A 56979-nucleotide genomic window follows, 5' to 3' on the forward strand; every position below is an offset into this window, starting at 1 on the left:
CCGGCGTTTCGTCCTCGAATGGCGGCAGCAGCAAGGGCGACCGGGTCCTGAAGACCGCCGCCGAATATTCCAGCAAGAACGTGATCGACGTGAATGTCGTCGCGCGCGTCGGCGACAAGGACCATATCCGGGTTCAGCCGCATGTCTTTGTCAGCGCCTCCCTTGCAACCCGCAAGGATCCGGAACTTGCGGACCTGATCCCGGCTTTCAATCCCCTGAACATGTTCTCCGACCGGACCGACGAACCCAGCGGAACGGAGTTTGCCGAGACAACGACGGCCCTGATCGCGGACAGCATCTACGGCGCCAAGCTGGAGAGCGAGGTCAGCATCTCCCTGGCACCGTTCCCGACCTCCAGTCCGTTGATCAAGGACGACAGGACCCCGTCGGAAACCGAGATCGAACTCGTTGTCCGGGAATCGGCACGGTCGCTATTGGCAAATTCCCCGCAGGCCGCCGCAAAGAAGCTGGTCGATCCGGGCCGCTTTGACTTCAATCTCGCTCTCCAGCCGGATCTCGAACGCTACGCCGTCCGCATCACGCCGGAGAACGTCTCCTTCGTCTCCAAGCGGGACGAAGAGATCCGCTTCGCCGGTATGGAAGAGAGCATCGTGCCGATCACCGAAGGCCAGAACCTGACCGACCTGCTTCTGGACTATGACGCGAGCACGCAGGAAGCGCGCAACATCTCTTCGTCATTCGCCAGCCTTTTCGGCATCACCGAACTTGAGGACGGCCAGCGCCTGCGCATTGCCTACGCGCCCTCACCGGACGATCTGGAAAAGATGCGGCCCGAGCGGGTGTCCCTGTACACCGCCACCGAACACCAGGCGACCGTTGCCCGGTCCGACAGCGGCAACTACATCAAGGCCGAGGAGCCGAGCACATTCCTCGCCGATGCCTTTGCCGAAGCGGACCGTGTGTCCTACGGCGGGCCGACACCCGCGATCTACGACAGTCTCTACCAGACGGCCCTTGAGCAGGACATGCCCGAAGAGATCATCGATGATCTGGTGCGCATGTTCTCGTTCGATGTCGATTTCAATTCCCGCGTCCAGCCGGGCGACGCGCTTGAGCTGTTCTTCACGCCCGGAGACGACAATTCGGCACCGAAGATCCTCTACGCGGCCCTCAATACCGGCAACACGAAACGCGAATTCTACCGCTACCGGACTCCTGACGACGGCGCTACCGACTTTTACGACGGCTCCGGCCAGAGCGCCAAGAAGTTCCTGGTCCGCAAGCCGCTCAACGGCGGCAAGTTCCGGTCCGGTTTCGGCATGCGGCGCCACCCGATCCTCAAATATACGCGCATGCACCGCGGGGTCGACTGGTCCGCTCCGCGCGGAACGCCGATCATCGCGGCGGGCAACGGCACCGTCGTCAAATCCGGATGGGCGTCGGGATACGGCCGGCGCGTCGAACTGCGCCATACCAACGGTTACGTGACGACCTACAGCCACATGACCGGCTTCGGCAAGGGCATCCGCGAGGGCGCCCGCGTGACGCAGGGCCAGGTGATCGGCTATGTCGGCTCCACCGGCCTGTCGACCGGACCGCATCTCCATTACGAGGTCCTGGTCAACGGCCGATACGTCGATCCCATGCGCATCAAGCTGCCCAAGGGGCGGACGCTGGACGGGCAAATGCGGGCAAGCTTCGAGGAAGAGCGCTACCGCGTCGACACGCTGCTGGAACGGGCCCGCAAGCCCTCGCGGGTCGCAGCCGTCAACTGAACCGGCCGGACAATCTGAGAGAACGGCAAGGCCCCGCGGAACGTCCGTTCCGCGGGGCCTTGTCTGTCGTGCATCGGATCCGGCAGATCACGCAGCCGCGCTCTCCGAACCGGCGACCTGGAACACCAGCCTGTCGCCACCGGCTGACACATCGACGGTCTGGCCGTCATGGATGTCTCCGCCAAGAAGTTTTTCAGCAAGCGGATCCTGGACATCCTTCTGGATGACCCGTTTCAGCGGGCGGGCGCCATAGGCGGGATCGTAGCCTTTCTGGGCCAGCCAGCCGAGCGCGCTGTCGTCCACGTTGAGCGTGATCTTGCGGTCCACCAGAAGCGTGCGCAGCCGCTCCAGCTGGATCTTGACAATATCGCCCATCTGCGAGCGCTGCAGGCGGTGGAACAGGACGATTTCGTCCAGCCGGTTCAGGAACTCCGGCCGGAAATGGCCGCGCACCGCCGACATGACTTCATCCCGGACCGCATCACTGTCCTGGCCTTCCGGCTGGTTGACCAGATACTCCGCACCCAGGTTCGACGTCATGATGATCAGCGTGTTGCGGAAATCGACGGTCCGTCCCTGGCCGTCGGTCAGGCGGCCATCATCGAGGACCTGAAGCAACACGTTGAACACGTCGCTGTGCGCCTTTTCGATTTCATCGAACAGCACGACCTGGTAGGGCCGCCTGCGCACCGCTTCGGTGAGCGCACCGCCTTCCTCGTAACCGACATAGCCCGGAGGCGCGCCGATCAGCCTGGCCACGGAGTGTTTCTCCATGAACTCGGACATGTCGATGCGCACCATCGCACTGTCGTCATCGAACAGGAAACTGGCAAGCGCCTTCGTCAGTTCCGTCTTGCCGACGCCCGTCGGTCCGAGGAACATGAACGAACCGATTGGACGGTGCGGATCCTGCAGCCCCGCGCGTGCACGCCGGACGGCGGTGGACACCGCGTGAATGGCCTCGGCCTGGCCGACGACCCGCTTCGCCAGCATGTCCTCCATGCGCAGCAGTTTTTCGCGTTCACCTTCCAGCATCTTGTCCACCGGAATACCGGTCCACTTCGAAACCACCTGCGCAATATGCGACGGCGTGACGGCTTCATCGACCATGGCATCCTTGTCTTCGGACGCTTCGGCCTCGGACAATTGCCGCTCCAGATCCGGAACGACGCCATAGGCAAGCTCACCGGCTTTTGCCAGGTCACCCTGCCGCTGCGCGATTTCCAGATCGGTCCGCGCCTGTTCAAGCTGCTCCTTGATCTTCTGTTCAAGGTTGAGCTTTTCCTTCTCGCCGAGCCAGCGGTTGGTCAGGGCCTGGGACTGCTCTTCCAGGTTCGTCAGCTCCTGTTCGAGCTTGCTCAGCCGGTCGCGGGAGGCCTCGTCGCTTTCCACCTTGAGGGCTTCGCGTTCGATCTTCAGCTGGATGATCCGCCGGTCGAGTTCATCGAGCTCTTCCGGTTTGGAATCGACCTGCATGCGCAGCCGGCTCGCCGCCTCATCGACCAGGTCGATCGCCTTGTCGGGCAGGAACCGGTCCGTGATGTAGCGGTTGGACAGGTTCGCCGCCGAGACGATCGCGCTGTCGGTAATGCGAACGCCATGATGGAGCTCGTATTTTTCCTTGATGCCGCGCAGGATCGAGACCGTGTCCTCCACGGTCGGTTCCGTGACGAAGACCGGCTGGAAACGCCTGGCCAGCGCCGCGTCCTTTTCCACATGCTTGCGGTACTCATCGAGCGTCGTCGCACCGACACAGTGAAGCTCACCGCGCGCAAGCGCCGGTTTCAGAAGGTTGGACGCATCCATTGCGCCATCGGCCTTGCCCGCACCGACAAGCGTGTGCATCTCGTCGATGAACAGGATGATGCCGCCAGCCGCCGCTTCGACTTCCGACAGGACCGCCTTCAGACGCTCCTCGAATTCACCGCGGTACTTCGCACCGGCGATCAGCGCGCCCATGTCCAGCGCAAGCAACTGCTTGTCCTTGAGCGACTCCGGGACATCGCCATTGACGATCCTGAGCGCAAGGCCTTCCGCGATTGCCGTTTTGCCGACACCGGGCTCACCGATCAGAACCGGGTTGTTCTTGGTCCTGCGGGACAGGACCTGGATGGTGCGCCGGATTTCCTCGTCTCGGCCGATCACCGGGTCGAGTTTGCCGTCCCGGGCGACCTCCGTCAGATCCCGGGCATATTTCTTCAGCGCTTCATACTGGTTTTCCGCGGTTGCGCTGTCGGCCGTCCGGCCCTGGCGAAGCTGGTTGATCGCGTCATTCAGACCGTTCGGCGTGACGCCATGGCGCTTCAGCAGCTTGCCGGCTTCGCTCTCGCCATCCATGGCAAGGGCAAGCAGCAACCGCTCGACGGTAACGAAGCTGTCGCCCGCTTTTTCGGCGATCTTTTCAGCCCGCTCGAAAAGGCGTGCCGTCGGCTGCGCCATGTAGAGCTGCCCGGATCCGCCGGAGACCTTCGGCATCTTGTCGAGGATCCCTTCCAGGTCCCCCTTAAGCGCCTTCGCCTGTCCGCCGGCCCTGTCGATCAGGCCGGTCGCCATACCTTCCGGATCATCCAGAAGCACTTTCAAAATGTGCTCCGGAGCGAACTGCTGATGGCCGCGCCCGAGCGCAAATGTCTGAGCGGATTGAACAAAGCCCCGTGCGCGCTCAGTGTATTTTTCAAAATTCATTCTCTACCTCCTACCCGTCCTCACCACCCGAAGCGTGGGGAACGTCGTTGGATATGGACCCCGAGGGCATCCATGCAGCCTCATCAAGCACTGCTCCCCTAATATAGTGTTGCATTTTCATCACAAAAGCCCCCACGGCCCAAAATCCGCGCAACAAAAAACGGCGCCCATGGGACGCCGTTCAGGATCATTGTGATTTGGCAGTTTGGCCTCAGTCCGACACCACCGCGGTTTCCGCCGGCGCGTCTTCACCGGTCTTGGGCCGACGGGTCCGTGTGGTCCGCCGGCGCGGCTTGGCCTGCTCGTCATCGGAAGCTTCAACCGAACCTTCGCCCTCTTCAGCCGGTGCCTCCGTCATGCCTTCCGCCTGGTCGCCGGATGCGCGCCGCGGCGCCCGCGACCTTGAGGTGCGTGCCCGGCGGCGCGGCTTGTCGTCGCCATCGCCGTCATCGGCATCCGCTTTCTGGCCTGCACCATTGACCTGACCTTCCTGGTCGATCACCGGCATGTCCTCGATAAACGGTTGCGGGCTGTTGGCGTCGACAACGTCGCCGTCCGCGGCGGCACGATCCTGCGCAGGCCGCTCCGAACCGTTGACCGGCGGCGTGGCGCCGTTTGTTCCGTTGGCGGCTTCGGCGGACGCCTCTTCGCTGTCTGCACGCGCCGCCGGCTGTGCCGACGGCTGCTGCTGCGGCTGTGCGGCGGCGACGATGCGCAGATAGTGCTCCGCGTGCTGGTTGTAGTTCTCGAACATCACGCGGTCGCCGGATGCCTGGGCATCCCTGGCCAGCTGCTGATATTTTTCCGCGATGTGCATCGCTGTGCCGCGGATTTTCACATCAGGACCGTTTGATTCGTAAGTCCGGGTTAACGGATTGGGACCTTTGCGGCCCCGACCGCGCATGCGCTTATTGCTCTGATTTCCTGGTCTCATCCTGCCGTTTTCTCTTGCGGAACGGCGGTCAGCGAAACGCTGACCCAACATCGGAATTGCATAAACCGATACGAAATACACACCGAAACCAACTATGCTGGTTCGCGGCTGCCTTTCAAAACACGCGCAACGCACTACAGGCCGAAGGCCAGCGCTCACGTCTTCCTCGTCGACAGTCCAAAACACCGGAAGGCCCGATTTGCAGCTGAATTGGTCGCGCGTCAAGCGTGTCCCGTTTTCGTGCTGCCGGATGCGTATGCCCCGCTAAACGCTGTTCACATTTCCGGTTTCGGCGAGTCGAACCTAACCGTTTCCGGTGCAATTTCCAAGTGCTTTTTCGCGTTTGGATCAAAACAGTAAAATTATATCTTGCGCGCAAGCGCAACACGGTCCTTCCCGGCGAGATCCTTAATGATTTCAATCTCTCCAAGGCCGTGTTGACGCAACTGTTTTTCAACAGTCAGTGCCTGGTCATATCCGATCTCCAGCGCGATCCGTGCGTCCGGCCGCAGGAATCGCGCCGACTGCGGAATAAGAGCCGTATAGGCATCCAGACCGTTTTCGCCACCATCAAGCGCGAGTCGGGGATCATGATCGATTACCTCCGGACTGAGGCGCTCCAGAACGCTGCTGCGGATGTAGGGCGGATTGCTGACGATCCAGTCCGGCCCGCTTCCATCGCCCGCATCCAGCGCCTCAAGATAGTCGGCGCAAAGGGGATGGAACCGGTCGGCCACGCCATGCTGGCGCGCATTTTCCATGGCGCATGCGAGCGCGGTCTCCGAAAGGTCGATCGCAATGGCGCGGCTGCGAGGCAGTTCGGCCAGGAGCGTAACCGCAATCGCCCCCGACCCTGTGCCGATGTCCCACAGCGTGATCGGCAGATCTGGTGAAGTCGCGCGAAGAACGGCGTCTATCAGCGTTTCCGTGTCAGGCCGCGGCTCCAGTGTCGCGCTGTTCAGGAGGAACCGCCGTCCGTAAAATTCACGCTCGCCGAGGATACGGCCGACCGGCATGCCGCCGATGCGCAGGCTGGCCTTTTCCTCGATTTCCCGCACGCGCGCGGCGTCGACCTCCCGGCTCGCGTCGAGAAGAAGGTCGGAGATGCCGATGCCCAGCAGGGTGCTGACGAGAAGCTTCGCATCAGGCTCGGGATCGGCAACGCCCGCGTTGCGAAACCGGTCTCTGACAAGCCTGTACAGCGCGCCCGCCTGCATTGTCAGGCGTCTTCGGAGGCAAGCAGATTGGCCTGGTGATCAACAATCAGCGCCTCGATGACCTCGGCAAGCCCTTCGCCGGCGATAATCTGGTCGAGCTTGTAGAGTGTCAGCCCTATGCGGTGATCGGTGACCCGGCCTTGGGGAAAATTATAGGTCCGGATGCGCTCCGAACGGTCGCCCGAACCAACTTGAAGACGGCGTGCCTCGGTCCGTTCGCTCGCGGCCTTTTCGCGCTCTTCGTCGTAGATGCGCGCGCGCAGCAGCTGCATCGCTCGCGCTTTGTTCTTATGCTGCGACCGCTCGTCCTGAACCGCGACGACGATCCCGGTCGGGATATGCGTGATCCTCACGGCGGAATCGGTGGTATTGACATGCTGGCCGCCGGCCCCGGACGCGCGGAACGTATCGATGCGCAAATCACTGTCCTGCACGTCGACATCGACGTCTTCGGCCTGCGGCAGAACGGCGACGGTTGCCGCCGACGTGTGGATGCGTCCGCCTGATTCCGTCGCCGGCACCCTTTGCACGCGGTGCACACCGGATTCGAACTTGAGCCGGGCGAACACGTTGTCACCCGAGACCGACGCGATGATTTCCTTGAAACCGCCGACCTCGCCTTCGCTCGCCGACAGGATTTCCACTTTCCAGCCCTGCAATTCCGCGAACCTCTGATACATGCGGAACAGATCGCCGGCAAAGAGGGCAGCTTCATCCCCGCCGGTCCCGGCGCGGACTTCGAGAATGGCATCGTTGGCGTCGGCTTCGTCCTTGGGCAGAAGGCCGATCCGGACCTCTTGCGAAAGCTGTTCCAGGCTTTCGCTCAACTCGTCGCGCTCGAGTTCGGCAAGTTCGCGCATTTCGGCGTCCGTCTCCGGATCGGCGATGAGTGCCTGGGCACCGGCAAGCTCGTCTTCCGCCTTGATGAGCGCACGGATTTTCTGAACGAGCGGCTCCAGTCCGGCATATTCCCGGGACAGCTTCACATACGCAGCCGGATCCGGTCCGCTCGACATCAGGTGTTCGATCTCGGCGAAACGGTCAAGCAGTGTATCGAGTTTCTGACGCGCCAGCATGAGCGCAGGATCTCCCAGGTCGGATTGGCGGCACACATACGCCGCACGCAATAGGTCGTCTTTGAGAAACGGGCGATGCCGGTGACGGCAGTCCGGTTCCAGGTTTGTTGTTCCGGCGCAGCGCGAGAGGACGCGAATCTGTTCGTTCCGGATGGCTTTCCGACATATCAGCGCAAGGAGCGGACAGCCAGAGGCGATCTGCGATCATCCCGCGCGGCGGATCCGGGCATTCGCAGCCGCGAAGGTCCGCACCCTAGAGCGCAACATCCGTCTCGGCCGCGAAACGCTTCAGCACATCCCGGATCTTGTTGTCGTCATGCCCGGGCTCGAGCCTCGGCAGAAGGCGCGCGGACAGACGGCTGGTATCGAGTGTGCGCAGCATGGCCTTGACCGGACCGAGCGCCGCCGGAGACATGGAAAGGTCGCGGTATCCCAGACCGATCAGAGCCATGGCCTCAAGCGGCCTGCCCGCAAGCTCTCCGCACAGTGTCACCGGCACATGATGTTTATTTGCGCTGTCCGCGATTGATTTCAAGGCACGCAGAAAAGCGACGTTCAGCGTGTCGAACCGTTCCGCAACCCGCGTGTTGCCGCGATCGACGGCGCAGAAGAACTGGAAGAGATCATTCGACCCGACCGAGACAAAGTCGACATAGGTCATCAGTTCGTCAAGCTGGAACAGGAGCGAGGGAACCTCGACCATGACACCCAGGCGAATGTTCTCCGGAACCGGGTGGTCATGACGGCGCAAGTGTTTGACCTCGCGGTCGACCAGCGCGCGCGCCTGCAGGAACTCGTCGACTTCGGCGACCATCGGAAACATGAGTTTCAGGTCGCGTCCGGCCGCGGCATGCAGCAAGGCCCTGATCTGCGTCCGCAGAAGGCCCGGGCGGTCGAGACCGAGACGCAGGGCGCGCCAGCCCATTGCCGGATTTTCTTCCTGGATGGACCGGAGATAGGGCAGCACCTTGTCACCGCCGATATCGAGCGAGCGGAACGTGACCGGCTTGCCGTCCGCCGCATCCAGGATCTGGCTGTACTGCGCCTGTTGCTCGCGCATGCGCGGAAACGCGGACGCGACCATGAACTGGAGTTCCGTTCTGAACAGGCCGACCCCGGCCGCGCCTGATTCTTCCAGATGCGGCAGGTCGATCAGGAGACCGGCATTCATCTGCAGGGAGAACTCCACCCCGTCCTTGGTGACGGAGGGCTTGCCGCGCAGCCGCCGGTACTGGGCCTGGCGCCGCGCCCGGAAGCGGACCTTCTCGGCATAGGCATTTTCCAGATCGGCCGCGGGACGCAGGTGAATTTCGCCGGTGTCGCCGTCAACGATGATCGCGTCGCCCGCATCCGCGAGACTGACGATGTCGTCGACCAGCCCGACGGTGGGAATTCCCAGCGCGCGCGCAACGATGGTCACGTGGCTCGTCGGCCCGCCTTCCTCCAGAACCAGGCCCCTGATCCGGTCGCGTCCATAGTCGAGCAGCTCGGCCGCACCCATGTTGCGGCCGACGATGATGGCGTCCTGTGGCAGTTCGCCGAGGCCCGGGCCGTGCTCGCGGCCCATGAGTTCGCGGATCAGTCTGTGCGCAAGATCATCCAGATCATGCAGTCTTTCGCGAAGATACGGATCCGTCTGGCGGAGCATGCGCGCGCGCGTGTCGCTCTGCACCTTTTCGACGGCGGCCTCGGCGGTCAGCCCGTTCTTGATCGCGTCCTCGATCTTGCGAATCCAGCCCCGGTCGTAGGCGAACATCCGGTAGGCTTCCAGCACCTCGCGGTGCTCGCCCATCGCGGCAATCTCGCCGCTCGCCAGCAGATCGTCGATGGAAAGCCTGAGCCGGTTGATGGCGCCTTCCAGGCGCGCGGTCTCCTGATCGGTGTCCTCGGCAATCAGGTTGGTGACGACGACGCGCGGTTCATGCAGCACGACGTGGCCGAGACCGACGCCTTCGGAAAGCCCGGCGCCTGTTGCCGTGATCGGTCTGGAGAGATCCAGCCCGGTCGCTTCTTGCGCGATTGCCTCAAGCTCTCCGGCCGCCACCATTTCGGCAATGACCATCGCCGTCGTCTGCAGGGCCTCCACCTCGTCCTCGAGATAGGTCCGGTGAGACTGGTTCTGGACGACCAGCACGCCGAGCGTCCGGCCGGCGCGCAGGATGGGCACCCCGAGAAAGGAATTGTAGGCCTCTTCACCCGTTTCCGGCAGATAGGTGAAACCCGGGTGGGCGCTCGCATTCGGGAGATTGAGCGGGCGGGCTTCCGCTGCAATCAAGCCGACAAGGCCCTGACCGACACGCAGCGACGCATTGTGAACCGCCTCGCGGTTCAGACCTTCGGTCGCATAGAGCTCAAGCACGCCATCCGCACGGAGGATATAAACCGAACACACCTCGGCAACGACGTTCGACGCAATCAGCACGACGATCTTGTCAAGTCGCTCTTGCGCCGTGATCGGCTCCGCCATGACTTCACGGAGTCTGCGGAGCAAAAGGCGCGGTCCGGCTAGGTTGCTGCGCATTGCGCCCCCGTCTGATTTCCGCCTCAGGCGGCCAGCGGCCCCGTTCGTCCGGTACCGCCCGCCGGTTTTACTATCCGTCTAACCCGTATAGCGAATGGAGAGTCCGGACCGCAAGTTCTGCATAGGCGGAATCGATCAGCACGGATATCTTGATTTCCGATGTCGTGATCGCCCTGATGTTGATGCCCTTCGACGCAAGGCCGCGGAAACACTGGGCCGCGACACCGGCATGAGAGCGCATGCCGATCCCGATCACGGAGACTTTGACGACGTCGGTCGCCCCTTCCAGATTCTGGAAGCCGATCTCGCTGCGGTTGTCGTCCAGCACCTTCTTGGCACGCTCGAAATCACCTTCCGGCACGGTAAAGGTGATATCCGTCGTCTTCCCGTCGGGCGAAATGTTCTGGACGATCATGTCGACATTGATGTGGGCGTCGGCGAGCGGCCCGAAAACCGATTCCGCGACGCCGGGCTTGTCGGCCACGTCACGCAGTGAGATCTGGGCTTCGTCCTTGGCATAGGCAATGCCGGTGACAACTTGCTGTTCCACGAGTTCATCCTCGTCGCAAATGAGAGTACCAATTGGGAGACCGTCCTTGCCGGCCTGCGGCGCGTCGGGATCGTCGAAGCTGGAGCGCACGAACGTCCTGACATTGTGCACCATCGCCATTTCGACGGAACGCACCTGCAGAACCTTCGCACCCAGCGACGCCATTTCGAGCATCTCTTCGAACGAGACACGCTCAAGACGCTGTGCCTTCGGCACGATCCGCGGATCGGTCGTGTAGACGCCGTCGACATCCGTATAGATGTCGCACCTGTCGGCCTTGATGGCTGCAGCGATCGCAACCGCGCTCGTGTCCGACCCGCCGCGCCCGAGCGTCGCGATCCGGTTGTCCGGCGAGATTCCCTGAAAGCCGGCCATGACGGCAACCTGTCCCTGATCCAGGCGTTCGGCCAGGAACCCGGCATCGATCTCGCGGATCCGCGCGGCGCCGTGGTTTTCGTCGGTCTTGATCGGAACCTGCCAGCCCTGCCAGGAGCGCGCATTCACACCCATGTCCTGCAGCACGATCGCAAGCAGGCCGGATGTGACCTGCTCGCCGGACGCGACGACGGCATCATATTCGCGTGCGTCGTGAAGCGGGGCGGCGTCGCGGCAATATTCCACCAGCTTGTTGGTCTGCCCAGCCATTGCTGAAACGACCACCGCAACCTGGTGTCCGGCTTCCACTTCCCTTTTCACGTGGCGGGCCACATTTCGGATGCGATCGAGATCGGCAACCGAAGTCCCCCCAAATTTTAAAACCAGTCGGGCCATACCACTCGTATTCAATCTAGTCTGTCATGAAGCGCGAGACGCTCCGGATGGATCGGCGGTCATGCATACAGTCTGTGCTGCCTTGCTGCAACTCCGTGTGACCTGCGCTCACTTGACAAATGGTCAAGGACGCTGAACGACAGCTAAACAGTGAACGGCGCCCAACACGCAGTGACGTCGCCGAGGAAAGGGATGTGTCCAATGTCAGTCAAGGCTCAAACGACCGCGAGTACCATCGACGAAGAGGAGGTTGCCCGCTTTTCCGCAATGGCTGAGCAATGGTGGGATCCGACCGGCAAGTTCAAACCGCTGCACAAGTTCAATCCCGTTCGCCTTGCCTACATAAAAGAAGAAGTGTGCCGGAAATTCGGACGCGATCCAAAGGCCTCCGACGCCTTCAAGGGTCTGAGGTTCTTGGATATCGGCTGCGGTGGAGGCCTGTTGAGCGAACCGATGGCCCGCCTCGGGGCCGATGTGGTCGGTGCGGACCCTTCGGAGACCAACATCAAGATTGCCCAGCTGCACATGGAAAGTTCCGGTCTCAAGATCGATTACCGTGCACAGACCGCTGAAGAACTCGCGGCGGCCGGAGAGACCTTCGACGTTATCCTGAACATGGAAGTGGTGGAACACGTTGCCGATGTTCCCCTGTTTCTCCAGGCGACAGGCAGCATGGTCCGGCCCAGCGGCATGATGTTCGTTGCGACCATCAACCGCACGCTGAAAGCCTATGCGCTTGCCATTGTCGGCGCCGAATACGTGCTGCGCTGGCTGCCCAAAGGCACGCATTCTTACGAGAAACTGGTCAAACCGTCCGAAATCGAGGGTCCGTTGAACGCAGAAGGGCTCACGATCACGGACAGATCGGGCGTGAGCTACAACCCGCTGACCGACGCGTGGGTCAAGTCCCGCGACATGGACGTGAACTACATGCTGCTTGCGGAAAGACCGGATGCATCATGATGATCGCTCCGCTCGTCTTCGTGCCCGGTCTGCTCTGCACGGAAAGTCTTTACGCGCCCCAGATCGCGGCATTTTCGGATCGCCCGATCATGGTGGCGGACAACCGGTTGGACGACAGCATCAGTGCGATTGCCGACCGTCTTCTGGAAGACGCACCGGACCGTTTTTCGCTCGTCGGGCTTTCCATGGGTGGCTACATCGCCTTCGAAGTCATGCGGCGCGCACCCGAACGCGTTGAAAGACTTGCGCTATTGAACACCTCGGCGCGTGCGGATTCCGAGGAAAGGGCGAAGCAACGGCAGGTCTTGACCGAACTCGCCCGGAAAGATCGTTTCGACAAGATCCCCGATCTCTTCTTTCCCGGTTTCGTTCACGAAAAGAATGAAACCAGCGAACACCTCAGGGCGATTGTTCACGAGATGGCCGCGGAGACCGGTGCCGATGCCTTCATCCGCCAGCAAGACGCCAACGCGGCGCGCGTCGACTCCCGCCCCTCCCTCGCAAGGGTCGCCTGCCCGACGCTCGTGCTTTCCGGGGATGGTGACCGCCTGATCGCGCCGGATCTCTCCGTTGAGATCCATCAACTGGTTGCCGGCAGCGAACTCGTCATTCTGGAAGACTGCGGACACCTGTCCACACTCGAGCAACCTGAGGAAGTGACGGCGAAACTGCGCGCTTTCCTTGCCTGACCCCGGGCGCCCTCCACGATACCGTCTGCGACCTGATGGCGCAGTTTTTTTTGATCCCTGTCAAAGATTCGAATTGCAGCAAAACTAGAGTTGTCTCACGCTGGTCCGGTAGATCCGGGAAAGATGGCACACGCAAACTCTCCTGCCACCCGGATGGAATGGATCTCAGGACGGTTTCGGGCCGCAGGCGCGAAAGGCAGACAAGCGGAGGATCACACATGGCAACCAAACGCAATCCGGACGTATTCGACTTCACCTCGCTCAAGTTCGAGTGGCCGATGCCGTCCTTCACGAACTGGTCCCTGGCCGAGCGGGAAGACAGGATCGAGGCCAAGACTGTCGCTGGGTTCCAGAAAATGGGAACCACCATGTGGTCCCATGCCGAAAAGGCTTTCGAGGACCATATGGAGTTCGTAAGCCACAGGCTTCACGAGGACTTTGAATGCGCGAAGTCTCTGACGAAATGTGTCGCGCCGGAGCAGACACTCGCGACGCTTCAGGAATTCTATTCGAAGATGGCGACTGAATACCAGGAGCACTTCGAGCAGCAGGCATCGTTGTTCCGGGACAGTTTTTCGCAGGGCGCAGCCGTCGTGGAGGAACTCAACGAGGCGGCAATGGAAAATGTCGGTGAGCTCGGCAAGGCGGCGGAAGAAACGCTTGCCGACATGAAACCGGCTCGGGCCAAGACGCCTTCGCGCTCTTCGGCGGCAGCCAAGAAGCAGAAGTAACCGGCGCAAGCAGGCGTCCGGCGGCACGTTGGAGATCGTCGCCGGACCCGGCGCCGGGTCAGTTCTTGTCTTCGGGAAGTTCCGGCAGCGGCATCACCGGGATGCCTTCTTCAAGGAGGTCGACGGCATCCTTGGGCGTCGTTTCGCCGTAGATGCTCCGCTCCTCGGCTTCGCCGTAGTGGATCTTTCGTGCCTCGTCGGCAAATCCTGTTCCGACATTCTCCGAGCTTTCGACGATCCGTGCGCGGGCCTGTCTGATGGCTTCGACAATTTCTTTCTGCCGAACGTCGCCGGGAAGCAGAGCGGAAGGATGCAGCGCGGTATCCACCGATTTGGATCTGGGCACGGCCGCAGGCTCTTCGCGCTCATGCGGCTGCGCCGCCGGGGCAATTCCGCGCGCCTCCTTGCTGCGCGATGTCGACACCGCGGGGGCCATGAGCCCTTTTTCAACCTTCGCCGATCCACAGGCCGGGCACGTCACCAGCTGCCGCGCAAGCTGGGAATCGAAGTCTCCGGAATTCCGGAACCAGCCCTCAAAACCGTGTTTGGCATCGCAAACAAGCGAATACTTGATCAAGCAGGCTCCTCCCTGAACGCCCGGGTCATGCGGCAGTCGAAATCACGTTCATTGGCAATTGCCGGAATGCGCGCGCGTGCCTTGGAAACCCTGGCTAGGTCAATCTCGGCGACCAGATGGCCCGGTGCGTCGGTGTCCAGTTCGGCAACGACATCCCCCCACGGGTCGACGATGAGACTGTGCCCGAATGTTTCCCGCCCGTCTTCGTGCCGGCCTCCCTGCGCAGCCGAGATGACATAGGCACCGTTTTCGATGGCGCGGGCGCGCTGTAGCACATGCCAGTGGGCCTGGCCAGTCTGCCGCGTGAACGCCGCTGGTGCCGTCAGGATGTCAGCCCCCAGGCGCGACTGAGCCCTGAAGATCCCGGGAAAGCGAATGTCGTAGCAAATGGCCATCCCGAGCTTGCCGAATGGCAGGTCAACGACTGGAACCTGTTCTCCGGCCCTGTAGGTGGACGATTCCCGCCAGCTCTCGCCGCCGGGCAGATCGACATCGAACATGTGGACCTTGTCGTAGGTCTCGACGATCGCGCCGTTCGGTGCGATCAGGACAGCCCGGTTGGCAACCTGGCCGCCCTCCGCAAGAACCGCAACCGATCCGACGTGAACAAAGACGCCCAGATCCGCGGCCACCTGGCGGGCCATGGTCACGAACACGTCCCGGTCGAGGACATCTATCCGGGCGATCAGCTCTTCACGGCTGCGCACCAGGACATTCGACATCTCCGGTGTCTGGATATATGTGGCACCGTCGCCGGCAGCCGCCCTGATCAGGTCTTCCGCACGCGCGGTGTTTTCCGAAATGTCCTTGCCACTTCGAAGCTGAATGCAGGCTGCAGCTATCACGGTCATTCGTTCGCTCTACCCGGAAGAACGCAATTCTCTACCCGGACACTTAATCAGGAAGCGAGCAGAGCGTCCAGTTTGCCCGAATGCTCCAGATCGTGCAGATCGTCGCAGCCGCCGACATGAGTCTGCCCGACAAAGATCTGCGGAAAGGTCGAGCGGCCGTTCGCCTTCTGTATCATCTGCTTCCGCAGCCCCCCGTCGAAGGTTGCATCATATTCGGTGTAGTCCACGCCCTTCTTGTCGAGCAAACGTTTGGCTGCGGTACAAAATCCGCAAAGTTGCCGCGTATAAATTTCCACCTTGGCCATATCGTAGTCCCGTCGTCTGCAGGTGCACCGCCGAGCCCGGAGGTGCCAATCAAAGTCGGGCGATATATGCGTGCAGTTTGCGGAAACACAAGACGCAAAGCGAAACGTCAGGGGTGGATTTCCTGCCCGGCGTCGCTTCGCGCAGGATCCGCAAGTGCAAATGTGAGAACGTCAACGGAAGCCGCCCCCGCCGCAAGAAGGGTTTTCGTGCATGCCGTCACGGTCGCGCCGGTGGTGATCACATCATCGATCAAAACAACGTGACGGCCTTCCAGCCGGTCAAGGCGGCTTTTGTCAACGCTGAATGCCGACCGGACATTTTTCCGTCTTTCCTTGGCCGGCAAACCAACCTGCCTTCGGGTCCGCTTCCGCCGTTTCAAAATGTCGGGCTGGTACGTCCCCCCGCACCCGGTCGCGATCACCTGCGCAAGCGTGGCCGCCTGATTGAACCGCCGGGATACCAGCCGGGCCCAGTGCAGCGGGACGGGAATGATCACGCTGTCCGGTCCCAGGAACTCGCGCCCGGCGTTACACATCCATTTGCCCATGGGCCGGGCGAGTTCCCGCCTGCCGCCGAACTTGTAGGCAAGCACGAGGCGCTGCGCGGAGCCTTCGTAGAAAGCCACCGAGCGCAGCCGGTCAAAAACGGGCGGCGCGGCAATCGCGCGCGGGCTCCAGGTCTCCTCACCGACATCATAGGCAAAAGGTGTCCCCAGCCTGTAACAGACCGGTTTCTCGATAAACGCCATGCCATGCCAGCAGACCGGACACAATCCGTCGTCCGACCCCACTCTCCGGTCGCAACACAAACACCTAAGTGGCAGCAGAGCATCCAAAGCCCCCCGGACAACGCCCGAGGAAACGCTCGACAGCTTTTCCCGCATGAAAATCAATTGATCAGTCCCCCAAGTGCAGCTCGCACGAAAGCAACTTATAATTGATAAAAACAGAATTGAACCCCTTTTTGAAAAATCGGGACTTTGACCTTGAAACCCGTATGTCCTAAGTGACGGTCACAAACGACCACCGACCGGACTTAACGTGACCGCGCAAACCGATCTGTTTGACCGTGCCTTGCTCCGAAAAAGGCGACAGCGCGCACTCAAGCGCGCGAAAACCGGGGCCGACTTTCTGCTGGCCAATGTCGCGGACGATCTGCAGGACCGCCTGCTCCTGATCAACCGGGTCTTTCGAACCGCGGTCGACCTCGGTGGCCACACTGGCCGGATATCAAAGGCGATCGGCGACAGCGGCAAGGCCGAGACCATCCTGCGTGCGGATCTGTTTTTCGCCGACCCGCATCTGCCACCGCCCGATCTCGTTGTCGACGACGCGCTTATGCCGTTGAAGGATCAGTCGGTCGATCTGGTCGTGTCGGCGCTCAACCTGCATCTCGTCAACGACCTGCCCGGAAGCCTGATACAGATCAGGCGCGCGCTCGCGCCCGACGGCCTGTTCATGGCTGTGTTGCCCGGCGCCGGCACGCTCACCGAGCTGCGGGACAGCCTGACGCGCGCGGAGCTGGAAACCAGCGGCGGCGCAGCGGCCAGGGTCCTGCCATTTGCCGACACGCGCGATCTCGGCAGTCTGCTTCAGCGCGCGGGATTTTCGTTGCCGGTCACCGACATGGACAAGATCACCGTGCGCTATGACACGATGTTTTCGCTCCTGCGCGACTTGCGGGACATGGGCGCGACATCTGTCCTGAAGCAGGGTGAAGGGCGGCCCCTGTCGCGCGCGGCACTGCTTCGTGCCGCCGAGATATACGCCGAAGACCACGCGGATACAGACGGGCGCATCAGGGCCACCTTCACGTTGATTACCTTGTCGGGATGGGCTCCGCACGAGAGCCAGCAAAAGCCCCTGCGTCCGGGTGCGGCAAAAACAAGACTGGCCGACGCGCTCGGGGTTCCTGAGAGAAAAGTCTGACCAGGATCAGATAGAAACTGCTAAATCGAAAAGCTTTCGGGAAACGGAAAACTACTTTGACGCGCTGTCCAGGGCACCTGCGATCGCACCGAAGACATCGTCGCTGATGGTGGTTCCCAGAGGCACCATGGCCAGAATGATGACCGACCCCAACAGCCCGGCAATCAACCCGTATTCGATGGCCGTCGCACCGCTTTCGTCATTCACGAAGCGGGAGGGCAGACGATTGGCCGATGCGTCCGGATTTGACTTCTTTTTCATGTTACAAACTCCCGCCCGACAGGTCTCTGCCTTGCCTGATTATACTGCGTCGATCAGGTGCGGAATGAGAGGTTCGTCAGCCGCCGGCATCGGAAAGTCTCTCAGTCTCATTGCCCGCACCCACTTCAGCGCCTGGTCTTCCCGTCCAATCGGGGTGCCAGTCCACCTGCGGCAGATGTAAAGTGGCATCAGCAAATGAAAATCTTCATAAGTGTGACTGGCAAAAGTGAGGGGTGCCAGACACGCCTCGTTAACTTCGATTCCGAGCTCTTCACCAAGTTCGCGGATCAGGGTTTCTTCCGGTCTTTCCCCTGCTTCCACTTTCCCCCCGGGAAATTCCCACAATCCTGCCATGGACTTGCCTTCGGGACGCTGCGCAAGAAGGATGCGCCCGTCCACGTCGACAAGGGCGCAGGCGGCAACTAGGACGATTTTTGTCATGAATTTCGATCCAGTTTTCAACCGGGGAACAAGGAGCCGTTAAGCATGTCAAAGATTACGTTGCGATATCTGCCAATTTTCGATCAGCTCCGGTAGTCACCGTTGATCGCGACATATTCCTTTGTCAGATCGCAGGTCCAGACCCTGGACCGGCCGGAACCGATCCCGAGATCCACCCGGATGGAGATGTTTTCCTGTTTCATCACGGCAGACGCAGCCTCTTCGCTGTAGCCGGGATCACGTTCGCCTTCTACGGCGACACGCACGTCGCCGAACCAGATGGCAAGCTTGTCCCGGTCGGCCGGCTCTCCGGCCTTTCCGACCGCCATGACGATCCGCCCCCAGTTCGCATCCTCGCCGGCGACCGCCGTCTTGACGAGCGGCGAGTTCGCGATCGCCATCGCGATCTTCCGGGCAGACGCGTCGCTTTCGGCGCTCTCGACGCTGATCTCGACGAACTTGCGCGCGCCTTCGCCGTCCCGGACGATCTGGTGCGCAAGATCCTGCATGACACCGCGCAGGGAAACCCGGAGGCTTGCGGATCTCGGGTCGTCGATCGACTGGATCGGCGCAACGCCCCGTTCCGCCGCGCGTCCCGTTGCAAACAGCAGGACGGTGTCCGACGTCGAGGTATCGCTGTCGACGGTAATGGCGTTGAAACTGCCGTCCGTCTCGGCGCTCAGCAAGGCCTGCAGCACATCCTGCGAAATCGCGGCATCGGTAAAAATGAAGGACAGCATCGTCGCCATGTCCGGGGCGATCATTCCCGCTCCCTTGGCGATCCCGCTGATGGTGACTGTCTGATCGCCCAAAACCACGGCGCTGGTTGCCACCTTGGGATAGGTGTCTGTCGTCATGATCGCCTTGGCGGCGTCAAGCCAGGCGTTCTCATCCTGCCCGGACTTCAGGCCTTCGACGACATCCTGGAACTTTTCGGCAGGAAGCGGCTCGCCGATCACGCCCGTGGACGCCAGATAGATCTCGTTCTCCGAACAACCGAGCGATCCGGCAACGATGTCGGCGGACAGTTCCACGGCCGCCTTGCCTTTCTTGCCGGTGAAAGCGTTGGCATTTCCGGAGTTCACAAGAAGCGCCCGCGCGGTTCCCGTCCGGAGCTTGTCCTTGCACCAGTCGACCGGAGCGGATGTGCACTTCGACCGGGTGAAGACACCGGCCACCGTCGTGCCTTCGTCCAGGGTCGCAAGCAGAACGTCCGTCCGGCCCGCATATTTCAGCCCCGCCGCCGCGGTGGCAAAGCGGACACCCGGGATCTCCGGCATGTCGGGAATGGATTTCGGAGCGAGCGGAGAAACGGTCGTCGACATGACAGCTGTCCCGGTTGATTGAAAGATCAGCTGTCCTTAGAGAGCGCATTTGGCAAGCGCAAGTCTTTTCGAAAAGGTTCGGAAAACGCGAGAACCCGGCGGATGTCACCGCCGGGTTCTTCAAAGATACGCGGACCGCGTTACTGCGCCGCCTCACCCTGTTGGCTTGGCAGCTGAAGCGCATCGTCGAGAATTTCCACTTCGGTCGCCGCCTTGAGCTCGGCCATCCTGGCTTCATACTGCTCGCGGATAAGCCGCTGGCGCAGCTCGCCGGCGACGGCCTCGAATGCCGGCTTTTCCTGACGCCGCTTGTCCTCCATCTTGATCACGTGCCACCCGAACTGGGTCTGGACCGGTTCCTTGGTATAGGCACCGGGCTCAAGTTCGAACACGGCGTCCTCGAACGGCTTGACCATCTGTCCCTTGCCGAAATAGCCGAGATCCCCGCCGTTCGGGCCGGAGGGCCCCGTGGAATTTTCCTTGGCGAGTTCGACGAAGTCCGCACCGTCGTCCAGTTGCTTGATCAGGTCTTCGGCTTCCACCTTCTCGTTCACCAGAATGTGACGCGCATTGACCTCTTCCGGACCCTCGTAGTCTTTGAATTCTTCCTCGTAGGCCGAATTGAGCACCTCGTCCGTGATCGCTCCGTCGATTTTCTGGGAGATATAGGCATTGCGCAATGCCTGCAGTTCAAGGAACTCCAGCTGCTTCTTGAAGTCCGGGTCCTGGTCCAGGCCATCCTTGCGTGCTGCCTGTGCAATCAGTTCCATGTCGACGACAACGTCCAGCAGGAGTGCCCGCCACTGATCGGGCGGAAACTGCTGCAACTGTTGGCCAAGGTCTTGTGCGGCAAACGCAATATCGGCTTCCGTGATATCCGCATCGCCGACCCTGGCGACCACGTCACCGGGTTCGGCGGCACTGAGCGAGGCGGATCCGAGCGTCACGGCCAGCATGGAAACGGCGACAGCCTGAACCGGCCTGCGCATCGAAATTCGGAACATGAGAAGTCCTTTACGTATAGGAACTGTAACTTTCGTTCCCTCATTCAGGAGGGCGTGGGTACTTTGCCTATTCCAGCGGCGTTGACAAGCATAGAGCCCCCTCTTATCTGTCGGGCGTCCCTGCTTTTGGGCGGGAAGGCATCTTTCAGGCCGCGTTCACCGGCCGGCGCGTTGCGTCTGGCGGCAACGTGGACAGCAATTGAGACGATTTCAAGGGCGGGCGCCATATTGCCATTGTGGGCGCCGCCGGGTAGGGAAGGACCGCCACATGGCTGGCCTTGGCGCACTAGCACGTAAGCTTTTCGGATCTGCGAACGACCGGAAGATCAAGACATTTCGAGCAAGGGTCGACGAGATCAACGCTCTCGAGCCGGAAGTTCAGGCCCTGTCCGACGAAGCCCTCAGGGCCCGGACCGATGAATTCAGGAACCAGCTGAAAAACGGTGCGAGCCTTGACGATCTCCTCGCTCCGGCCTTCGCGACCGTACGCGAAGCCGCCAAGCGTGCGCTCGGCCAGCGCCATTACGATGTTCAGCTTATCGGCGGCATGGTTCTGAATTCAGGACAGATCGCGGAAATGAGAACCGGTGAAGGCAAGACGCTGGTTGCGACCGCGCCGGTTTACCTCAACGCTCTGACGGGCAAGGGCGTTCACGTCGTCACGGTGAACGACTACCTCGCCCAGCGCGACAGCGAATGGATGGGTGAGGTCTACAAGTTTCTCGGACTGACGGTCGGCTGCATCGTCCACGGTCTGTCCGATGACGAGCGCCGCGCCGCCTACGAGGCCGACGTGACCTACGGCACCAACAACGAATTCGGCTTCGACTACCTGCGCGACAACATGAAACACGACCGCGCGTCGATGGTGCAGCGCGATCATTCCTTTGCCATCGTCGACGAGGTCGACTCCATTCTTGTCGACGAGGCGCGGACACCGCTGATCATCTCCGGGCCGTTGGAAGACAGGTCGGAATTCTACAACACCGTCGATGCCTTCATCCCCAGCCTCGCGGAAGAAGACTACGAACTCGACGAGAAGCAGCGCTCGGCAACCTTCACGGAAGCCGGTAACGAGAAACTCGAAGCCCTGCTCAGCGAAGCCGAACTCCTGAAGGGCGACTCTCTCTACGACGTGGAGAACGTGTCGATCGTTCACCACCTGCAGCAGGCCCTGAAGGCGCACAAGCTCTTCCAGCGCGACAAGGACTACATCGTCCGCAACGGCGAAGTTGTCATCATCGACGAGTTCACCGGCCGCATGATGCCCGGACGCCGTTTTTCCGAAGGCCTGCACCAGGCCCTCGAGGCCCGCGAAAAGGTGCGTATCCAACCGGAAAACCAGACGCTGGCGTCGATCACGTTCCAGAACTATTTCCGCATGTACGACAAGCTCGCCGGCATGACCGGTACGGCTGCGACGGAAGCCGACGAATTTGCCGACATCTACAAGCTCGAGGTCGTCGAGATCCCGACCAACGTCGAGGTCAAACGGCTGGACGACGATGACGAGGTGTATCGGACCGTCCAGGAGAAATTCACGGCGATCGCGCAGTTGATCGACGACTGCAAGGAGCGCGGCCAGCCCATCCTTGTCGGCACCACGTCGATCGAGAAGTCCGAATTTCTCGCCGATCTTCTGAAGAAGCACGGCTACAAGCAGATCGATCTCAGCGACCCTGCGGCCTTTGCCGCCGCCCAGAAGAAGGATGACGGCAAGTCCAAGATCTTCTCGGTCCTGAACGCCCGTTATCACGAACAGGAAGCGTTCATCGTTGCCCAGGCCGGACTGCCGGGCGCCGTCACGATCGCGACCAACATGGCCGGCCGCGGAACCGACATCCAGCTCGGCGGCAACGCTGACATGCAGATCGCCATGGAACTCGGCGACATGCCCGAGGGCGAAGAGCGCGCTGCGAAGGAAGCCGCGATCAGGGCCGAGGTTGAAGCGCTCAAGGAAAAGGCTCTCGCAGCCGGCGGGCTCTATGTCATCGGCACGGAGCGCCATGAAAGCCGCCGGATCGACAACCAGCTGCGCGGCCGTTCGGGCCGTCAGGGTGACCCCGGACATTCGAAGTTCTTCCTGTCTCTCCAGGACGACCTGATGCGCATCTTCGGGTCCGAACGCATGGACTCCATGCTGCAGAAACTCGGACTGGAAGAAGGCGAAGCCATCATCCATCCCTGGATCAACAAGGCCCTGGAAAAGGCCCAGCAGAAGGTCGAGGCCCGCAACTTCGACATCCGCAAGAACCTCCTGAAATTCGACGATGTCATGAACGACCAGCGCAAGGTGGTGTTCGAACAGCGCATCGAACTGATGGACGGAGAGGCGATCCAGGACGCGGTCACCGACATGCGGCACGACGTCATCGACGATCTCGTGGCCGCCCATATCCCGGAAAAGGCCTACCCGGAGCAGTGGGATACGGAAGGCCTCCAGGAGGAAGTCAAGAAATATCTCAACCAGGACCTGCCGGTGAAGGACTGGGCAGCAGAGGAAGGCATTGCCGAGGAAGAGGTCAAGGAACGCCTGCGCCGCACGGCGGATGAGGCCATGGCGCAAAAGGTCGCCAAGTATACGCCCGACATCATGCGCCAGGTCGAGAAGGCCATCCTGCTGCAGACGCTCGACAATCTGTGGCGCGAACACCTGTCCAATCTCGACCACCTGAGATCGGTCGTCGGCTTCCGCGGTTACGCACAGCGCGATCCGCTGCAGGAATACAAGACCGAAGCCTTCACTCTGTTTGAATCGATGCTGGCCCAGCTTCGCCAGATGACGACAGCCCAGCTGCTGCGCGTGGAACTGGTCACCGAGCAGCCGCCGCAAATGCCGGCGCAGCCGGAAATGCACGAGCATCACATCGATCCTCTGACAGGTGAAGACGAGATGGCGCGCGCGGATGCACAGCTGCAGGCCGTGCCTCCGGGCGAGCGCAACCCGGACGACCCCTCGACCTGGGGCAAGGTCGGCCGGAACGAGCTCTGCCCCTGCGGTTCCGGCAAGAAATACAAGCATTGCCACGGCGCGCTGACCTGACCCTGTCGTCATCGCGGACGGTCTTTGAAACCGGCACTCCACGCGAGTGCCGGTTTTGTTTTGGCTGTATGGAACATACATGGCCGGTGATCTCGCGGCAGCACAACGTGTTGTGCGGCACCTGATCATGGTTTACCTTACGTAATCAATCGAGTGGACGGGCTTGGGTTCTCGGTTTCAAGCACTAGGGTCAGGACCCTAAACGGCGCAGTTCGCCGCCATTTCGAGAGCTGCAATGCCCTGCGACAGCGAGGCCATGCAGAATGGGTACGTTTCACATCGAAATCATCAAACCGTCGCACTACGACGACGACGGCTACGTACTGCAATGGTGGAAGGCCTGGATACCTTCCAATTCCATGGCATGTCTTTACGCCATCGCACAGGACTGCGCGGACCGGAAGGTGCTCGGAGATGAGACCGCCATCTCGGTCAACGCCTATGATGAAATGACGATGCGGGTGCCGCTGGCAGATATCGTCAGCAAAACGAGAGACGGTGCCGGCATCGTCTGTCTCGTGGGTGTTCAGTCCAACCAGTTTCCCCGCGCGCTTGATATTGCAAGGCAGCTCCGCAAGGACAACGTGACCGTCATCCTCGGCGGCTTTCACGTCTCCGGCTGCCTGTCGATGCTCAAGGACATGCCATCGGATCTCCAGGAAGCGATCGATATGGGCGTCGTCCTGTTCGCAGGCGAGGCAGAGGAACATTTCGAAAGCCTGCTTGTGGAAGCGAAGGCCGGCACGCTCAAACCCGTCTACAACGTGATGCACGATCTGCCCGGACTGCAAAGCCAGGTGCCACCGCTTCTGCCGGAATCCATCGTGCGAAAATATGACGGCAGCCTGTCCTCCTTTGACGCGGGCCGCGGGTGTCCGTTTCAGTGTTCGTTCTGCACCATCATCAATGTGCAGGGCCGCAAGTCGCGCTGGCGCGACGCGGACGACATCGAAAAACTGATCCGGGCCAACCACGACCAGGGCATCACGTCGTTCTTCATCACGGACGACAATTTCGCGCGCAACAAGAATTGGGAACCCATTTTCGATCGTATCATCGAGCTGAAGGAACGCGATGGCATCCGTATCCACTTCCTGATCCAGATCGACACGCTGGCGCACCGGATGCCGGGTTTCGTCGACAAGGCCGCGCGCGCGGGTTGCACCCATGTCTTCATTGGCCTGGAAAGCATCAATCCGGAAAACCTCGCCCAGATGAAGAAAGGCCAGAACCGCATCACCGAATACCGGAAAATGTTCCAGCTCTGGAAGGAAGCCGGCATCATGACCTATGCCGGTTTCATCATGGGGCTGCCGAATGACACGCCGGAGAGCATTCGCCGCGACATCGGCATCATCCAGCGTGAACTGCCGGTCGACATGCTCGAATTCACGATGCTCACGCCATTGCCCGGCTCGGAAGATCACCAGAAACTTTACGAGAAAGGGACCTGGCTCGATCCGGACCTCAACAGGTACGACCTGGAACACACCACCTGCGAACACCCCACCATGAGCGCCGAAGTCTGGCAGCAGACCTACCGGGATATCTGGGACTGGTACTATACCGACGACCATGTCGAAACCCTGATGCGCCGCAACGTCGCCTATGGCATCAAGCCGGTCAGGGTCTGGCGGCTGTGCCTGCAGATCTACGGTGCCATGCGGTTCGAAGGGGTTCATCCGCAGCAATGCGGCTACTTCCGCTACAAGGACCCGCGCCAGCGCAGACCCGGGTTCCGCCGCCTGCCCGCGGTGCTGCACTATCCGTCCTTTGCGCTCGAAAGCCTCGTCAAATATGCACGCTTCGGGCTTTACGGGTGGAAGATCCACAAACTGCGCAAACGGATCCAGAAAGACCCGCGGGGAGCGGCCTACACCGATTTCGCCATTCAGCCCGTGACGGATGCCGAAAACGAGGATCTCGAGATCTTCAATCTCAATGACGCCGCAAAGCAGGCCGTAGCCAAGGCCAGGAAGCAGAAGGAAATCCTGGACAAAACCCAGCCCAGGGAGAAAACCGCCTCCGCCTGATTAGCGTGACGCAGCGGCAGCGTACAACATCGCGCAGCCGCGAACTGTGAAGCGCCGTGCCGGCAGCGAAGCTTGGGCTGGTCTTTTGCACGGATTTGCGGCAGGTTGCGCGGAACACCCTGGCCCCAATTCAGATCCGACACCTTGATGAACCAGACGGCTGCCTCGAAAATCTATGTCTCGCGCCGGGAGACAGCAAGACCGGCCGACCCCTTGCTCAGCGTGATTGTTCCCGTCTTCAACGAAGAAGACGTGATCGGTCATTTTCTGGAGGCAACCCGGCCGGTGCTCGAGAAGACCGGGCTCGCGTACGAATACGTGTTCATCGATGACGGCAGCAGAGATTCGACCGCGGACTACCTGTCCGAAAAACTGAAAAGCGGTCTTCCGGGACGGCTCCTCGGACTGTCGCGGAACTTCGGCAAGGAAGCAGCCCTGTCCGCCGGCCTTGAAGCCGTGCGCGGCGACATTGCCGTCATCATGGACGCCGATCTTCAGGACCCTCCGGACCTGATCCTGCAGATGCTGGATGGCTGGCGCGCCGGCTATGACGTGATCTACGGTCTCCGTGTGGACAGGTCTTCCGACACGGTACTGAAACGGTCGACCGCCAACATGTTCTACAAGCTCTTCAACCGGCTTGCGAATATCGACATGCCGGCCAATGCGGGAGACTACCGGCTGATCGACCGGGCCGTCATTGATGCCCTGCTTCGTCTGCCGGAAAGAAACCGTTTCATGAAGGGGCTGTTTGCATGGGTCGGCTTTCCGGCCATGGCCATCCCCTATGAAAGGCCCGTGCGCAAGGCCGGCGACGGAAAGTTCAACTACTGGAAACTCTGGAACTTCGCGCTGGACGGATTGACCGGCTTCACCACGCTGCCGTTGCGCGTCTGGTTCTACGGTGGCGCCGCGATATCCTTCGGCGCGTTCGCCTATGCCATTTACCTGACGGTGCGCACGTCCCTGTTCGGCGCGGACCTGCCGGGCTATGCCTCGCTGATGGTGGCACTGCTGTTCTTTTCGGGTGTCCAGCTGCTCTCCATCGGCATGATCGGCGAATACATCGCCCGCCTCTTCAACGAAGCCAAGCAAAGACCCGTCTACATCCTGCAGGACGTCATCGAGAGCGAGCAGCAGGAAGATGCCGGGACGGGCAAGGAAACACATGCTGGCTAAGGTGAACCGCGACACGCTGAAGACGGAAGGCGCGGCCGTCGGCAAGTTCGCGCTCATCGGCATTCTGGCCACCCTGACCCACGCCGTCGTCGCGTCCGTCCTGTTCGAGGCCGGTCTTCTTGCCGTCGTGCCCTCGAATGTCTTCGGTTTCCTGGCCGCCTTCACGGTGTCCTTCAGCGGCCACTATTTCTGGAGCTTCAGTCACCTGAGGCAGGCGGGGACCATGCTGAAGAGCATGGCAAGGTTCCTGGTCATTTCCGTCAGCGGTTTTGCGCTCAATTCGACGATCCTCGCCCTGTGGCTTGCCTTTGCGCCCTGGCCCGAGATCTACGGCCTCTGGCTTGCGATCGCCGTTGTTCCGGCCTTCTCGTTCGTCGGCGCCAGGTTGTGGGCCTTCACCCACCATCCCGCCGCCTCCTGACCGTCCGTCCTCAAGCCCGCGAAAAGGGAAACAGAATGACCGCTTCGCGCGCTGCACTGCTTTACGCCGCCGGTCTGACGCTGCTCTATGCGCTGATTCCCTCGCTCACGTTTCCCGGCCCGCCGCTCGACGTCGTGGAGGGATTTGCCTGGGGCCGCGAGATGCAACTCGGCTATACCAAGCACCCGCCCATGCAGGCCTGGCTGCTGGAAGCGACCCGTCACCTGACAGGCGGGACGTATGTCGGCGGGTACTGGCTGAGCGCGCTCTCCGCCGCGATCGGGTATCTGTTCATCTGGAAGATCTGCCGGCACCTCGGCCTGAGCGCTTGGCAAGGCTTCTGGTCGATCGTGCTGACCAGCGTCACATTCTACTTCACGCTGCCAATGCCCGAGTTCAACCCGAACATTCTGCAGATCCCTGTCTGGACAGGCATGATCCTCCTGTTCCTGCGGGTGCTCGAAACAAGACGTCTCGCCGACTGGCTGTTGCTCGGCGCTTTGGCTGCCTTCGGTCTCTACACGAAGTATTTCGTTTTTCTGCTCATCGGCACGATCGGACTTTACGTACTTGTTTTCCGCGATGCCAGGCGGGTGCTCGCGACACCCGGTCCCTGGCTCGGCGCACTGACCGGTCTGGTCTTTCTGGTACCTCATATCCTCTGGCTGCTGGACACCGATTTCCTGACGCTCCAATACGCCGCGAGCCGCAGCAAGCCGGCCGCTTCGATCGTCGGTCATCTGTGGAACCCGCTCAACTTCCTGCTTGCCCAGGTCGGTAATCACGCGGGGATCTTCCTCGTCATGATCGCCGGGTTCGGATGGCTTGGCCTGAAGACGTTCCGCTCCGGATGGAACCGGAGCTTCTTGCGTGCATCCGCGCACGAGGACCGGTTCCTGCTCTGGTTCGCCTTCGTCCCTCTGCTGGTCGTCCTGCTGGCATCGGCGGTGACTGGAAACGAATTCGAACACATGTGGGGCACACCGATGTTTGTGCTGTCGGGTGTCGTGGCCGTCCGGTTCGCCGCTCTTCCAGTGCTCTGGCCGTACCCGCGCCGTGCCCTGGCGGCGGCCATTGCCATCCAGGTGATCTTCCTGTCGGTGATCTTCGGTCAGGCGGTTCTGGAGCCTTACTGGAAGCAGAAACAGACCCGCATCCACTATCCCGCACGCGCGGTTGCCGAAGAAATGGCGCGGATCTGGAAAGAAGACCAGAATTCCGAACTGGCCTATGTGGCCGGTGACATGTGGTCCGCGGCCAATGTCACCCTGCACGCGCCCGGCAGGCCGTCGATGTTCTACCTCCACAGCCGGACGCTCAGCCCGTGGATCGACATCGGCGACGTGCAGGACAAGGGACTGATGATCGTTTGGCGCGGTGACAGGGACAGGCCCTTGCGGGAGTTTCTGGAACTTTATCCCGACGCCGTCCGCCAGGGCAGCAGGACATTCGACTATCTGTCCGATGCCGAAATTCCGCAGGTTACCGTAAACTGGCTCATCATCCCCCCGGGCAAAGTGGCCGAAGCTCCCGTGAATTAAGGACATACAGCGGCACGCTCCAACTGGAAACCGCGGGCAAAGACCACTACGTTGGCCCAATGATCAGTATGGCGAAAATCGACGACATCGAGGACTGGCTCATCGGCCAGGCCCTCGGGTCACCGGACCTTGCAGAGATGTTCGCACAGATGTGCGAGCGCATGCGCAAATGCGACGTCCCGATCGACCGTGCGATGATGGCCTGGTCCACGCTGCATCCCCTGATCGAGGCCGAGGTCGTCGTCTGGGAGAGCGGCAGTGAATTGCAGCACGACCTGATCGCGCATTCGGAGGAAGAGACCGAAGAATGGCTGAAAAGCCCGGTGCGCGCCGTCCTCGTCAACAAGGAGCCCCGGTTCAGACGCCGGCTGGCCAAGTCCAATGCCCCTCAGGAATTTCCGTTGCTGACCCGGCTGAGCGATGCCGGTTACACCGACTATCTCGTCTTGCCGACGAAATTCGATCTCCCGGTGACGAATGAGGACTACCCCACAACCGGTATCATTGTCAGCTGGTCGACGCGGCACGAAACGGGTTTCGGCGACGATGCCCTGTCGGCCATAGAATATATCCAGAAGCGGCTTGCGCTCGCCGCACGCGCGACCATCGAAAGCCAGATCAGCCGGACGATCGCCGAGACCTATCTCGGCAAGAACGCCGGCAACAAGGTTCTGAGCGGACAGATCCGGCATGGCGACGGCGAAACGCTGGACGCGGTCATCTATTACAGCGACATGCGCCGCTCAACGGCGATCGCCGAGGAACTTGGCCCCGATGCCTATCTGAACTGGCTGAACACCTATTTCGAAGCGACCGCCGGGGCAATCCTCGCCAACCAGGGGGAAGTTCTCGATTTCATCGGCGACGCCGTGCTGGGTGTCTTTCCGCTCGACACGCAGGGCCTCGACAAGGCCGGAGCCCAGGCGATCAGGGCGGCGGACGAGACGCGAAAAAGGTTGAAAGCCATCAACGACGACAAATCGAACATCATGGAAATGCAGGCAGGCGTCGCCCTGTCCGTGGGATCGGTCATGTTCGGCAATATCGGTGTGCCCAGCCGCTTGACCTTTTCCGTCATCGGGCAGACGGTGCATGCCGCCGCGCGCATCGAAAGCCTCACGAAAACCGCGGGATCCGATGTTCTGATGACCGAAGACGTCGCCAGACTGTGCGGTGCGCGCGCAATACCCGTCGGGTCGTTCGAACTGAGCGGCTTCACGGACCCGCAACCGCTTTTCGCGCTCGCATGAGGACGCCCGCCTTTGCGCTACCGCGCAAATTCAGAAATCTCCGATTGAGGCCTGGACCGAGGACAAACAGACTGACATGACCGATCTACGCCCGGCACCGCCGCAGCACCTGCCCTTCAACGACCAGGCCGCCGAGGGCGGCAACGACCAGGAACCGATTATCCTCCTGCACGGGTTCGGCGGAGACCGGCAAACCTGGCTGAACATTCAGACGGCGCTTGCGGGAAAGAAGCGGTCGCTTGCCTTCGACCTTCCCGGCCACGGGCAGGCGCTCGACTGGCCGCGCATCGGCAATGCCGGGGTTGCGGCCAAGGCGGTCGCGCAATCGCTGGAGACGCTCAACCTGGATCGGGTTCACCTTGTCGGGCATTCCATGGGCGGCGCGGTCGCCGCGCTTGTCGCGCTCAACGACCCAGACAGGATCGCGAGCCTCACTCTGCTGGCGCCCGGCGGCTTCGGTCCGGAAATCAATCACCGCCTGCTGCGCCGATACGCAACGACCACCGACACGGCGGGCATGGAAGTGTTGCTGGAACAGTTTTTCGGATGGGAGTACCGGCTCCCCAAATACCTGGCCAAGACCGTCGCCGAAAGCCGGTCCAAACCCGGCGCGACCGCAACGCTCGAGGCCATCGTGGAGGAAATCATCGACGGCGCAGTTCAAAAGACGCTGCCGAGGGACGAACTGGCTGCCCTGCCGATGCCGATGAAGGTGATCTGGGGCACGCAGGACCGGGTCTTGCCGACCCGGCAGGCACACAAGCTTCCCGGGATCGTCGCGACCCACATTTTCGAACGGGTCGGGCACATGCCGCATCTGGAGATCCCGAAAGACGTGACCCGGCTCATCCTGCAAAATGCGGGCGCCGTCTGACGCCCGCCCGGGGTCAGCGTCAGGGTCAGGCGTCCGGTAGCAGACCCTCGCGCCAGTCTTCGCCGATGACGCGGCGCGCCAGCATGTGCGAGCGCGGGAAATTGATGCTGTCGACCGCGATGAGCTTGCCGCCGCTCAGATAGGCGACATAGAACTTGTGGTCTTGGGGTGACCCGACAACGACCGTGTCGTCATAGCCTTCCGACAGGCCCGCGATCTGCAGTTTGACGTCGTATTGATCCGACCAGAACCACGGCAACGGATCATAGTCGACCTCCTCGCCCAACAGCGACTGGGCCGCGGCCTTTGCCTGATCGATGGCGTTTTGAACGCTCTCCATGCGCACGGAGCGCTGATACCGGTTGGAATAGAAGCGCGTGCAGTCTCCGACCGCGTAGATGTCCGGATCGCTGGTCTGGCCGGACCCGTCTACCAGTACGCCATTGTCGGTTTCAAGCCCCGCCTCCGTGGCCAGGTGATCGTTCGGCTCGGCACCGACAGCGATAAGCACGAGTTCGGCCGGAACGAGTTCTCCCCCCTTGAGCCTCACGCCGGAGACAGCGCCGTCGCCTTCCAGGCCTTCAACGCCGGTCTCCAGCCGGAGATCGATGCCGTTGTCGCGATGCAGCTTGGCGAAGTAGTCCGACACAGCCTGGCTGACCACCCGTTTCATCGGCCGGTCCTGCGCTTCGATGACACTCACCGACTTGCCCATTGCCTTTGCCACCGCGGCGACCTCCAGACCTATATAGCCCGCGCCGATGATCGCGATATTGCTGCTTGTCTTCAGGCCTTCGCGGATCGCGTCGACATCCGCAATCGATCGCAGGGTTGCGACCCCTTTCTTGTCGGCGCCCGCAAGCGGCAGCGAACGCGCATTCGTACCGGTCGCCAGAACGAGTTTGCCGTAGGGAAGCGTGTCGCCGTTCGCCAGATCGAGCCGCTTGGCCGCGCGGTCGATCGCGACGACCTTGGTATTCGGAATGTGGTCGATCCTGTTCGTCTCGAAGAACGCGGGCGGGCGTAGCCAGAGTCCTTCAGCGCCCACGTCTCCCGCGAGATACTTCTTGGAAAGCGGCGGACGCTGGTAAGGCGGATGCGGTTCCTCGCCTATCAGGCGCAAGGGACCCTCAAAGCCGCCCTGGCGGAGCGAATGAGCAAGCTGTGAACCGGCCTGGCCGGCTCCGATGATGACGATTTCTTCCTGCATTCCGTTGCGCCTTCTCAATGCAAATGTCGTCGTCACTGGGGCAACCGGAGTTCAATCGCAAGCGGCTGAACATCCAAAGTTGACCGTTTCCGGAGTGATCGAGCATCCTTGTGCGTTCATTTGAACGAACGATGCTCTAGCACGAAGATTATCGCTCCGCCAGAAGGGCGAAATGACGCGATGACTTTCCGGACTGGAAGCTCCGGAATCCATATCTTGCGGCGTTTGCAGAGTGTCCTGGCACAAGCTGTTTCGGTGCCGGTTCCCAAATGGAGATTGCGCGCCGCGCGAAGGCGGAATATGTCACTGCCTGAAGGCGCGCACTCTTGACCTCGCTCGGGGCGGGGCGGCGAGTGGCGCTGATGGACTTTCTTCGGACGCGCATCTGCGTCGATCCCCTTCTCGAGGCTGACTTGAGCTATCTGACAAAAGCCGCACCGGTGATCTTCGTCTTGCTGTGGTCGACCGGCTTCATCGGATCGAAACTCGGCGCGCCCTACATCGATCCGATGGTTTTCCTGACGGTCCGGTTCTTTTCCGTCTTGCCGATCCTTCTGGTGCTCGCGCTTTTTCTGACGAAAGCCTGGCCCGTCACGCCGATGGCCATTCTGCATTGCATTGTCACGGGAATGCTGGTTCACGGGATCTATCTGGGGGGTATTTTCTGGGCCATCAAGCAGGGCATGCCCGCCGGTGCATCCTCGATCATCGTCGGTTTGCAGCCCGTCCTGACGGCGCTGATCGCAGTCCTGCTGCTGGGCGAATCGATCTCAAGGAAGCACTGGATCAGCATGGTGATCGGCGGTGTCGGCCTGCTTCTGGTTCTCGGACCGAAATTCGATATCAGCGGCACCGGGATCACGGCGATCACGGTTGCTGTTGCCCTGGTGTCCGTGGCCGCGATCAGTCTCGGTACGGTCTACCAGAAACGTTTCGCCGTGAAGACGGATCTCCTCGCCGCAACGATCTGGCAGTATGTCGGGGCGCTGCTGGTCACTACACCGCTCTCCCTGTTCGAAACCTGGCACATCGTCTGGTCTGGCGAACTTGTCTTCGCGCTTGTCTGGCTGGTCCTTGTTCTGTCCGTCGGCGCGGTTCTGCTGCTGATGCTCCTGATCCGCGAGGGAGCCGTTTCGCAGGTGGCGAGCCTTTTCTATCTCGTGCCGGTGGCAACGGCGGTCGAGAGCTACTTCCTTTTCAATGAAACGCTCACGCTTGTTCAGGTTGCGGGCATGGCGCTCATTATCGGCGCTGTCCTGGTGATCCGGCAGACCCCGAAAAAGGCCTGAAGCAAAGCCTTCTGACGGTGCTCACACCTCCGAAGCGACAGCCGCGGCGGCCCGCTCCTTGACGCGTTTGCGGAAGCGGCGCTGCCGGGAGATCGCCGCGTTGAGTTCGCCGCCCAGAATGAAAACAAGCGAACAGATATAGAGAAAGATCAGGGCGGTCATGATGCCGGCAAGGCCGCCATAGGTGGAGACGTAATTCGCAAAGCTTGCCAGATAGGCACCGAAGGCGCTGCCCGCGATGATCCACATGACCAGCGTCGCCAGAACACCCGGCCAAAGATCCTGAAAGGACCTCTTACCGGCCGGCAACAGCCAGTGGGTCACGAACAGGCCGATGACAAGCAGCGACCCGGCGAGCGAATAGCGGGCGACGTTGATGGAGAGCAGGAAAGTCTCGACTTGCGGGGCATAGGCTTCCAGGGCGTCCAGGGCCAGCGGCGCGAGGACAACGAGAAATGTATAGGCCAGCAGGATCGCGGCACCGAGCAGCACAAGTCCGAGCGATTGCAGCCGCAGAAAGAAGATCGAGCGATGCTCCATCTGCCTGTAGGCCCGGTTGAGCGCGGTCCGAAGCGCCTCGACGCCGTTGGAGGCAAACCAGAGCGCGGCGATCGCGCCAAAGGTCAACAGGTCGCCGCGCGGGACGGTCAGGACATTGTGGATCTCGCGCACGACAGGGGCGGCGACCGATTCCGGCCAGGCGTCGAAAATCAGGTCCGAGGCCGTGTCCGCCGCGCCCGTCATGCCGAAAAAGGCGGACAGCGACGCGATGAAAATCAGCATCGGAAAAATGGCAAGCAGCCCTGACAGCGCGACATGACTTGCCATCGCGAAGCCGTCGTCGCGCGAAAAATGCCCGATCGCATCCTTGAGAACCGAATAAACGGCCAGAAAGCCCTGTTGCACGCCCATAACCTGATCTGGCCTTCGTCGCCCCTCGCAGTCAAGAGTAGACTGTGAATTCACCCCCCTCCGAAAGAAGAACAAATTCCGGCTCGACAAATGAGTGTGTGCGACGCAACATAGCTTCAACAAAAAGCGCCGTGGCGCAACAAATGAAAACGGAGATCGCCCATGTCCACTGCAGCCCTGTCGGCGGCAGAAACGCCAGAGAGCCTTGCCGAACAGACCGCCGCGGCGGTCGACACCCTCGATCGCCTGCTTGATCTTGCAGCGCAGCGCGTGCGCGTGCTCGTGACCGCTGACGGGCGCGTCTCCTCACGCCTGATGGAGCAGGAACAGCGCGCGACCCACGGCCTCGCATGGCTGGCGACCTATGTGGAATCGCTGCGCCAGCTTGACGCCTATGCGCAGCGCCTTAGCGAACAGGGCAAGTTCGGCAGTCTGGAAGAACGGATCGTCCAGCTGGGATTTGCCGAGTATCTGGCGCAGATTTTCGGTGGCATTCCGATGAACCAGGGCGAGTTCGTGCGCCTTTCGGATCTCGGCATCAGCGCCGGCGAGGCGGCGGACCACCGTACACCGGACATTGACGCCTTGATCGAAACCGGCAACACGCCGGCCATCCGCACTGAAATCGCGGCCCTGATCCGCGACCAGGCAGGACACTCCACCTTCGGCGACCCGGGCCTCGACGAGACCATGGAGCAGATCCGCAACGAGATGCGGAAGTTTGCCGAAGACACGGTCACGCCGCATGCGCACGAGTGGCACCTGAAGAACGAGTACATTCCGCTTGAAGTGGTCGAACAGATGTCCGAGCTCGGCGTCTTCGGCCTCACCATTCCGGAAGAATACGGCGGCCTCGGTCTCGGCAAGGAGGCCATGTGCGTGGTCTCCGAGGAACTCTCGCGCGCCTATATCGGTGTCGGTTCCCTGGGCACCCGCTCCGAAATCGCGGCCGAACTGATCCTGTGCGGCGGAACGGAAGAACAGAAGCAGCACTGGCTGCCGAAGATCGCGAGCGGCGAAATCCTGCCGACAGCCGTCTTTACCGAACCCAACACCGGATCTGATCTGGCCTCTCTGAAAACGCGCGCCGTCAAGGACGGTGACAGCTGGAAGATATCCGGCAACAAGACCTGGATCACCCATCCGGTGCGCGCGGACATCATGACGCTGCTCGCCCGCACCAATCCGGATGAACCCGGTTACAAGGGCCTTTCCATGTTCATCGCGGAAAAGCCGCGCGGCACGGACGAGAACCCGTTCCCGGCAGAGGGCATGAGCGGCGGCGAGATCGAGGTGCTCGGCTATCGCGGCATGAAGGAATACGAGATCGCGTTTGACGGCTTTGAGGTTGCCGGCGGCAATCTTCTCGGCCAGGTCGAGGGCGAAGGCTTCAAGCAGCTCATGCAGACCTTCGAAGGTGCGCGCATCCAGACGGCCGCACGGGCGCTCGGCGTTGCCCAGAGCGCGCTGGATCTCGGCCTGCGCTATGCCGAAGAGCGCGTCCAGTTCGGCAAGTCCCTGATCCACTTCCCGCGTGTCGCGGACAAGCTGGCGCTCATGACCGCGGAACTGATGATTGCCCGTCAGCTGACCTATTTCTCGTCCTGGCAGAAGGATTCCGGCAAGCGCTGCGATCTGGAAGCCGGCATGGCCAAGCTGCTGGGTGCGCGCGTTGCCTGGGCTGCGGCCGACAACGCGCTCCAGATCCACGGCGGCAACGGCTTTGCGCTGGAATACGCGGTTTCCCGCGTCCTGTGCGACGCCCGCATCCTCAACATCTTCGAGGGCGCGGCGGAAATCCAGGCCCAGGTGATCGCCCGCCGCCTGCTCGAAACCCGCGGCATCTAGAAATGCGACGCCCGCAAAGTGGTTGAAGAGACCACTTGCGATTGCGGAAACATGGCCGCCATCCAAAGAGAAACGCCCGGAAACCAACCCGGGCGTTTCTCATCTGTCAAATTCGTTCAGCTTGCCGCCGCCTGAAAGCAGCGAGACCTGCGAGCCCCCCCAGCAACAACAGTCCCGAGGCCGGCAGAGGAACCACGGACACGTCGCCGGTAACGCTGACATTATACCCCGTACCGCCGCCATGATCCTCGCGCAGCACTTGCAGATAGTTGGAACCGGCTGCAAGCGATCCAAGATTGAAAACATACTCATTCGGGGAAGCACCACCCGGTGACAGGGCGCCACCGACATAGATGCCGTTCAACCACACGAAGATACCATTGTCGACGCCAAAACTGGCGACCACGTTTGTCAGCCCCCCGTTTCCACCGTCGATTTCGTAGATAATCGCCGTCTCCGTGTTCACAGCCCAGCTACTCGGGATGGCCTGAGGACCACTCCAGCTCCCACCGGGCGTCGCTGGCGTGCTGAGCCAATTACCAAGCGCGGCGCTCGCCGCCGAAAGATCTGGCTCCGGGGCATTGGAAATGAGAGGGTCGTTCGGCGTAGAATTGTTGTTCGGGAACAGGAACGTGTTGATGTTGTTGTCATCGAGGATTGGATTCGTCCCGTTCAGGAGCCCACCAATTCCGTCATTGTACAAGCCATTGGTTGCGCCGTCGATCAGCGAGAGAGCCGATGCGGACACGGGTGTCAGTGCGATAGCGGCACCAACAATCATTGATCGTAAAAACATAGAAAATTCCTCGAAATAGTCTGGCCTTCCGCAATTCCTCGACCAGAGTTTACTTTACGTTAACCATATTGCCGCAAGCAAAGTTTGCCGTCAAGAATTGGAGCTTATTCATGATTGTCAGCGGACTTTTTCCGAAATGACACCGAAAGTCGGCGCGCAAAGAAGCCACCAGAAAACGGCAACGCATTTTGCACCCCAGCAGCAAGGAGCTTGTCTTTCATTGAAGTCTTGCCCGGATTCACCACATGTATAGCCGGCAGAAAACGGGAGACCTCACCAATGACTTCCTCTTTTTCATTTGAGGATCTTGGGTTCGAACCCGAGTATCTGGGTCCGGAAGAAGAGCAGAAAACCAACGTTCGGCAGAAACTGCTCGCAACGGCGAAGAAGGCCGCCCGTCAGGTTCCGTTCATGGAAGACGTGGTCGCCGGCTACTATTGTGCGCTGGATCCGGCGACACCGGCCAAGGTGCGTGCCACCCTTCTGGCGGCCCTTGCCTATTTCGTACTTCCGATCGACACGATCCCGGATTTCCTGATCGGCGTCGGCTTCGGCGACGATGCCACCGTTCTGATGGCGGCGATCGCGATGATCCGCGGGCATATGCGCGACGACCACTATCACGCGGCCCGCGAAGCCCTGAAGGACGAGGAGCTCTAAGGTAAGGACCCATTCATTTGGTTTAATTGACGCGGTCTGGTGCCCTCAAACGCTCCGCGGATCAATGGGTCTTTGCAACCAGCACCCGGATGTCCGCCCGGCAATGATCCAGTAGACAAGACCTGCGAAGAACCCTGCTGCGAGCGCGACGACGCTGCCCGGCCGCACACCGCCTGCCCCGGTCTCTGCACCGGCTTCCGGCCCGAGTGTCCAGATCAGGAACGCGATCCCACCGCCGGCGGCAAGGTGAAACACGATCCCCTTGAGACGCGCGAATTCGGCAATCGCGATTGCGATGCCCGCCGGCAGCATCGCCGCCGCTCCGGCGACACTCGCCGCGACAAGGCCCGTGCCGATCATGGCACCGAAGGCGACCGGATTTTCACCGGGATGCGCCGCCTGGAAGAAACCCCAGGCCAGAAACAGACCGCTGGCGATGAGCGCGAGCACGAACCCGGCAACGATTTTAAGGAGTTGAAGCAGGAATTTTCCGCCGTCCAAGTCTCTTGTCTCCTTTGAATCTCCCGGCAAACACTTACTTGAGGCATCGCCCTGCGAATTACAACAAGCACTCCGCGCACACCTGCAGGAAGAAACCTGCGTCAGAGGTTGCACGTGAATCGTCCGAGACCGGAGAAACCGCCGATTTCGGTTGACTTCCTGCCTGTTTCGCAGGATTTTATGTGGCAGCGCTAGGACATATGCAGCAGAAACCTTGGTACATGGGTCCCGAGGTTTTTTGTGCATGAAAAAGAGCCATGACCTGGCGCCCAGTTGAAACGTTAGAGGAGTTAGCGACCATTCGCCGTCCGTTCCGCGCCCCGCCTCCTACAAAGGAAGGCCCGCGCACAAACCAAGAAATTCGCGTTCGCGAAGTCCAGTTGATTGATCATGAAGGCGCCAACCGTGGTGTGATACCGACCGAAGAAGCGATGGATATCGCCCTTGATGCAGGTCTGGATCTCGTTGAAATTCAGCCGAACGCAAATCCCCCCGTCTGCAAGATCCTGGATTATGGCCGGTACAAGTACCAGGCCCAGAAGAAGGCTGCGGAAGCCCGCAAGAAGCAGAAGACCGTCGAGATCAAGGAGATCAAGATGCGTCCGAACATCGACACGCACGATTACGACGTGAAGATGAAGAACATGCTGCGCTTCTTCAACGACGGCGACAAGGTGAAGGTGACGCTCCGCTTCCGTGGCCGCGAAATGGCGCACCAGGACCTGGGCATGAACCTTTTGAACAAGGTCCGCGAAGAAACCTCCGAGATTGCGAAGGTCGAGTCCGCTCCCAAGCTGGAGGGCCGCCAGATGGTCATGGTGCTGGCACCGATCAAATAGCAGACACACCATTTTGGAATCAAAAAACCCCGCAATTTGCGGGGTTTTTTTAATGTCAAAAATCTGCTCGCTAGCCCCAATGGGCCACCATGTCGAATGCGAGCTTGTCTCAGCCTTTCATCCGGCGACGTGCGGCAAAACCCAGTCCGGCCAGACCTGTAACCAGAAGCAATGCTCCGGCAGGCAGCGGGACCGTGGTCGGAGTTCCATTGTAGTAGATCGAAGCGTGCGACAAGTTTTTCGTCGAGCTCCAGGTTCCAGTCAGCGGATTTGCGACAGTTAGATCCAAAAGGAAAGCGCCGAACCCATTGCCTGCCTTTAGGGTAATCACGACGTTCGACAATCCGGCGAGCGTATCTATCGTCCAATCGCCGCTCTGCGTGACATTGACGGGAGCGTCTGTGAACTCAATCGTCCCGTCGCCGTCGTTGTTGTCGTTCTTCTCGGAAAGAACCCAGCCCGTCATACCGAAAAGAGAGTAGGTCGAATTAATCGTGTTCGTATCGTTTCCGGTCGTGCAAAAGGCTTGCGTCGAATTCGCCAAGGTCAGAGTCGCCCCACTGTTGCCCAGCGAGGTTTGACAACTCATCGGGGCCGCCTGAACGGACAAGGTCGAAAGCCCAAATGTCGCAAGTGCAAGCGCAAACAGGCCTGCCAGTGAGCGTTTGAAAATACGCATACTCGTAACTCCCAAATGTAGGGTTTACGAAATGTAAAAAAGGCAGGTGTGTCAAATTAAATAACATTAATTTTCAGCGCATTACGGTTAAATACAACCAAAAACATATTTAAGGTTGCATCATGCGATTTTCGCGGTTCGTAAAACTGTCACATTTGAGAACTTGAGCCAGATGGAGCGCACTACCCCACATCCACCCATTCGCCGCGTTCTGCCGAGGCGAAGATGGCGTCGATGATCTTCATGTTCTGTATCGCGTCCTCGACCCCGTAGGTGAGCACTTTTTCGCCCAGGATCGCGCGGCCGAACAGGTCGGCAAGCTCGGCATACTGATCGCAAGGCGCGATGGTCTCGGGCGCGAGGGCGCCGTCCCCGAGTTTGGACCCGTCATCCAGCCGAAGTTCCACCGCCTCGCCCTGGGGTGCGTTGAAGGGTATGAGGATCTCGAGGCGCTTCTTGGAGCCGACCAGTTGCAGTCTCTGGAACGGCGTCAACTGGGTCGACACGGTGAAGGTGAGCTGGCGGCCCGCGCCGAAATCCATCATCGCGCTGGTGATCCGGTCCGTCCCGAAATCCGGGTCGCGATCGATCAGGGAGACCACGCGCTCGGGCTCGGCCTCGAAGAAGTAGCGCCCGGCCAGCATGGTGTAGCAGCCGATATCCATGAGCGCCCCGCCGCCCATGTCCGCCCGGTTGCGGATGTTGCCGGGGTCGGCATTGAAGAAACTGAAGAACCCCTGGATGGCGTGAAGCTCACCCAGTTCGCCGGAGCGGACGATGTCGCGCGCCCGGATCCATTGCGGATGCGCCCGGACCATGAAGCCTTCGGCCACCAGCCTGTCCTTCGGTAGATCGAGAAGGGTGGCCGCTTCATCTGCGCTCAGCGCCATCGGTTTTTCGCACAGGACGTGTTTTCCGGCCTCGACGGCCTGGGCCGTCACGGGAACATGCATGTGGTTGGGGAGCGGATTGTAGATCGCATCGATGTCCGGATCGGCAAATAGCTCTTCGTAGGACCCGTAGGCCTTTTCGATGCCGAGATCCGAAGCAACCTGTTTCGCGCGGTCGAGATCGCGCGATGCGATGGCGGCGGCAATGCCCGTCTGCGATGCCCTGATGCCGGGAATGACCTTCTCCCTGCCGATCTTTGCTGTCGAGATGATTCCCCAGCGGACCCTGTTGCCGTCCATTTTATTATTCTCCGAATAAAGAGGTTCAATCGCCAGTTGGCACGAAAAAATCCCGGCCTGCAAGGCCGGGACAACTACCAAAGTAACGTCGCGTATATATAAATCTAGAATTTCTCGGGCACGTAGAGATGCTCCGGCAGGACCTTGCGTTCGTAGTCCGGATTGGACCGGCGTTCCGGCAGGCTGATCGGGTCGTGCGGCACTTCCTCGTAAGGCAGCTGCGACAGGAGATGACTGATGCAGTTCAGCCGCGCCTGTTTCTTGTCGTTGCCCTCAACAATGAACCAGGGCGCTTCGGGAATGTTCGTGCGCTCGAAGGTCTCTTCCTTCGCCTTGGTGTAGTCTTCCCAGCGAACGCGCGATTCCAGATCCATCGGCGAGAGTTTCCACTGTTTGAGCGGATCGTGAATGCGCATCAGAAAGCGCAGTTGCTGCTCCTCGTCCGTGATGGAAAACCAGTACTTGATCAGCCGGATGCCCGAGCGGACGATCATGCGCTCGAACTCTGGTACATCGTTGAAGAATTGCTCGACCTGGTCTTCGCTGGCAAATCCCATCACGCGTTCGACGCCGGACCTGTTGTACCAGGAGCGGTCGAACATGACGATTTCGCCGGCCGCCGGCAGATGCGGTACGTAGCGCTGGAAGTACCACTGCGATTTCTCGCGCTCGGTCGGCGCCGGAAGGGCAACAACACGGGCAACGCGCGGGTTGAGCCGCTGCGTGATGCGCTTGATGACGCCACCCTTGCCTGCCGCATCGCGGCCTTCGAACACGACGACGATCTTCTCGCCGGTATGCTGCACCCAGTCCTGCAGCTTCACCAGCTCCGCCTGCAGCCTGAGAAGTTCGTGAAAGTAGGTGTTCCGGTCGATGGTCGACTTGTGCTTCTTGTCCGAGATGAACTGAAGATCCCTGGCGATCAGGTTGTCGTCGATTTCCATTTCCAGTTCTTCATCAAGGGAATCCGCCCATTCGGCCTCAACCCAGCTCTTTGCACTTTCCTCACTCATCAATCAGTCCTCTGAAACTTCCCGACCTACGAAACTCACCAGAAGTGTGAACAGCCTAAGCATGTAAGTTTTTTGACAGTCTGACCAGTTCGATGGCGATAGGTCACTGACATGCGTCAACGGTTCGATTCTTTGCTTGTAAATGAATGAACGTTCATTTATTGAATGAGGTCGGAGGAAGAAATGGCTACACATGCCGCCAGGACTGCAAGCCGGCCCAAGGGCCTGGAAACGGCAAAGCGCGTGCGCAAGGCTGCCCTGAAGCGGTTCGCCAATGCCGGGTATGCCGCCGTGTCCATGCGCGAGATCGCGGCAGACGTCGGCGTCAGGCCCGGCGCGCTCTACAACCATTTCCCGACCAAGCAGGACATCCTGAAGGACCTGATGCTGAGCCACATGTCCGAATTGCTCGCCGCCTGGGAGATGGCGGACGTTCCGGACGCCATGGACCCGCTGGAACGCTTCGTCCGCTTTCACATCCGCTATCACCTGGAACGCGCAGACGAAGTCTTCATCTCCTACATGGAGCTTCGCAATCTGGAGCCGGAAAACTTCACGGTGATTGAACGCGAGCGCCGCCGCTACGAAGCCATCCTGACATCGATCCTGGAGGAAGGGTCTGCGGCAGGCCGGTACAGGGCCGACGATGCCCGGGTCGCGACCCGGGCGATTATCGCCATGCTGACCGGCATCCCGACCTGGTACCGGGACGGCGGCCGGATCGGCAAGACCGAGCTAGAAGACCTCTATCTCACCATGGTGCGCAAAGCCGTCTCCCCCGAAAAAACAGACCGCCAAACGGAGGCCGGATGACATGAGCATCCTGAAATCGAGCCTGTCACCGAAAAGCAGTGACTTCGACGCCAACAGATCCGCGCACGAAGCGGCGATGGAAACCGTGAGGACGGCGGCGAGGGCAGCTCTCGACGGCGGTGGGGACAACGCCCGCCAGCGCCATGTTTCCAGGGGCAAGATCCTGCCGCGCGAACGCGTTTCGCGGTTGCTTGATCCGGGCTCCCCTTTTCTGGAAGTCGGTATGCTCGCGGCGCACGACATGTATGACGGCGCGGCCCCGTCTGCCGGAATGATCGCGGGCATCGGCCGGGTCGAGGGCCAGGAAGTGATGATCCTGGCCAACGATGCGACCGTGAAGGGTGGCACCTACTACCCCATGTCGGTCAAGAAACATCTCCGCGCCCAGGAAATCGCGGAGCAGAACAACCTCCCCTGCATCTACCTCGTCGATTCGGGCGGCGCCAACCTGCCCAACCAGGACGAGGTCTTCCCGGATCGCGACCATTTCGGCCGCATCTTTTTCAATCAGGCGAACATGTCCGCGAAAGGCATCGCCCAGATCGCGGTCGTGATGGGGAGCTGCACGGCCGGTGGAGCTTACGTGCCCGCCATGTCCGACGAGACCATCATCGTCAAGAACCAGGGCACGATCTTCCTCGCGGGCCCGCCGCTGGTGAAGGCGGCAACCGGTGAGGAAGTCACGGCCGAAGATCTCGGCGGCGGCGACGTGCACACACGGCTCTCGGGCGTCGCAGACCATCTAGCGCGCGACGATGCCCATGCGCTGGCGCTTGCCCGCCGTGCCGTTGCCAGCCTGAACCGGACCAAGTCGGATCAGCTGGCGCTGCAGACACCCGAAGATCCCCTCTACGATCCGGAAGAAATCCTGGGCGTTGTCCCGGCCGACCTCAAGACGCCCTATGACATTCGCGAGGTGATTGCCCGCGTGGTCGACGGATCGCGCTTCGATGAATTCAAGGCACGCTACGGCACCACGCTCGTCTGCGGTTTTGCGCATATCCACGGCATGCCGGTCGGCATCGTCGCCAACAACGGCGTGCTGTTTTCCGAAAGCGCGGTCAAGGGTGCGCATTTCGTCGAGCTGTGCTCCCAGCGCAAGGTGCCGCTTGTGTTTCTTCAGAACATCACCGGTTTCATGGTCGGACAGAAATATGAAAGCGGCGGCATCGCCAAGGACGGTGCCAAGCTGGTGACCGCGGTCGCCACAACCTCGGTTCCCAAGATCACGATGCTGGTCGGCGGCTCGTTCGGCGCCGGCAATTACGGCATGTGCGGCCGGGCCTATTCGCCCCGATTCATGTGGACGTGGCCGAACTCGCGCATTTCGGTCATGGGCGGCGAGCAGGCTGCAGGAGTGTTGGCAACAGTTCGCCGCGACGGCATTGAACGCAAGGGCGGCAGCTGGACGGCCGAAGAGGAGCTGTCCTTCAAGCAGCCGATCATCGACCAGTTCGAGGAACAGGGGCATCCGCTCTATGCGACGGCCCGCCTTTGGGACGACGGCATCGTCGACCCGCGCAAGACCCGCGACATCCTGGGCCTCTCCCTGTCGGCGGCGCTCAACGCACCGATTGACGACACCCGCTTCGGTCTCTTCAGGATGTAACCCGATGAGCCGGATCGAAACACATGTCGGCGACATCACCCGGCTGAAGGTCGACGCCATCGTCAACGCGGCGAATACCTCGCTGCTCGGCGGCGGCGGGGTGGATGGTGCCATTCACCGGGCCGCCGGACCGGACCTTCTCCGGGAATGCCGCCTCTTGAACGGCTGCAAGACCGGAGACGCCAAGATCACCGCCGGATACGATTTACCGGCAAGACACGTCATTCACACCGTCGGCCCGGTCTGGCATGGCGGCACCGAAGGCGAACCCGGACTGCTTGCCAGCTGCTACGAAACCAGCCTCCGCCTTGCTGCAGCCAACAACTGCCGAACGGTCGCCTTTCCGGCGATTTCAACGGGTATCTACGGCTATCCCGCAGGGCTGGCCGCTGAAACGGCCGTTGGAACCATCCGGAACACCCTGGAAGAATTGCCGGACATCGAAACGGTCACGCTGGTTGCATTCGATGATGCGGCCCATGCCCACCTGCTCAAGGCGCTGGAGAGGAAAGAAGACTGATGTTCAAGAAAATCCTCATAGCCAATCGCGGCGAGATTGCCTGCCGCGTTATCGAAACGGCCAAACGCCTCGGCATCAGGACCGTCGCGGTCTATTCGGACGCCGACGCAAACGCCAAACATGTTGCCATGGCGGACGAAGCCTTCCGCATTGGTCCGGCCCCGGTGGGCGAGAGTTACTTGAAGAGCGAGAGACTTATCGAAGCCTGCCGGAAAAGCGGCGCGGAGGCGGTTCACCCGGGCTACGGTTTTCTCTCCGAAAACCCCGACTTCGTCGAAGCGCTCGGCAAAGCAGGCATTGCCTTCATCGGCCCGAGCGCCAGGTCCATCCGCGCCATGGGCCTGAAGGACGCGGCCAAGGCCTTGATGGAAGAGGCGGGCGTTCCGGTCGTTCCCGGCTATCACGGCGAGAGCCAGGATGCGGATTTTCTGAAAGCCCAAGCAGACGAAATCGGCTACCCCGTCCTCATCAAGGCGCGCGCGGGCGGCGGCGGCAAGGGCATGCGCCGCGTCGACGATCCGAAGGATTTCGGCAGTGCCCTCGATGGCGCCCAGCGCGAGGGTGAGGCAAGTTTCGGCGACGGGCGCGTTCTGATCGAGAAGTATCTCACCAAGCCGCGCCATATCGAAATTCAGGTTTTCGGCGACAGCCACGGCAATGCGGTCCACCTGTTCGAGCGCGATTGCTCCCTGCAGAGACGCCATCAGAAAGTGATCGAGGAAGCCCCCGCACCTGACATGCCGGAAGAGATGCGCGCGGCCATGGGCGAGGCTGCGGTCCGGGCCGCAAAGGCGATCGACTATTCCGGTGCGGGGACGATCGAATTCATTGCCGATGTTTCGGAGGGTTTGCGGTCCGACCGGTTCTATTTCATGGAAATGAACACACGGCTTCAGGTCGAGCATCCGGTGACCGAACTGATCACCGGGGAAGACCTTGTTGAATGGCAGCTGCGTGTCGCCTCCGGTGAAACACTGCCAAGAACCCAGGAAGACCTCTCCTTTTCCGGCTGGGCGTTCGAAGCGCGGCTCTATGCGGAAGATGCGCCCAAAGGCTTCCTGCCCGCCATCGGCACGCTGGAGCATCTGGCGCTTCCCGATGCGATCGCCCGCGTCGACAGCGGCGTGCGGTCGGGCGACGAGATCACGCCCTACTACGACCCGATGATAGCCAAGGTCATCGTTCACGGCCCGACCCGGGACGCGGCACTGGGCAAACTGCTGGCGGCCCTTGAGGCCACGGAAGTAGCCGGTTGCGTGACCAACGCCGCCTTCCTGTCGGCGCTGTGCCGCCATGCCGGCTTCGCCAGGGGAGACGTCGATACGGGACTGATCGACCGGGATCTGGCAGACCTCATCGACGTGCCGGATGCGCCGGAAGACGCCGTCGCGCTCGCCGCACTTGCCGCGCTTGGTCTCACGCGTCCCGCGGAAGGCAGGGATCCGTTCGAGACACTCGCCGGATGGCGCATCTGGAGTGCCTCGCGGCAGTTCGCCTTGCTGGAGATCGGCGGAGAGCGGCGCGACATCGAAGTCCGCGTCCTCGGAAACCGCCGCTTTGCCGTGCACCTGGACACCGGGGTCAAGACCTATGAGATCGTAAGGGTCGATGGTCACGCATTGACCTATGACTGCGACGGTCACAGGGCGGGCGCCAAGGTGATTGTCGGCGAACATGATCTGACCGTCTTCCAGAACGGACACGCGTTTTCGTTCGGCTTGCCCGACCGGCTCAGCGGCGACGAGGATGCGGCGGGCGCGGGCAATCAGGTGATCGCACCGATGCCGGGCCTCGTGAAAGTCGTCTTCGCCGCAGAGGGGGAGGAGGTCGTCAAGGACCAGCCGCTGCTCATTCTTGAAGCGATGAAAATGGAACACACGCTGAAGGCCCCGCGCGATGGTATCGTCGGCGCGCTTCTTGTCACGGAAGGTGAACAGGTGACCGACGGCACTGTTCTTCTTGCCTTGAAGGAGGAAGCCGATGCTGCCGCATGATGCGCAGAGCTACGCGGATCTGTGCGCGCGTTTTTCCTGGGACATACCCGAACGTTTCAACATCGGAACGGCGATCTGCGATGCCTGGGCAGAACGCGAGCCGTCCCGCGAAGCGCTGATCTACGTGGAGGAAGGCGGCGATACCGCCACGTACACCTACGCAGACCTCAAGCGGCTGTCGAACCAGTTGGCCAATCTTCTCGTCAGTGTCGGTGTTCAGGCCGGAGATCGTGTCGGTGTGTTGCTGCCGCAGCGGCCCGAAACCGCGTATGCGCATATCGCGTCCCTGAAAGCCGGAGCGATCTCGATCCCGCTCTTTACTCTATTCGGCGAGGAAGCGCTCGAATACCGGCTGCGCGATTCGGGCACGAAGGTCGTGATTACGGACAGGAACGGCGCCGCGAAACTGGCACCGCTGAGAGACCGCCTGCCGCATCTGAGCGCAATCTTCTGCGTCGACGGCGAGGACAGCAGCGCCGAAGACCTGGCAAGCCGCATGGCCGGGCACATGACCGAGTTCGAGCCTTTCGACACGGGCCCGGATGACCCCGCCATCATCATCTACACGTCCGGAACCACGGGCCAGCCCAAGGGTGCACTCCACGGTCACAGGGTTCTGCTCGGCCACCTGCCCGGCGTGGAGATGAGCCATGACTTCCTCGGCCAGCCAGGGGACCGCATCTGGACACCTGCCGACTGGGCCTGGATCGGCGGCCTGCTCGATGTGCTGATGCCCGCGCTCTTTCTTGGCGTTCCCGTCGTCGCCTGCAGGTTTGCGAAATTCACCGCCGAAAGTGCCTTCCAACTGCTTGCCGACCAGAAGATCCGCAACGCCTTTCTGCCGCCCACGGCCCTGAAGATGATGCGCCAGGTGCCCGCTGCCCACGAGCGCTGGCAGCTTGACCTGCGGTCGGTGGCCTCCGGCGGCGAAACGCTTGGCGCGGAGCTGATCGACTGGGGCCGCCAGACCTTCGGACTGACGATCAACGAGTTCTACGGCCAGACCGAATGCAATATGATCGTCTCCAGCTGCAGCAGCGTGATGCCGGCACGGCCGGGCATCATGGGCCGCGCGGTCCCGGGTCATCGCGTCGCCATCGTTGACAATCACGGAGAACCGCTGCCGGCAAACACGCTCGGCAACATCGCCGTCAAACGGCCCGACCCGGTGATGTTTCTGAAATACTGGAACAACGACACGGCCACGGCGGAAAAATTCGCCGGTGACTGGATGCTGACCGGAGACACGGGGCAGCAGGACGACGACGGATGGCTGCATTTCGTCGGCCGGGACGATGATGTCATCACATCTTCCGGTTACCGGATCGGACCCGGTGAAATCGAGGACTGTCTGCTCCGCCACCCGGCCGTTGCCATGGCTGGCGTTGTGGGCAAGCCGGACCCCCAGCGCACCGAGATCGTCAAGGCTTTCATCGTGCTGAAGGACGGTGTCGAACCAACCGACACGCTCGCCGGAGACATCGCCGAATTCGTCAAGACCCGCCTTGCGGCACATGAGTATCCCCGCGAGGTTGCCTTCGTGGACGCCCTGCCCATGACCACGACCGGAAAGGTTATCCGCCGAGAGCTGCGGGCACGTGCAGAGCGGGAGGGCTGAGCCTGATGTCTGCACACAAACGCACCTCTATCTGTCATTCCAGACGAGAGCAGCACCAGCTGCGCGACGATCTGGAATCCAGACATCAGCGTGAGCAAGGCGAACACAACGAAGGACCGGCAAGAACGCGCGCCAAGCGAGAGGGATGAGCAAGTGGAAAAACGCCCGGACAAGCTTCAATTGTCATCCCTGCGCAGGCAGGGATCCAGTACTCACTGCGTCTTGCGGCCATTACAAAGGCCGAGGGTCACTGGTTCCCGGCTCTCGCTGCACTCGGCCGGGGCGACAAGTCCGGCAAGACAATCTGCCAAGATCTTTTCTCCCAAATGAGCACCAACATGCCCGAATTCGTCACAATCTTCGAAATGGGTCCGCGCGACGGGCTGCAGAACGAAAAGCGGTTCGTCTCGACAGAACGCAAGATCGAACTGGTCGATCGCCTGTCGGACTGCGGCTTCCGCAAGATTGAAGTCACCAGCTTCGTCAGTCCCAAATGGGTGCCGCAAATGGCCGATGCGCAGGACGTCATGGACGGGATCTACCGGCATCCGGCCGTGGTCTACGCCGTCCTGACTCCCAACGTGAAAGGCTACACGGCTGCCCGGAAGGCATCCACCGACGAGGTTGCGATCTTCGGATCGGCATCGGAAGGCTTTTCAAGGAAGAATATCAACTGCTCGGTTGCCGAAAGCATCGAACGGTTCAAACCTCTGCTCAAGAAAGCCGAGCAGGACGCGATGCCCGTGCGCGGCTACGTCTCCTGCGTCACCGATTGTCCCTATGACGGACCGACACCACCGGAGATGGTCGCGGACGTTGCCGGCCGGTTGCTCGAACTCGGCTGCTATGAGATTTCCCTCGGCGACACGATCGGTGCGGGCACCCCGGAGACGATCGGAAAAATGCTGGACGCAGTCCTGGCGGCCGTACCGGCCGACCGGTTGGCAGGTCACTACCACGACACCAAGGGCCTGGCGCTCGCCAACATCGAGGTCAGCCTTGAGCGCGGCGTGCGCGTTTTCGACAGCGCGATTGCGGGTCTCGGCGGCTGCCCCTATGCGCCGGGTGCCAAGGGCAATGTCGCAACCGAAGCCGTGATCGCGCTTGTCGAGGAGAGGGGTTTTGAAACAGGTATCAGATCCGATCGGCTGGAAGCCGTCGCGGACTATGCGCGCAGCCTGAGGAGCGTGGAGCCATGACCTTTGAAACCATATCGATTGCGCAGGATGATCGCGGCGTCGCGACCCTGACGCTCAACCGTCCGGACAAACACAATTCCATGTCCGCACAGATGATTGCCGACCTCACAGGAGCCGCCGCGCGGCTCGCTTCGGCGGACGATATTCGGGCCGTCATTCTGACCGGCGCGGGCGACAGCTTCTGCGCCGGTGGCGATCTGTCCTGGATGCGCGAGCAGTTCGAGGCGGACAGGACAACCCGCATGGCTGAAGCGCGCAAGCTTGCCATGATGCTGAAAGCGCTGAATGAACTGCCCAAACCCTTGATCGGACGCGTTCAGGGACAGGCGTTTGGCGGCGGCATTGGCCTGATGAGCGTCTGTGACACGGTGGTTGCCGTCGAGACGGCGCGTTTCGGCCTGACCGAGGTGCGGCTGGGTCTGATCCCGGCCACCATCAGCCCCTATGTCCTTGCCCGCATGGGCGAAGGCAAGGCGCGGCGCGTTTTCATGTCGGCGCGGATCTTTTCCGCAGAGGAAGCAAGGGCGCTTGATCTGGTTTCGAATGTGACCGACGGGGACGGACTGCAGGCCGCCGTTGAAAGGGAAATCAAGCCGTATCTGGGCGCTGCCCCGGCGGCGGTCGCCGCTTCCAAGGCACTTGCCAGGTCACTTGGTCCGAAGATCACCGATGAGATCATCGAGGATACCATCCGGCGTCTCGCCGATACCTGGGAAACCCCGGCCGCCCGCGAGGGTATCTCCGCATTTTTCGAAAAAAGAAAACCGGACTGGGTGTCCGGTTGAGCGCCCGCCGGAGGTGAACGCCCGGCCGGACGTCAGGGCGTTGCCTGACGCCGTGCGTGTTCGATCAAGGCGGCAATACGCGCGACTTCCACCTGTTCGGTCTTGGGTCCCTCTGGCTCGGGTCCGCCATACATGCGCTCGCGCCGCCTGCGGATCTTCTTGCGCTGCCACTCGCTGATGCCCTCCGGCAGGTCGATGCCGGCCCGGTCCATGCCGATCAGGATCCTCTGCAGATCGGGAATGAGTTCGGATGAAATCGTGAAGGTGCCGGTTACAGGATGCTGGAATACCAGCGTCTTGGTGCTTTCGGCTCCGTTCAGGAGCACGGCTTTCTTGTGCCCGATGGAGCCGATTGTCGACTGGAACCACGCGACCCAGCCGGAGGCTTCCCACAGACGGACCTCGATCTTTTTCAGTTCCTCGTAAGGAACCCGCGCGCGCCGGCCGAACTGGGTGAATTCGAAGCCGTTGCCGAAGAACCGGACCCAGGAGGTTTCCTGTCGAACGGCCACGGCGAAGAACAGGAAAGCCATGCCGGCGGGCAGAAGTACCGACAGGGAGAGGAGCGCGAGCGCTCCCGATGTGTTTGCCATTCCAAGAAGTGCGATCGGGAAGAACACGATTCCAATCCCGAAACCGATGGCATCCAGGGTCTGTATCGACGGCCTCGAAACCGGTCTGATCGCCCCGGACGGCGCTGTGGGACGCGGCAGGGCAGCGTAGATGCCGCCGGACGCGAGCAGACAGACCAGAGAGCTGAGCGGCGACATGAAGTAGAAGCTGCCCACAATGGCCAGCACGCCAAGGCTTAATGGTAACACGCGTCGTAAAAATTCAATTTTGGCCGATTTGCCCAAACCGCTCTCCATGCTTTCGAACAGCGAAACCGTAACAAACTGGGGAGACTTACTGATTCTTCCATTGAATCAACTGAGCGAAGCGAAATCAACAAAGAGATCGAGCTATCCAGAAACAATGTAACCGTATTCGTGAAGATGCACGGCCAAACTAGATTAAATTTAGAGCCAAATTGGCTTTCTGTTCGCCCGGGTTCTCAGGCAAGCAGTTGAAAAGACGGCACATCCGATGCGCGCCGGTCCGGCCGGCAGGCCTCAAGGCCGCGCCTGTTGAAATTCCGCGTTGATCCAGTCCAGGAAAGCCTCGGAAGCGGGCGTCACCGCATGAGACGCGGGCGGAAACAGGAAATAGGCTTCGGCCAGCGGCGCCGAATGGGCAAAAGGTCTGACCAGGACCCCGGTTTCCAGCAAATCGCCGGCAAGCGTGTTGTGCACCATGGACAGCCCTGCCCCCCGGGTCGCGGCAGTAATCGCGATCACATAGGTCGACGACAGGTTGACGTCGCCCTCCCGGTCGAAGTCCTGCCCCTGCGATTTGAACCAGGTACTCCAGGTCGCCGTTGTGCCCGCACAATCGAAGAGGATTGCGGTGGCAAGGTCCGGCCGGCCATTCTGATAATCCGGCGAACAGACCGGAAAACACCGGTCGGTCGCCAGGCACTCCGCCGCCGCAGACATTTCCTCGGGACGGCCGAACCGGATTTCGACCGTGGCGGAAGCCGCGTGCCGTTCCGGATCCCAGATCGGCGTCACGATGTTCAGGACCAGCCAGGGGTGCTGCGCATAGAGACGCTTCAGACGCGGCGCGAGCCAGAACACGGAAAACGCCATGTTGCACTGAAGGGTCAGGTTCGCGCCCCGGTCCGCGCCGACAAACGCCTGTGTGCTCGTGGCAATCAGGTCGAAGGCCTCGCGAAGACTGGGCAGGTAGTTGGCGCCGTCTTCCGTCAGTTCGAGCGCGCGCGTCTTGCGCACAAACAGATCCCGCCCCAGAAAAGCCTCGAGGCTGCGCACATGCTGGCTGACCGCCGACTGGGTCAGGTTGAGTTCCGAGCCCGCCCGCGTGAAACTCAGGTGGCGCGCGGACGCTTCGAAGGCGCGCAGCCAGGTCAGGGGCGGCAGGTTCGACTGAGACATGTGATGCATAACCCATGCATTAATTTTGTTAATGTCATAGCCTTGAAAAGTTTGTTTGTCAGCAGTGTCCGGTCTTGCAAGGATCGGAAGACTTGTGAAGGAGAGGGTGAATGTTGAAGCTCGCAGAAAACGCGAACATGAGCCACTGGCAGGAACGCGTGGACATGGCGGCCGCGTTTCGCTGGACAGCCCGGCTGAACATGCATGAAGCGGTCGCGAACCACTTCAGCCTGGCCGTCAACGACGACGGCACGCAGTTCCTGATGAATGCCAACCAGCAGCATTTCAGCCGCATCAAGGCATCCGACCTATTGCTTCTGGACGCGAACGACCCGGAGACGATGGAAGCGCCCAACGCGCCCGATCCGACGGCCTGGGGCCTGCACGGCTCCATTCACAGGCTTTGCCCGCATGCCCGCTGCGTCATGCATGTGCATTCGATCCATGCGACGGTGCTCGCCTGCCTGAAAGACAGCACCCTGCCCCCGCTCGACCAGAATGCGGCAACGTTCTACGGCAGGCAGGTTGTCGACGAAGGCTATGGCGGTCTCGCCTTCGAAGATGAAGGCGCGCGCTGTGCCTCCCTGCTGACCGACCCCAAGGTCAAGACCATGATCATGGGCAATCACGGCGTCCTGGTCATCGGCGACACGGTCGCCGATACGTTCAACCGCCTCTACTATTTCGAACGTGCCGCGGAAACCTATATCCGCGCCCTGCAGACCGGCCAGCCGCTGCGCATCATGCCGCATGACGTCGCCGAAAAGACGGCACAGGAACTGGAAGACTATCCGGGACAGGCCGATCAGCATCTCAATGAACTGAAGGCCATTCTCGACGACGAGAAATCCGACTACGCGAGCTGAAGAATGCCCGACTACGTTCCGACAAACGCCGCCTCTTCGGGTGTGAAACTCGACAAGAAAACGCTGAAGGCCATTGCGGCCCGGTCCGACCGGCCCGGTCTCGTCTATCTGGCCCAGTGGATCATCGGCCTGCTGGTCACCGGCTCGATTGTCTGGTGGTCTGTCGGCACCGTCTGGATGTGGCCTGCCATGCTCGTGCACGGGATCCTGCTGAGCGTTCCAAGCTACGCGATGAGCCACGAAACGGCTCACGGGACCGCGTTCCGCACAAGGTGGCTGAACGAAGCGGTGCTGTGGGTCACGTCGCTGATCTACATGGAAGAGCCGCTGCACCGGCGCTACACGCACACCAATCACCATACCCATACCTGGCATGTCGGCAAGGACAGCCAGATGCCCTTCGACACGCCGATGGGCTTCGGTGGCTGGATGGCGGAGATCACCGGTTTTGCGCTGTTGCGCTTCCACCTGTCGGTGTTTCTCGGTCTCGCGCTCAGGCGCTACACGCCGGTGATGGTTTCCGTGGCACCGGAAAGCGAGTTTCCCAAGATGACCCGCAACGCGCGGATCATGCTGGCGCTCTATGCGGCGATCGTGGCGGCTCCCTTTTTCGGGGTCTGGTGGCCCGTCTGGCTGCTGGTTGTTCCGCGCATTCTCGGCGCGCCGGTCATGTTGCTGTTCACGCTCATCCAGCATGTCGAACTTCAGGAAAACGCGCCGTCGATCCTGGAAAGCACGCGCTCGTTCCGCGGCAGCCCGATCGTGAATTTCCTTTACATGAACATGAACAATCACGTTGAGCATCATCTCTACCCGCAGGTTCCCTTCCACGGCCTGCCGTCCCTGTCCGAAGCGGTCAGGGATCAGTTGCCGGAACCGGATCCGGGCTTCTTCCGTACCAACTGGGAGGTGTTTCTGGTTGCACTGCGCCGCTCCCTGGGCCTGTCGACCCGGGCCATCAGCATTCGCCAGGCCCCGCACATGATCACCGACGGCGGACCGGTGCGCCGCATCGCCGAGCGCACGATGTGAGACCGTTCGTTCCTCGCAACCGGCTTGCGCCGTCTGCCTTGCGACCACCAGCCAGTTGCCCCGCGAGACACATTTGACAAGGAGACCCGATGACGACCTGGGTTGACGCCTGCGCCACCGGCGATATCGACGAAGACGACCTTATCGCCTGGCACCACGACGGCCACCGCTACGCGATCTACAACACCGACAAGGGCTTCTTCGCAACGGATCTGATGTGCACGCACGAGGAAGAAAGCCTCGAGGAAGGCCTTGTGATGGACTGCATCATCGAGTGCCCCCTCCATGGCGGCCGCTTCGACATCCGCACCGGAGAAGCGCTGTCTGCCCCAGTCAGCATCGACCTGAAAACCTATCCGGTGAAGGTGGAAGGTGGGCGCGTGTTCGTGGCCCTGGGATGACAGTCCGTACCCTTGCCCACCCTCGCACGGCGCAGCACGATCACAGAGCGTACGTAACGTAATCTGAATCACAGCCCCGCGCCGCTCACGCCTCTATCGTCCTTGCAGATCGCAACGGCACAAGGTGCCCGGATACGAGGAACCAAGGACATGGAAGTACTGAAAAACCCGCCCTTCATAACGTCTCATCAGGCGAGCGGTTCCAGCGCGGACGCGCCGTCGGATCAGGACACGTTCCTGTTCCGCGAGCAGCCGACGAGCAGCGCAGGCGACCACGACGACTGGATCCCGATCGAAACCATGAGCCCGCCGATTCATGGTCCCGGACAGTCTGCTGCAGATGGGGGCCACACCACCTGGATCCCGATAGAGACCATCAACCAGTCGCCCCACAAGCCCGGGCAATCCGGAGGCCAGGAGGACCAGCCCGGCACGCCGATTTTCGAGCTCGGTCAGGACGGCCCGATCATATTCGACGATTATTCCTTCTTTTGATTGCCGAACAGGACGGCAGGTCATCATACTGTCCGCCTCCGACCAAGACCGGGAGGCTCACATGCCGTCAATCGAAATTCAGGTAATGGAGGGCGTCTTTTCCGACGAAGAGAAAAGACGGATCATCGAGGATGTAACAGACGCCTTTGCAGGTGTCGCCGGCCAGACGATCAAGGCCGGCACCTCCGTGCGCATACAGGAAATCCGCAGCGGTTCGTGGGGTTACGCCGGCAAGCAGATCACGACCGAGGTCGCCCTGGAAATGAAGAAACGGGGCTGAAGCCCTCCCAGTCAGAAACAGGCAAGTCACGTCTCGCGCCCGAATGCCGGCCGCCCGTAACGTCTCCCCGCGATCGCGAACCTGCCTGCCCACCCGGAAGGGGTCAGCCAGGCCGGCGACGGCCGGCCGGTTCAAGATAAAACGCTACCTCTTGAAGGCCGATTTCAGTTTTTCCTTCAAGGCATGTGCGCGTCCTGACGAGGACTTCAGCGCGGACGGATCACGGCGCAGCATCAGATCGATTTCCCACATGATCCTCTGCGGAGCCTTGTGAATGCGCTGGTCCAGGAAATGCTCACCCTTGAAGCGCGATCCGGTTCTCGTGTATCCGACAAGAATGAACGGAGCCTCGCGCTGACAGCGATTGGCCTGTTCATAGAGATATTCCATGCGCCGCCGTTCCTTTTCGACGCGATCCATCCACTGCCCTTCAAGCTGGCCATTGGCCATCATGGCAAGAAGTGTGCTGGTCTCGGCCTCGGTGATCAGATAGGTACCGAGGATCGGCGCCGCTTCCAGGATCGTTTCGTTGTCGAATACCCTCTGGCGCAGCAGTTTGTTGGCCTTGGTGTATTCCCGGTAGTCACGGATCACCAGGAACAACACCTGGATCAGCGTGACCGCCGCCTTGCTGATGCCAATCGCGGGCCCGGTGGCCGCGCCTAGGTCGACAAAGAGTCCGGCCGTCTGGGCCCCGCCGGCCGTCAGATTGGTGCCAGACATGATCATGTATTGCGTGCGCTTGCGCTCTATGAGCCGCTGGACGGCATCAACCGACTGCATCGGCTGACCCGGCGCAATCAGTTTTGCGCTCACCTTTCCGACCTTGTTCGCATCGTACCAGCGCATCGCGCCCTTGATACCGTTGGTGGCGCCCTTGCCGAGGTTGGTGATAGCGCCCAGGAGCGGCATGCATCCGAGTATTTCGGTGGCAATCTCGGCACCGCCCTCGACAGCCACGGCATCCAGAATGCCGCCCGATTTGAGGATCTGCGTAATTTCAGTGATGATTTCCTGCTGGACCGGCGACGGTTCACCGTTGTAGCCGGTCTCATAGGTCGGATCGAACTTGCTGCTGTCCGTCATGGCAAGCGTGATGCTTTCCTCGATGCCGGTCATGATCAGCTCGCGGACCGAGGCCCTGGCCATACCATCACCACCTTTTTTGAAGGCCTTCCAGAAACCGCCCTGCTTTGCACGATGGGTTCCCATCTGTATGCCGGAAGCCGGTCCGCGCCGCGGCTCCGCCTTGACGAAACTCGCGCCCCTGTGCCCACCGGCAGTCACGGGCCCGCGTGCCGTGGTCGGACGGGCGCCGCTCCAGGTCGACTTGGGCGGCTCGGTACGGCCGTGCTTTTCCTCGAACGCATCCAGTTCCCCGCCAAGCGACTGTTTTGCCGCCTTGAGCATCTCCTTGTATTTGGCCTTTGATCCGGGACGCCACTTAAGGTGGGTGTTGTTGAGCACCCGTGCGCTCAGACTGTTTGCCGCCTCAACGACGACCTCGCGCATCGCTTCCATATCGGCAT

General features: G+C 61.1%; 52 protein-coding genes (2 of these 52 only partly in view). 28 read left to right on the forward strand and 24 right to left on the reverse strand.

Annotated elements, in window-relative coordinates; genetic code table 11:
• Nucleotides 1-1736, forward strand: partial view of a M23 family metallopeptidase gene (locus ACO07N_RS04950; RefSeq protein ID WP_421979955.1) — the 3' portion only. Its footprint begins 241 nt before the window's first position; the window shows 1736 of its 1977 coding nt (coding positions 242-1977); its start codon lies beyond the left edge, outside the window; its stop codon occupies nucleotides 1734-1736.
• An 87-nt stretch (nucleotides 1737-1823) separates the two neighbouring features.
• Here the strand turns inward: ACO07N_RS04950 and clpB are convergent, their stop codons facing one another.
• From clpB to ACO07N_RS04980, 6 genes are all read right to left on the reverse strand, one after another.
• The gene (clpB, locus tag ACO07N_RS04955) at nucleotides 1824-4421 is read right to left on the reverse strand and encodes an ATP-dependent chaperone ClpB (RefSeq protein ID WP_421979956.1); all 2598 of its coding nucleotides are present in this window, start codon (nucleotides 4419-4421) and stop codon (nucleotides 1824-1826) included.
• Between the two features lie 211 nt (nucleotides 4422-4632).
• Entirely contained in the window at nucleotides 4633-5355 is a 723-nt protein-coding gene (locus ACO07N_RS04960; protein WP_421979957.1) for a DUF4167 domain-containing protein, read from the reverse strand.
• 362 nt (nucleotides 5356-5717) lie between these two features.
• Complete coding sequence (prmC, locus tag ACO07N_RS04965) at nucleotides 5718-6572, reverse strand: peptide chain release factor N(5)-glutamine methyltransferase (RefSeq protein WP_421979958.1); 855 nt, start codon at nucleotides 6570-6572, stop codon at nucleotides 5718-5720.
• A 2-nt stretch (nucleotides 6573-6574) separates the two neighbouring features.
• Nucleotides 6575-7648, reverse strand: coding sequence for a peptide chain release factor 1 (gene prfA / locus ACO07N_RS04970; protein WP_421979959.1), 1074 nt, complete (start codon nucleotides 7646-7648; stop codon nucleotides 6575-6577).
• A gap of 253 nt (nucleotides 7649-7901) precedes the next feature.
• The gene (gene ptsP / locus ACO07N_RS04975) at nucleotides 7902-10169 is read right to left on the reverse strand and encodes a phosphoenolpyruvate--protein phosphotransferase (RefSeq protein ID WP_421979960.1); all 2268 of its coding nucleotides are present in this window, start codon (nucleotides 10167-10169) and stop codon (nucleotides 7902-7904) included.
• Between the two features lie 70 nt (nucleotides 10170-10239).
• Nucleotides 10240-11490 (reverse strand): aspartate kinase, encoded by a 1251-nt coding sequence (locus ACO07N_RS04980; RefSeq protein WP_421979961.1) that lies wholly within the window; start codon nucleotides 11488-11490, stop codon nucleotides 10240-10242.
• Nucleotides 11491-11691: 201 nt separating this feature from the next.
• Between ACO07N_RS04980 and ubiG the strand changes: the two genes are divergently transcribed.
• The 3 genes from ubiG (at nucleotide 11692) to ACO07N_RS04995 (ending at nucleotide 13873) form a co-directional block, all read left to right on the forward strand.
• Nucleotides 11692-12453: a bifunctional 2-polyprenyl-6-hydroxyphenol methylase/3-demethylubiquinol 3-O-methyltransferase UbiG gene (ubiG, locus tag ACO07N_RS04985; RefSeq protein WP_421979962.1), complete on the forward strand. Its 762-nt coding sequence runs from the start codon at nucleotides 11692-11694 to the stop codon at nucleotides 12451-12453.
• The gene (locus ACO07N_RS04990) at nucleotides 12450-13142 is read left to right on the forward strand and encodes an alpha/beta fold hydrolase (RefSeq protein WP_421979963.1); all 693 of its coding nucleotides are present in this window, start codon (nucleotides 12450-12452) and stop codon (nucleotides 13140-13142) included. The genes ubiG and ACO07N_RS04990 overlap by 4 nt, the downstream gene beginning before the upstream one ends.
• A gap of 218 nt (nucleotides 13143-13360) precedes the next feature.
• The gene (locus tag ACO07N_RS04995; RefSeq protein WP_421979964.1) at nucleotides 13361-13873 is read left to right on the forward strand and encodes a hypothetical protein; all 513 of its coding nucleotides are present in this window, start codon (nucleotides 13361-13363) and stop codon (nucleotides 13871-13873) included.
• Nucleotides 13874-13931: 58 nt separating this feature from the next.
• Here ACO07N_RS04995 and ACO07N_RS05000 read toward each other — a convergent pair whose 3' ends face one another.
• The 4 genes from ACO07N_RS05000 to ACO07N_RS05015 form a co-directional block, all read right to left on the reverse strand.
• On the reverse strand, nucleotides 13932-14450 hold the full coding sequence (locus ACO07N_RS05000) for a DUF1178 family protein (protein WP_421979965.1): 519 nt from the start codon (nucleotides 14448-14450) through the stop codon (nucleotides 13932-13934).
• On the reverse strand, nucleotides 14447-15301 hold the full coding sequence (locus ACO07N_RS05005; protein WP_421979966.1) for a carbon-nitrogen hydrolase family protein: 855 nt from the start codon (nucleotides 15299-15301) through the stop codon (nucleotides 14447-14449). Before ACO07N_RS05005 ends, ACO07N_RS05000 begins: the two co-directional genes overlap by 4 nt.
• Nucleotides 15302-15348: 47 nt before the next feature.
• On the reverse strand, nucleotides 15349-15606 hold the full coding sequence (gene grxC / locus ACO07N_RS05010; protein ID WP_306141858.1) for a glutaredoxin 3: 258 nt from the start codon (nucleotides 15604-15606) through the stop codon (nucleotides 15349-15351).
• Nucleotides 15607-15713: 107 nt separating this feature from the next.
• Entirely contained in the window at nucleotides 15714-16490 is a 777-nt protein-coding gene (locus tag ACO07N_RS05015; protein ID WP_421984381.1) for a ComF family protein, read from the reverse strand.
• 157 nt (nucleotides 16491-16647) lie between these two features.
• Between ACO07N_RS05015 and ACO07N_RS05020 the strand changes: the two genes are divergently transcribed.
• On the forward strand, nucleotides 16648-17535 hold the full coding sequence (locus ACO07N_RS05020; RefSeq protein WP_421979967.1) for a class I SAM-dependent methyltransferase: 888 nt from the start codon (nucleotides 16648-16650) through the stop codon (nucleotides 17533-17535).
• Between the two features lie 51 nt (nucleotides 17536-17586).
• Here the strand turns inward: ACO07N_RS05020 and ACO07N_RS05025 are convergent, their stop codons facing one another.
• From ACO07N_RS05025 to ACO07N_RS05040, 4 genes are all read right to left on the reverse strand, one after another.
• Nucleotides 17587-17796 carry a Flp family type IVb pilin gene (locus ACO07N_RS05025; RefSeq protein WP_421979968.1) on the reverse strand — a complete coding sequence of 70 codons (210 nt, stop codon included), beginning with the start codon at nucleotides 17794-17796 and terminating at the stop codon, nucleotides 17587-17589.
• A gap of 39 nt (nucleotides 17797-17835) precedes the next feature.
• Nucleotides 17836-18237: a (deoxy)nucleoside triphosphate pyrophosphohydrolase gene (locus tag ACO07N_RS05030; RefSeq protein ID WP_421979969.1), complete on the reverse strand. Its 402-nt coding sequence runs from the start codon at nucleotides 18235-18237 to the stop codon at nucleotides 17836-17838.
• 83 nt (nucleotides 18238-18320) lie between these two features.
• On the reverse strand, nucleotides 18321-19562 hold the full coding sequence (gene argJ, locus ACO07N_RS05035) for a bifunctional glutamate N-acetyltransferase/amino-acid acetyltransferase ArgJ (RefSeq protein WP_421979970.1): 1242 nt from the start codon (nucleotides 19560-19562) through the stop codon (nucleotides 18321-18323).
• Nucleotides 19563-19702: 140 nt separating this feature from the next.
• A complete protein-coding gene (locus tag ACO07N_RS05040; protein WP_421979971.1) occupies nucleotides 19703-20566 on the reverse strand; it encodes a peptidylprolyl isomerase in 864 nt (287 codons plus the stop codon).
• Nucleotides 20567-20834: 268 nt separating this feature from the next.
• Here ACO07N_RS05040 and secA point away from each other — a divergent pair, with 268 nt between their 5' ends.
• From secA to ACO07N_RS05075, 7 genes are all read left to right on the forward strand, one after another.
• A complete protein-coding gene (secA, locus tag ACO07N_RS05045) occupies nucleotides 20835-23609 on the forward strand; it encodes a preprotein translocase subunit SecA (protein WP_421979972.1) in 2775 nt (924 codons plus the stop codon).
• A 263-nt stretch (nucleotides 23610-23872) separates the two neighbouring features.
• Nucleotides 23873-25642 carry a B12-binding domain-containing radical SAM protein gene (locus ACO07N_RS05050; protein WP_421979973.1) on the forward strand — a complete coding sequence of 590 codons (1770 nt, stop codon included), beginning with the start codon at nucleotides 23873-23875 and terminating at the stop codon, nucleotides 25640-25642.
• 147 nt (nucleotides 25643-25789) lie between these two features.
• On the forward strand, nucleotides 25790-26821 hold the full coding sequence (locus ACO07N_RS05055) for a glycosyltransferase family 2 protein (protein WP_421979974.1): 1032 nt from the start codon (nucleotides 25790-25792) through the stop codon (nucleotides 26819-26821).
• On the forward strand, nucleotides 26811-27242 hold the full coding sequence (locus tag ACO07N_RS05060) for a GtrA family protein (protein ID WP_421979975.1): 432 nt from the start codon (nucleotides 26811-26813) through the stop codon (nucleotides 27240-27242). The genes ACO07N_RS05055 and ACO07N_RS05060 overlap by 11 nt, the downstream gene beginning before the upstream one ends.
• A 35-nt stretch (nucleotides 27243-27277) precedes the next feature.
• The gene (locus tag ACO07N_RS05065) at nucleotides 27278-28783 is read left to right on the forward strand and encodes a glycosyltransferase family 39 protein (protein WP_421979976.1); all 1506 of its coding nucleotides are present in this window, start codon (nucleotides 27278-27280) and stop codon (nucleotides 28781-28783) included.
• A gap of 68 nt (nucleotides 28784-28851) precedes the next feature.
• A complete protein-coding gene (locus ACO07N_RS05070) occupies nucleotides 28852-30033 on the forward strand; it encodes an adenylate/guanylate cyclase domain-containing protein (protein ID WP_421979977.1) in 1182 nt (393 codons plus the stop codon).
• Nucleotides 30034-30109: 76 nt separating this feature from the next.
• Nucleotides 30110-30907, forward strand: a complete 798-nt coding sequence (locus ACO07N_RS05075; RefSeq protein WP_421979978.1) for an alpha/beta fold hydrolase — start codon at nucleotides 30110-30112, stop codon at nucleotides 30905-30907.
• Between the two features lie 25 nt (nucleotides 30908-30932).
• Here the strand turns inward: ACO07N_RS05075 and ACO07N_RS05080 are convergent, their stop codons facing one another.
• A complete protein-coding gene (locus ACO07N_RS05080) occupies nucleotides 30933-32117 on the reverse strand; it encodes an NAD(P)/FAD-dependent oxidoreductase (protein ID WP_421979979.1) in 1185 nt (394 codons plus the stop codon).
• 362 nt (nucleotides 32118-32479) lie between these two features.
• Between ACO07N_RS05080 and ACO07N_RS05085 the strand changes: the two genes are divergently transcribed.
• The gene (locus ACO07N_RS05085; protein ID WP_421979980.1) at nucleotides 32480-33406 is read left to right on the forward strand and encodes a DMT family transporter; all 927 of its coding nucleotides are present in this window, start codon (nucleotides 32480-32482) and stop codon (nucleotides 33404-33406) included.
• A 21-nt stretch (nucleotides 33407-33427) separates the two neighbouring features.
• Here the strand turns inward: ACO07N_RS05085 and ACO07N_RS05090 are convergent, their stop codons facing one another.
• Nucleotides 33428-34312: a YihY/virulence factor BrkB family protein gene (locus ACO07N_RS05090; RefSeq protein ID WP_421979981.1), complete on the reverse strand. Its 885-nt coding sequence runs from the start codon at nucleotides 34310-34312 to the stop codon at nucleotides 33428-33430.
• A 168-nt stretch (nucleotides 34313-34480) separates the two neighbouring features.
• Between ACO07N_RS05090 and ACO07N_RS05095 the strand changes: the two genes are divergently transcribed.
• Nucleotides 34481-36166 carry an acyl-CoA dehydrogenase family protein gene (locus ACO07N_RS05095; protein WP_421979982.1) on the forward strand — a complete coding sequence of 562 codons (1686 nt, stop codon included), beginning with the start codon at nucleotides 34481-34483 and terminating at the stop codon, nucleotides 36164-36166.
• Nucleotides 36167-36272: 106 nt separating this feature from the next.
• On the opposite strand, the gene ACO07N_RS05100 is transcribed toward ACO07N_RS05095, so the two are convergent.
• On the reverse strand, nucleotides 36273-36962 hold the full coding sequence (locus tag ACO07N_RS05100) for a VPLPA-CTERM sorting domain-containing protein (protein WP_421979983.1): 690 nt from the start codon (nucleotides 36960-36962) through the stop codon (nucleotides 36273-36275).
• A 279-nt stretch (nucleotides 36963-37241) separates the two neighbouring features.
• Here ACO07N_RS05100 and ACO07N_RS05105 point away from each other — a divergent pair, with 279 nt between their 5' ends.
• Nucleotides 37242-37622, forward strand: coding sequence for a YkvA family protein (locus ACO07N_RS05105; RefSeq protein WP_421979984.1), 381 nt, complete (start codon nucleotides 37242-37244; stop codon nucleotides 37620-37622).
• 45 nt (nucleotides 37623-37667) lie between these two features.
• On the opposite strand, the gene ACO07N_RS05110 is transcribed toward ACO07N_RS05105, so the two are convergent.
• The gene (locus ACO07N_RS05110) at nucleotides 37668-38123 is read right to left on the reverse strand and encodes a translation initiation factor IF-3 (RefSeq protein ID WP_421979985.1); all 456 of its coding nucleotides are present in this window, start codon (nucleotides 38121-38123) and stop codon (nucleotides 37668-37670) included.
• A gap of 299 nt (nucleotides 38124-38422) precedes the next feature.
• Between ACO07N_RS05110 and infC the strand changes: the two genes are divergently transcribed.
• The gene (gene infC, locus ACO07N_RS05115; protein WP_420336971.1) at nucleotides 38423-38962 is read left to right on the forward strand and encodes a translation initiation factor IF-3; all 540 of its coding nucleotides are present in this window, start codon (nucleotides 38423-38425) and stop codon (nucleotides 38960-38962) included.
• Between the two features lie 109 nt (nucleotides 38963-39071).
• Here infC and ACO07N_RS05120 read toward each other — a convergent pair whose 3' ends face one another.
• From ACO07N_RS05120 to ppk2, 3 genes are all read right to left on the reverse strand, one after another.
• Nucleotides 39072-39641, reverse strand: a complete 570-nt coding sequence (locus tag ACO07N_RS05120; RefSeq protein WP_421979986.1) for a VPLPA-CTERM sorting domain-containing protein — start codon at nucleotides 39639-39641, stop codon at nucleotides 39072-39074.
• 182 nt (nucleotides 39642-39823) lie between these two features.
• On the reverse strand, nucleotides 39824-40831 hold the full coding sequence (locus tag ACO07N_RS05125; RefSeq protein WP_421979987.1) for a Gfo/Idh/MocA family protein: 1008 nt from the start codon (nucleotides 40829-40831) through the stop codon (nucleotides 39824-39826).
• A gap of 104 nt (nucleotides 40832-40935) precedes the next feature.
• Nucleotides 40936-41844 carry a polyphosphate kinase 2 gene (gene ppk2 / locus ACO07N_RS05130; protein ID WP_421979988.1) on the reverse strand — a complete coding sequence of 303 codons (909 nt, stop codon included), beginning with the start codon at nucleotides 41842-41844 and terminating at the stop codon, nucleotides 40936-40938.
• Nucleotides 41845-42027: 183 nt separating this feature from the next.
• Here ppk2 and ACO07N_RS05135 point away from each other — a divergent pair, with 183 nt between their 5' ends.
• From ACO07N_RS05135 to ACO07N_RS05165, 7 genes are all read left to right on the forward strand, one after another.
• Complete coding sequence (locus ACO07N_RS05135; protein ID WP_421979989.1) at nucleotides 42028-42657, forward strand: TetR/AcrR family transcriptional regulator; 630 nt, start codon at nucleotides 42028-42030, stop codon at nucleotides 42655-42657.
• 1 nt (nucleotide 42658) lies between these two features.
• Nucleotides 42659-44266 carry a carboxyl transferase domain-containing protein gene (locus ACO07N_RS05140; protein WP_421979990.1) on the forward strand — a complete coding sequence of 536 codons (1608 nt, stop codon included), beginning with the start codon at nucleotides 42659-42661 and terminating at the stop codon, nucleotides 44264-44266.
• Between the two features lie 4 nt (nucleotides 44267-44270).
• Nucleotides 44271-44786 carry an O-acetyl-ADP-ribose deacetylase gene (locus ACO07N_RS05145; RefSeq protein WP_421979991.1) on the forward strand — a complete coding sequence of 172 codons (516 nt, stop codon included), beginning with the start codon at nucleotides 44271-44273 and terminating at the stop codon, nucleotides 44784-44786.
• Nucleotides 44786-46780, forward strand: a complete 1995-nt coding sequence (locus ACO07N_RS05150; RefSeq protein ID WP_421979992.1) for an acetyl/propionyl/methylcrotonyl-CoA carboxylase subunit alpha — start codon at nucleotides 44786-44788, stop codon at nucleotides 46778-46780. The genes ACO07N_RS05145 and ACO07N_RS05150 overlap by 1 nt, the downstream gene beginning before the upstream one ends.
• A complete protein-coding gene (locus tag ACO07N_RS05155) occupies nucleotides 46767-48398 on the forward strand; it encodes an acyl-CoA synthetase (RefSeq protein ID WP_421979993.1) in 1632 nt (543 codons plus the stop codon). The genes ACO07N_RS05150 and ACO07N_RS05155 overlap by 14 nt, the downstream gene beginning before the upstream one ends.
• A 338-nt stretch (nucleotides 48399-48736) precedes the next feature.
• Entirely contained in the window at nucleotides 48737-49597 is an 861-nt protein-coding gene (locus ACO07N_RS05160; RefSeq protein WP_421979994.1) for a hydroxymethylglutaryl-CoA lyase, read from the forward strand.
• Nucleotides 49594-50382 (forward strand): crotonase/enoyl-CoA hydratase family protein, encoded by a 789-nt coding sequence (locus ACO07N_RS05165; protein ID WP_421979995.1) that lies wholly within the window; start codon nucleotides 49594-49596, stop codon nucleotides 50380-50382. Before ACO07N_RS05160 ends, ACO07N_RS05165 begins: the two co-directional genes overlap by 4 nt.
• Nucleotides 50383-50414: 32 nt before the next feature.
• On the opposite strand, the gene ACO07N_RS05170 is transcribed toward ACO07N_RS05165, so the two are convergent.
• Together ACO07N_RS05170 and ACO07N_RS05175 are read right to left on the reverse strand one after the other, a co-directional pair.
• Nucleotides 50415-51182, reverse strand: a complete 768-nt coding sequence (locus ACO07N_RS05170) for a hypothetical protein (protein WP_421979996.1) — start codon at nucleotides 51180-51182, stop codon at nucleotides 50415-50417.
• A gap of 312 nt (nucleotides 51183-51494) precedes the next feature.
• Nucleotides 51495-52376 carry a LysR family transcriptional regulator gene (locus ACO07N_RS05175; RefSeq protein WP_421979997.1) on the reverse strand — a complete coding sequence of 294 codons (882 nt, stop codon included), beginning with the start codon at nucleotides 52374-52376 and terminating at the stop codon, nucleotides 51495-51497.
• A 110-nt stretch (nucleotides 52377-52486) separates the two neighbouring features.
• Between ACO07N_RS05175 and ACO07N_RS05180 the strand changes: the two genes are divergently transcribed.
• From ACO07N_RS05180 to ACO07N_RS05200, 5 genes are all read left to right on the forward strand, one after another.
• Nucleotides 52487-53242, forward strand: coding sequence for a class II aldolase and adducin N-terminal domain-containing protein (locus ACO07N_RS05180; protein ID WP_421979998.1), 756 nt, complete (start codon nucleotides 52487-52489; stop codon nucleotides 53240-53242).
• Between the two features lie 3 nt (nucleotides 53243-53245).
• Nucleotides 53246-54274, forward strand: a complete 1029-nt coding sequence (locus ACO07N_RS05185) for a fatty acid desaturase (RefSeq protein WP_421979999.1) — start codon at nucleotides 53246-53248, stop codon at nucleotides 54272-54274.
• An 89-nt stretch (nucleotides 54275-54363) separates the two neighbouring features.
• Complete coding sequence (locus ACO07N_RS05190; protein ID WP_421980000.1) at nucleotides 54364-54675, forward strand: non-heme iron oxygenase ferredoxin subunit; 312 nt, start codon at nucleotides 54364-54366, stop codon at nucleotides 54673-54675.
• A gap of 150 nt (nucleotides 54676-54825) precedes the next feature.
• A complete protein-coding gene (locus tag ACO07N_RS05195) occupies nucleotides 54826-55170 on the forward strand; it encodes a hypothetical protein (RefSeq protein WP_421980001.1) in 345 nt (114 codons plus the stop codon).
• Nucleotides 55171-55231: 61 nt separating this feature from the next.
• The gene (locus ACO07N_RS05200) at nucleotides 55232-55450 is read left to right on the forward strand and encodes a tautomerase family protein (protein WP_421980002.1); all 219 of its coding nucleotides are present in this window, start codon (nucleotides 55232-55234) and stop codon (nucleotides 55448-55450) included.
• Nucleotides 55451-55594: 144 nt separating this feature from the next.
• Here ACO07N_RS05200 and ACO07N_RS05205 read toward each other — a convergent pair whose 3' ends face one another.
• Nucleotides 55595-56979: the 3' portion of a hypothetical protein gene (locus ACO07N_RS05205; protein ID WP_421980003.1), read on the reverse strand. 16 nt of this gene lie beyond the right edge of the window; only the last 1385 of its 1401 coding nucleotides appear in the window; its start codon lies off the right edge, out of view; the stop codon is at nucleotides 55595-55597.

Origin of the sequence: Roseibium sp., assembly GCF_965229775.1 — a bacterium.
Lineage (GTDB): Bacteria > Pseudomonadota > Alphaproteobacteria > Rhizobiales > Stappiaceae > Roseibium.

Excerpts from the sequence above, each read along its gene's own strand:
- ACO07N_RS05165 (WP_421979995.1), top strand. The coding sequence starts at position 49,594 with ATGACCTTTGAAACCATATCGATTGCGCAGGATGATCGCGGCGTCGCG.
- ACO07N_RS05155 (WP_421979993.1), top strand. The coding sequence starts at position 46,767 with ATGCTGCCGCATGATGCGCAGAGCTACGCGGATCTGTGCGCGCGTTTT.
- ACO07N_RS05065 (WP_421979976.1), top strand. The coding sequence starts at position 27,278 with ATGACCGCTTCGCGCGCTGCACTGCTTTACGCCGCCGGTCTGACGCTG.
- ACO07N_RS05120 (WP_421979986.1), bottom strand. The coding sequence starts at position 39,641 with ATGCGTATTTTCAAACGCTCACTGGCAGGCCTGTTTGCGCTTGCACTT.
- ACO07N_RS05070 (WP_421979977.1), top strand. The coding sequence starts at position 28,852 with ATGGCGAAAATCGACGACATCGAGGACTGGCTCATCGGCCAGGCCCTC.
- grxC (WP_306141858.1), bottom strand. The coding sequence starts at position 15,606 with ATGGCCAAGGTGGAAATTTATACGCGGCAACTTTGCGGATTTTGTACC.
- ACO07N_RS05195 (WP_421980001.1), top strand. The coding sequence starts at position 54,826 with ATGGAAGTACTGAAAAACCCGCCCTTCATAACGTCTCATCAGGCGAGC.
- ACO07N_RS05030 (WP_421979969.1), bottom strand. The coding sequence starts at position 18,237 with ATGACAAAAATCGTCCTAGTTGCCGCCTGCGCCCTTGTCGACGTGGAC.
- ACO07N_RS05160 (WP_421979994.1), top strand. The coding sequence starts at position 48,737 with ATGCCCGAATTCGTCACAATCTTCGAAATGGGTCCGCGCGACGGGCTG.
- ACO07N_RS04995 (WP_421979964.1), top strand. The coding sequence starts at position 13,361 with ATGGCAACCAAACGCAATCCGGACGTATTCGACTTCACCTCGCTCAAG.
- ACO07N_RS05085 (WP_421979980.1), top strand. The coding sequence starts at position 32,480 with ATGGACTTTCTTCGGACGCGCATCTGCGTCGATCCCCTTCTCGAGGCT.
- ACO07N_RS05105 (WP_421979984.1), top strand. The coding sequence starts at position 37,242 with ATGACTTCCTCTTTTTCATTTGAGGATCTTGGGTTCGAACCCGAGTAT.
- ACO07N_RS05080 (WP_421979979.1), bottom strand. The coding sequence starts at position 32,117 with ATGCAGGAAGAAATCGTCATCATCGGAGCCGGCCAGGCCGGTTCACAG.
- argJ (WP_421979970.1), bottom strand. The coding sequence starts at position 19,562 with ATGTCGACGACCGTTTCTCCGCTCGCTCCGAAATCCATTCCCGACATG.
- secA (WP_421979972.1), top strand. The coding sequence starts at position 20,835 with ATGGCTGGCCTTGGCGCACTAGCACGTAAGCTTTTCGGATCTGCGAAC.
- ACO07N_RS05145 (WP_421979991.1), top strand. The coding sequence starts at position 44,271 with ATGAGCCGGATCGAAACACATGTCGGCGACATCACCCGGCTGAAGGTC.
- clpB (WP_421979956.1), bottom strand. The coding sequence starts at position 4,421 with ATGAATTTTGAAAAATACACTGAGCGCGCACGGGGCTTTGTTCAATCC.
- ACO07N_RS05025 (WP_421979968.1), bottom strand. The coding sequence starts at position 17,796 with ATGAAAAAGAAGTCAAATCCGGACGCATCGGCCAATCGTCTGCCCTCC.
- ACO07N_RS05095 (WP_421979982.1), top strand. The coding sequence starts at position 34,481 with ATGTCCACTGCAGCCCTGTCGGCGGCAGAAACGCCAGAGAGCCTTGCC.
- ACO07N_RS05150 (WP_421979992.1), top strand. The coding sequence starts at position 44,786 with ATGTTCAAGAAAATCCTCATAGCCAATCGCGGCGAGATTGCCTGCCGC.
- ACO07N_RS05100 (WP_421979983.1), bottom strand. The coding sequence starts at position 36,962 with ATGTTTTTACGATCAATGATTGTTGGTGCCGCTATCGCACTGACACCC.
- ubiG (WP_421979962.1), top strand. The coding sequence starts at position 11,692 with ATGTCAGTCAAGGCTCAAACGACCGCGAGTACCATCGACGAAGAGGAG.
- ACO07N_RS04990 (WP_421979963.1), top strand. The coding sequence starts at position 12,450 with ATGATGATCGCTCCGCTCGTCTTCGTGCCCGGTCTGCTCTGCACGGAA.
- ACO07N_RS05175 (WP_421979997.1), bottom strand. The coding sequence starts at position 52,376 with ATGTCTCAGTCGAACCTGCCGCCCCTGACCTGGCTGCGCGCCTTCGAA.
- ACO07N_RS05040 (WP_421979971.1), bottom strand. The coding sequence starts at position 20,566 with ATGTTCCGAATTTCGATGCGCAGGCCGGTTCAGGCTGTCGCCGTTTCC.
- ACO07N_RS05060 (WP_421979975.1), top strand. The coding sequence starts at position 26,811 with ATGCTGGCTAAGGTGAACCGCGACACGCTGAAGACGGAAGGCGCGGCC.
- ACO07N_RS05180 (WP_421979998.1), top strand. The coding sequence starts at position 52,487 with ATGTTGAAGCTCGCAGAAAACGCGAACATGAGCCACTGGCAGGAACGC.
- ppk2 (WP_421979988.1), bottom strand. The coding sequence starts at position 41,844 with ATGAGTGAGGAAAGTGCAAAGAGCTGGGTTGAGGCCGAATGGGCGGAT.
- prmC (WP_421979958.1), bottom strand. The coding sequence starts at position 6,572 with ATGCAGGCGGGCGCGCTGTACAGGCTTGTCAGAGACCGGTTTCGCAAC.
- ptsP (WP_421979960.1), bottom strand. The coding sequence starts at position 10,169 with ATGCGCAGCAACCTAGCCGGACCGCGCCTTTTGCTCCGCAGACTCCGT.
- ACO07N_RS05125 (WP_421979987.1), bottom strand. The coding sequence starts at position 40,831 with ATGGACGGCAACAGGGTCCGCTGGGGAATCATCTCGACAGCAAAGATC.
- ACO07N_RS05015 (WP_421984381.1), bottom strand. The coding sequence starts at position 16,490 with ATGCGGGAAAAGCTGTCGAGCGTTTCCTCGGGCGTTGTCCGGGGGGCT.
- ACO07N_RS05185 (WP_421979999.1), top strand. The coding sequence starts at position 53,246 with ATGCCCGACTACGTTCCGACAAACGCCGCCTCTTCGGGTGTGAAACTC.
- ACO07N_RS05190 (WP_421980000.1), top strand. The coding sequence starts at position 54,364 with ATGACGACCTGGGTTGACGCCTGCGCCACCGGCGATATCGACGAAGAC.
- ACO07N_RS05075 (WP_421979978.1), top strand. The coding sequence starts at position 30,110 with ATGACCGATCTACGCCCGGCACCGCCGCAGCACCTGCCCTTCAACGAC.
- ACO07N_RS05135 (WP_421979989.1), top strand. The coding sequence starts at position 42,028 with ATGGCTACACATGCCGCCAGGACTGCAAGCCGGCCCAAGGGCCTGGAA.
- ACO07N_RS05005 (WP_421979966.1), bottom strand. The coding sequence starts at position 15,301 with ATGACCGTGATAGCTGCAGCCTGCATTCAGCTTCGAAGTGGCAAGGAC.
- ACO07N_RS05200 (WP_421980002.1), top strand. The coding sequence starts at position 55,232 with ATGCCGTCAATCGAAATTCAGGTAATGGAGGGCGTCTTTTCCGACGAA.
- ACO07N_RS05050 (WP_421979973.1), top strand. The coding sequence starts at position 23,873 with ATGGGTACGTTTCACATCGAAATCATCAAACCGTCGCACTACGACGAC.
- prfA (WP_421979959.1), bottom strand. The coding sequence starts at position 7,648 with ATGCTGGCGCGTCAGAAACTCGATACACTGCTTGACCGTTTCGCCGAG.
- ACO07N_RS04980 (WP_421979961.1), bottom strand. The coding sequence starts at position 11,490 with ATGGCCCGACTGGTTTTAAAATTTGGGGGGACTTCGGTTGCCGATCTC.
- ACO07N_RS05140 (WP_421979990.1), top strand. The coding sequence starts at position 42,659 with ATGAGCATCCTGAAATCGAGCCTGTCACCGAAAAGCAGTGACTTCGAC.
- ACO07N_RS05055 (WP_421979974.1), top strand. The coding sequence starts at position 25,790 with ATGAACCAGACGGCTGCCTCGAAAATCTATGTCTCGCGCCGGGAGACA.
- ACO07N_RS04960 (WP_421979957.1), bottom strand. The coding sequence starts at position 5,355 with ATGAGACCAGGAAATCAGAGCAATAAGCGCATGCGCGGTCGGGGCCGC.